Raw genomic sequence first — 57671 nt, 5'->3', positions numbered from 1 at the left:
CAGTGAAAATATTCGGGTGATCAGCATCGTGGATCGATTTTTGGAGCACTCTCGCCTGTTTTACTTTGAGAACAGCGGGAACCCGGATGTATATATCTCCAGCGCAGACTGGATGACCCGGAATCTGAAACGAAGAATTGAGCTGATGTGCCCGGTATTTGATCCGTCACTCAAGAAGATGCTTGTCGACATCCTGAATCTGTCCCTGAATGACAATGTGAAGGCAAGGGAATTGATGCCTGGCGGCAATTATGTTTTTGTGGAAAACGAAAAGCCCCCGCTGAGAAGTCAGACGGAGGCAATGGGCATTATTCCTTGGAAGCCTGCAGAGTGGAGTATGTCAACTTAACGTCCCATGCTTCTTCCAGATCCTTGGCGGCCTCTTCCAGGCCATGCATTTCCAGTAACGGCTCGGCTGAGCAGATTAGTTTGATCTGCAGCGAGCCGTTTTCTTTGGTTACACGTATCGCAGAGATTCGCTCCGAACGATGAATGGCCTCGGCTATGCGCAAGATGGAGCCCAATCGGTGAGCGTGCCGTTCATCCGAATCCTTCAGAATGTCCCGGTGCTTATTCAGCAGCTGGGGCGTTCTTTTTTTGGGATGATAGTCGGCTGCAATAGCTGTCAGCACGGTCTCCCGGTGGGAAAGTCCGTATATGCCCGCATTCATAATCCAATACGCCGAGTGCTGGGGATAACGGAAATAATTGATCTGTTTTCCTGCCCCATAAAGCATGCAGGCGGTATACAGGATTCTTGAATCTGCTGGTTTGGGTGTGTCCCCATCCAATGCCTCATAGATCACCGTTGCATCCTGATGGATTCGTTTCAGCTTCTTCTCGGGAACTGGCGGGCCAAAATGAATGAAGTTGCGGATGCTGTCCTCCAGTGCAGTAGGAGAGGCTGGCCGGTGCGGGGCCATCAGATCACGCAAAATTCCGTCACGCAATCCTGCTCCACTTACGACATAACGATCTCCCTGAAGAATGTCGAAGACCGTTCTGAGAATCAGAACACCAGGCACAATGATGTCAGCACGATCCTTCGCCAGACCAGGCACCTTTTTACGCTGACCTGAAGTGAGATAAGGCAGTGATTTGGCCAGGTTCTCCATGGCTGAAGCACTGATCTCGTAGTGGTGGGTTACGGGTAACGAGTATTGTGTTCTTTTTTGCTCAATTTTGGCCAGAGTACGCATGGTACCTCCAAGACCGATGAGCGGAAGACCTGGATGCTGACGGACCCACTCCTGATCTTTCAGTGCCTGAATGACATCATTGCACAGCGCAGCAACATTTGCTTCAGACCAGGAATCCTCCCCGCCATACCTGGCATGCGAGTTTACGGCGCCAATGGGCAGAGAAATACTGTGAAGTCTTTTGCGATCCCGGAATACGGTTACCTCCGTACTGCCGCCACCGATATCCACGACATAGCCATCCTGCAGATCAATGGACTGAATAACCCCAAGAAAGCCGTAATACGCTTCCTGATCTCCGGAGGCACATTCAATCTCAAGTCCGGTCTCCTCTTCAAGCCAGCCTATGATTTGAGCAGCGTTGCGAGCATTGCGAATGGCAGCTGTAGCTGCAGCGCGAATGACTTTTGTTTGGAATGCGTCACAAGTAGCCTTGAACTGCTGCAAGACGGTGATGGCTTGTTCCAGCGAGTGAGGCAGGATCTGCCCATCCTCTTCAACCACGTTGCTGAGTCGCGCAGCATATTTATCTTCATGAATAATCCGGTAGGCTCCTTCATGATCCAGTTCGTAAATGACGAGACGAATGGAGTTGGAGCCAATATCGATAATGCCGAGAGTTCCTTTTGAGTTCATATGCATCTCCTTCTAGACAGGTATTCTACCCGAGTTGCAGCAGCGCAGCCATGGCTTCCGGTGAACCTGGAGGGGTGGAGGAGAAGGGCGTGGTCAGCATTACCACAATAATAAAGACAATGAAACAGGCAAACAGTATGCAGCTTACGGCAAAACCGCGATTGCGTTTCTTCATAAACAGCCGAATACCTGTAACAAAAAGAAGTACTGTGACGGCGACCAGGACAATGGACATTGCGAAATAGGCTACGCCATACAGTGATTTGAAAAATGCTTCCATATTTTTTGAACGCTCCTTAGATCCTCATATTTAAGCCTTTCCATTACATTCCTTAGTAGCATACGACAGATTGATGCGTTTGAAAAGTGAACCAGGCGTGTGTGCCTTTCTATAAACAAGCCTATAGACACTTCTTACGGAAAAGGGGCAACCGCCTTGGACAGACATCCAAGAGGGGACGGCTTCTGTTGAGTATGTATATGGAAGGACCATTGTTCAGGAAAGGAGATTAACCCATGTCAAGACAGCTTGCAAGCAAATGGCTGAAGACGGCAGCGCTATTGAAATATCCGGTAGCTGCTGTCCATATCCCGCAGACGATGGCATTTAATTCTAGAAATCTGCTGCACATGCTCAGCCGTTATGGAATGGTGTATATCAAACCTGTAGTCGGTGGCGGAGGTTATGGTGTTATCAGGGTATCCACGAGCGGAGGGAACTACCGCTATACGCATATGAAAGTTACACGTACATTTACCAACTATGGCCAGATGTATCGATCGCTGGTACGGATTAAAGTCAGACGGAGATACCTGATCCAACAGGGAATTCATTTGGCAACGATACAAGGCAGGCCTGTGGATTACAGGGTAAAAGTCGTCAAAACCGAGCGAGGCTGGGTTTTCCGTTCCATGGTAGGGCGTTTGGCTCGTCCCGGTTTGTGTGTAACCAATCTGAGCAAAGGCGGGACGATGCTGCAGGGCAGAAGGGCCCTTGGTTTATCCCTCCCTCATATATCTACCAGACACAAACGTCGAGAGATGCGTTCATTGACGTTGACATGCACTCAGATTATGGAAAGGCAGTTTCCAGGTGTAGGTCAACTCGGGTTCGATTATGGGCTCGATCACTCCGGGAAGATATGGATTTTGGAAGTGAACACCAGACCCCAATAAAAATAGTGGAAAAATATAAAAAAAACCAAGATTACGCCGATAAATATTATAGAGAAAATATTTTTGGAAAACGTTTGAAATGAAAATAAAATGGGTAATTTACACGGAAACGTCTTAAAACTATGAGTTGAAGCTAAAAAAAAATTTCTAGCATTCGTTCTAATAGAAACGTTACGATCCTGTGCATAAGTAATGTCCACATTATCCACGTTGCTTAATCAACATTTTTACCATTTATCAACAACCTATGCACAGGATTTCCACAAAACCTTGTGGATAACAGAACGCTTGTTCTCTTTATAAATCTCTGATATGATAGTTTTGAGGAAAAAAAAGGAAAGGTTGTGGCGGGAAATGGCTATGTTATCCGATGAGATGTTATTGGATTCCTACCATAAGGCGATTGAGCTTAATCTCGAGAGAGATTTCATCGCACTGCTATTGGCAGAAATCCATAAGCGCAAACTGGGTACCGACGTATCTGCCATTCTTCACTAGAGATCCTCATTGCAGGCAATGTTACAGGTTTCCGGACATGTCCCATTGTGCTACAGACCAGAGGGTGCTTGTATGACAATGGTGACAGTACAACATATGCATGCAACCGTTTTCGTTTCCGTCTTCCTCTATCATGGAAGTCTGTAACGAATAGGGGCTGTACGGTCCGGTGTAATCTTCCAATTTGCCGCATTCTGACAGTCCCTGAAGGCAGTGGGGACAAGCCTGCTCCGGTACAACCAGACCGTTACACAGCGGGCATATATAAGACAAGGGTATCCCTCCTGATATTGAATGTTCAGGAGTAAGATACCCTTTTTTGTACCTTTTATGTGATTCGCTTAAAACTATCGTTTCATGTTACTGCTGTGTCCTGGGGACAACTTCGCATCCGGGTCGAAGTATACCTTCGCATTGTTAACAGCGGTTGGTGCTTCACCGAATCCAACAGCAATCAGCTTCAGCTTGCCTGGGTATGTTGTAATATCTCCGGCAGCAAAAATGCCTGGAATGGATGTTTCCATACGGGAGTCAACAACGATGGAGTTGCTATCAATTTCAATACCCCACTCGGCAATAGGCCCGAGCGATGATACGAATCCAAAGTTGACGATCACGGCATCGACGTCAATTTCTTGTGTTTCTTTGGTTTTGACGTGTGACAGCGTGACTTTGGTAATAGCGTCATCCCCGTGCAGCTCCGTAATCTCCGTAGGTGTAACCACGTTGACTTTGGAATTCATCAGGTTCTCCACACTGTGCTCATGTGCACGGAATTTGTCACGACGGTGGATCAGGGTTACTTGTTCTGCGATTGGCTCGAGCATAAGTGCCCAGTCTACGGCAGAGTCACCGCCACCACTGATGAGTACTTTTTTGCCAGCAAAGGCGTTCAGATCACTGATGAAGTAATGCAGGTTCGATTTTTCGAACTTGGCTGCACCTTCAAGTTCCAGGCGACGTGGTTCGAAGGCACCAATACCGGCAGTAATGATTACGGCTTTGGCATGATATTCGTTCACATCGGTTTTGACGATGAAATGACGCTCGTCCAGTTTTTCAACGGATACGACTTTTTCCTCCAGACGAATATTCGGGTTAAAGTGGCTCATCTGCTCAATCAGGTTGTTTACCAATTCCTGAGCCGTCACTTTGGGGAACCCTGCAACGTCATAAATATATTTTTCAGGATACAGCGCAGCCAATTGTCCACCAAGCTGTGGCATGCTTTCAACCAGAGTAACGGATGCCTGACGCATCCCTCCGTAAAATGCGGCAAACAGACCCGCAGGGCCGCCACCAATAATAAGTAAATCGGTCATGTCATGACCGGCAGTTTGTGCAGTCAAGAATCAACAACACCTTTCTTATTTTAATAGGTAGTTAACAGAAATAATGTAGCCGGATACCTCATGTAGCCAGCGTTTGTTGCTGAACTGTCTTTCTCATTATAAACGGTGTAAACTGGGTTGCAAAGTTGGTAACCGGACTAACATGGGAACAATTGATGAAGATCAGGTGAGAATAGGATGAAATTGGAAATGAAAGGTTATGAAAAATAACAAAAAAAACCTTGATATTTACCAGAAATACAGATATTCTTGACCTGTACTATGTGTTTTTTTGTCTAAATAAAAGCCAATTTGTAAAACCAAGACAAGACCTGTAATTTGTTGATTCTTGTGTATAATTTCACAACTTTAATTGGACATGTACATACAAAATATTCAAATAAATTCGTGAAGTTAACATTTGTCGTCATATGGATAAGACCTCATCCATATTTTGTAGTAAGTACAGCTGAAGTATGCTACCCGAATGAAGATAAAAATGTTGTAAAAGTAGATGATGTGAGTGAAACCGGAAGGGGTTAAGACATGAGCAGCATTCCCAAAATCGTCATTCTCGGCGCGGGCTATGGCGGGATTTTAACAGCCCAGCGGCTGCAGAAGGAATTAAATTATAATGAAGCCGACGTCACATTGGTGAATCGGCATGATTATCACTATATTACAACACACCTACATATGCCAGCAGCCGGTACGGATTCGATTGAGCATGCGAGGGTGCCGATTTCCAAGCTGATTGATGAATTCAAGATTGATTTGGTCAAGTCGTCGGTGAAGGAAATTCGTCTTCAGGACCGTAAGGTCATTTTGGAAGATGGAACGTTATCCTACGACTACCTGATTATTGGACTTGGCGGTGAACCGGAAACCTTCGGTATTCCAGGCATGCTGGATCATGCCATGACCATTCGCAGCATCAACTCGGTACGACTCATTCGTGAGCATATCGAATATCAGTTTGCCATGTACAAAAACGATAATAAACGTAACCGCATACGCTTTGTAGTGGGCGGGGCAGGTTTTAGCGGAGTTGAGTTTGTGGCGGAGCTTGCTGACCGCATTCCGCAGTTGTGCAAGGAATTCGACGTAAATCCGAAAAATGTGCATATCTACAATGTAGAGGCAGCGCCTTCAGCCCTGCCAGGCTTCGATCCGGAGCTGGTAGAGCATGCAATGAATGTGCTGAAGAAGAAAGGCGTAACCTTCAAAATTGGTGTTCCGATCAAGCAATGTTTGCCGGATGGTGTCATTGTGGGTGAAGGTGAAAAAATTGATGCTGCCACGGTGGTATGGACCGGTGGAATCCGCGGTAACGCGCTGCTTGAACAGGCTGGACTTGAAGTGATGCGCGGCCGGGTAAAAGTGGACGAATATCTGCGAGCTCCGGGACATGAGCATGTCTATGTTATTGGTGACAATTCACTCGTATTTAACGGGGAAGGACGTCCATATCCACCAACAGCCCAGATTGCCATGCAGCAAGGTGTGAACTGCGCCAAAAACGTTGTCGCTGCCATTCGCAAAAAACAGCCACAGCCCTTTGTGTTTACCAGCAAGGGAACGGTTGCTTCGCTCGGTAAAGGGGAGGCCATTGCTGTCGTTGGCGGTAAAAAATACAAGGGCTGGAAAGCTGCCCAGCTGAAGAAACTGGTGGATCTCCGGTATTTGTTCATCATCGGTGGAATACCGCTTGTGCTGAAGAAGGGGCGGTTTTTTGGATGAGACATTGCAGTGTTCAAGTTCGCGGCCTGCTTACACGTGATGAGCTGGATCGTTATAACGCCCTGATGCAGGTAGGTGGTTATCTGGAGGAGCAGAACCAGTATGACCTGGCTTATATTGTGCAAAAGGAAGTGGACATTCTTATCCTGCCTGCAATTGAGCGGTTGAAGGAAAAGGGACGGGATCGTGACCGGGCCACGGCCGAGTTTCTGGAATCGCTCAAGGCATTGGAAGAAGAAGAAGACCGGGATTAATTCGGAGTTTGAACATTTCTGAATAAAATGAATACCATAAAAAAAGCACCGGTGACGTTTGGTCAAGACCCCATTTAGTAGACATTAAAAAAAGACCCTAGGCTGCAAACTGGCGTCGGTACTCTACCGGCGTCAGTTTTTTTAGTTTCCGTTGTGGCCGTTTTCGGTTATAAAAGCGGATATATGTTTCAATTTTTCTTTGTGCTTCGGCAACTGTTCGGATATGATAAGGATAGAGTCCTTCCGTTTTGAGATGCGAGAAGAAACTCTCCATCGAGGCATTGTCATAACAATTTCCTCGCCGAGACATGCTGATTCGGGCGCCAACCTTTGGCAGCATGTCGTGGTAAGCAAGAGACGTGTACTGGAACCCTTGGTCGCTGTGAACGACCAGTCCGGTCACGTCTTTTTGCTTCGCAAACGCTTTTCTGAATGTGCGGAGCACTAGTTCATTGTCGTTGCGTTCGCCTATTTCGTAAGCCACAATTTCGTTATTAAACAGATCCTTTATGGCTGAAAGATATACCCAGCGCTCGCCCACACGATACTGGGTAATGTCCGTTACCCATTTCTGATTGGGTTTTTCTGCACTGAAGTCCCGTTTCAAGTGATTATCTGCTACGCGCTGAGCAGGTACATACGAACTGCTGAAGCGCCGTTTACGACGAATTCGAGATTGGATACCGAGCCTTTGCATGAGGCGGAGGACCTTCTTGTGGTTCATCCAAATGCCTTGATCCTGCCAAAGGAATAACTGGAGCTGTCGATAGCCATACTTGCCTTGATATCGTTGGAACGTTTGAAGCACTTGTTTCTTCGCCTTTGCATCGCGATCCAATCGTTTACGTTTTATATAGGCATAAAATCCACTCCGAGACACCCCAAACACATGGCAGAGTTTTTGGATGTCACCGTATTCGGCTACCTTTTCCATGATTTGAAATCTTTCTTGTTTGCTTCCTCCTTCCAGATGACCAAGCACTTTTTTAGCAACTCATTCTCCCGTTTCAGTTTTTGCACATAGCGTTCTTGATCCAAGTATTCTTTCCGTCGACCTCGCTGATCCAACAATCCAAACTCGCCTTGTTCCCGGTGTTTTCGCATCCAGCGCTTCATTCGTCCTGGGTCATGAATTCCCAAATGTTCATTGATCTTTCGGTAAGTCCACCCCTCAACCGTATGCAAACGGATAGCCTCTTTTTTTATCTTCTCCGAATACGTTTTATACTTTTGTCCTTTAATCGCCATAAAAAATTGCACCCCCTAGAATTTCATCGGCTAAACCTAGGGGTTTTTCCAATGTCTATTCTAAGGGGTGCACTTCAGTTCCCCTTGGGGAATATCATCGGTGCTTTTTGTTTAACTTACAGTTTCAACATGTCTTCCAGCGAACCTTCGCCCAGCAGGCTTCCCACATAGAACGAACCGAATTCGCCATAACGTGCGCTAACTTCATCAAACCGCATTTCGTAAACCAGTTTTTTGAACTGGAGTGCATCGTCTGCAAACAGGGTAACGCCCCATTCCCAATCGTCGAAACCTACGGATCCGGTAATGATCTGTTTCACTTTACCGGCATAGCTGCGACCAATCATGCCGTGGCTGCGCATCATGCTGCGGCGTTCATCCATGGACAGCATGTACCAGTTGTCGGCGAGGTCGCGTTTTTTGTTCATTGGGTAGAAGCAGATGTACTGACGCTGTGGCAGAACCGGCTTAAGACGTGCGACGATTTCCGGGTTTTGCATCGGATCTTCGCCTTCTTTGCCAAGATAGTTGCTCAGTTCCACGACGCTGACGTAGGAATACGATTTGGTCGTGTATTGGGCAAACATCGTTTTGTTGAATGCGTTCTCTACGGCCTTGAGGTCCTCAAGGGTTTCGCGTAGGTGCATCATCACGAGGTCAGCTTTTTGGCCAACTACAGTATAGACCACAGTGCTTCCTTTGGAGGAATCTTCGACTTCCTTCCATTCTTTCCAAAACTCCTGAAGCTCGTCCAGTGCTACGGCACGTTCCTCGTCATCGGCTGCTTTCCAAGCGGCCCAGTTAATCGAGCGGAAGTCATGCAGGGCATACCAGCCCTCCAGTGTTGATGCGGCTTCGTTCATTGGTTTCTGTTCCTCCTGCAGTTTATATTTCCAAATCCCATGAGGGACGGTTAAGAAAAACTATATCGTTTACATTGTATCCCAACATCAAGCACAAGGGCAAATGAAGAGAACATGAATATAGGAGGATTTATCCAGAAAGTTCGTTGCTTCGCCACATTTTTTGCGGTACACTATCTACTAGCCAGAGAAGAAAATACAATAAGTTTTGCTAAATAAGCCCTGAGTTCATAAGAAGAGGTGAATGTCACCCGATGCAGTTTATACCTGTGCTGGTATTAATGGTGTTATTTTTCGTGATGATGTTTGGGATCGGTTTCATTCTGAATATGTTGATGAAGACGACCTGGTTTCCTTCTTACCTGTTCATCATTGTGATCCTGCCTGTCGTGGTGTATTCCTTATGGGATCACACGGCTTCACTGATGACCCATCTGGGCTCGTTCCAGATCGTCGATTATCTGACCGGTGTGGCTGGGCTCGCAGGCGCAATCATCAGTGGTTGGACCATTCGCAAACTTCGACTGGGCGGATATAAAATGTTTTAACCGGCTGAGCTTCATATCCTGCCCTGACTGCCATGGAATTGAAACAAAGAGTCTTGCCTTTCTCGTAACCGCTTACGCGAGCAAAGGGAGGGCTTTTTGTCATATGTAATGAAAATAGACATAATCGAACCGCTGAGCTGCATACACATGTGGATAACCATTTCTAAATAGTTTCACTTGTTTTATATGGCTGGAGCTTTTATAGTATTCTAGCAACTCTGCGAAAACGTGAATGCTGTCGACCTAGGACGAAACGGAGCGAGAACAGGCCATCTTTTTACCTGTTTTTGAACATTTGAAGATCAGGCATTTATGATAGAATAGATAAACACACTTTTGGGGAGAAGGAGATCAAGCCATGCGCATGAAGAATTTGCTGCATTATACTGAACATCATCGCTACTGCGTATACAGGGAGTTTGGACTTAGTGCTCTGGACGACCGTATGCTTACCGGAGCATATCAGCCCATGGTAGGTGCTTTCGCGATTGGCTTGTATCGGCTGTTGTTTCAGCATCTTCCCGGTGAACAGGTCGGTTACTCACCCCTTGAACAGCAGCGAAAGTTGTTCATGACACTTGGACTCGAGCCAAGTGAGAAGGGCCGCAAGTATTTGGTGGAGCAGGCTTCCAAGCTGGAAGCGGTCGGATTGCTTCAGACATCACGCCTTTACATTCCGGAGAATGATGATTACATCTATGAATATGAGCTGCAGCCACCGCTGTCACCGGCAGAATTTTTCCGCACACAGCATTTGACACTGCTGCTTCGTGACAAGATTGGCAAGTTTGCTGTTCTGTCCCTGCGTTCGGGATTTTCGGCAGTAGAGAACGGAGACGCACCTTATCCTGCAGCGAGCAAAGAAAATATTTCGGTTCCTTTTTACGATATATTCGAACTGAATACACATGTTATAGATTACGAGCTGGAGCAGGCGCTTTCGGAAGTATCCACATCCGCACAGCGGAGTGGGACAAGTGTTGCGGCAGAAGAGCTTACGTTGAACTACGCCGACATTATTTTGCGTTTTCCGCGCGAGTCAGTGAACCGTCGTCATGTGGAAAAGCTAAGATTTGATCATGAGCAGCTGGGCATTGTGAATTATGTGGTGAACAAGTTCAATCTCAGTGTGCAGGACGTGTGCCGTTTACTGGATGAGGATGATATCTTCAGTCCGCAAGGACAGCTCATGTTGGATGATCTTCAGCACAAGGCAAGCTTGCAGTTCCGCCAGACGAAGAAACGTCAGGAACAGCAAACCGTACAGGCAGCCAAAGTAGTCGCCCTGAGGCAGCATCTGGACGAGCCTGAGCAGCAGAGCGATTCCGGGGAACCGCCAGTGGAGCATGTGGTGCAGATGGAATACTATGTGGAGGTTCCACCGCAGTTTGCAACCAAATGCGATATTCATCAATACAATATGATGCTTCGTAACGAACCATATACACGGCTTTTGCAGACGTTTTTCCCAGGAGCCGTACCGGATAATCTGGTCGATATCTTTGAGAAAATTGATCTGAGCTATAAGCTGCCTGGTGAAGTCATTAATGTTCTTATCCATTATTTGATGCAGCTTCTGGTGTCTGGCGGAGAACAGCGGATTAACCGTAATTTCGTTGAAGCGATCGCCTCCAATATGCTGCTGAAGCAGGTTAATTCATATGAGAAGGCAGTCCAATATATTCGTGACCAGGCCAAGGTAAAAGGCAAGCAGGCTGCTGGAGCAGCCGGAACCCGTTCCCGTACATACGGCAAAGGAGCCAAAGCCAAACCCGAAATCCCGATTGTTCAGGATGTTGCCGCTGAAAGCGATGGAGTATCCGAGGAAGAGTTCGAAGAGATGATGAGATTTGCCCAGCAGATGCAGGCGAGCAAGCAAAAAGGAACTTCATAAAATTTCTTGTTATAGAAAAGACCCAAGGCGAGTCCCCTAATTAAAGGAGGCTCGCCTTTTTGCTGCTTGCGTTTATCTACGAATAGCGCCATGTACATATCTCATTCTATGAATTGAGCCCTCTCCGCCTTCTGTTGAAAGTGGAAAGGGCTGATTGCTGAAATCGTCTATCTTAAGATGGTGGTTGCTTTATTGCCGGCATAATCTTCGATCACGAGCTTGAGCGAGCTGCTGCTGGAAGCTGGTGTGAAGGTCATCTCACTCAGCTTGGTTCTTCCCCGGATAATATACGGGAATTTTTGCGTAACGTAAGTCACCCCGAATTCGCGAGGCACTTCATTTTCGTAAACATAGATCTTGTACCAGTCCTCCAGATCAGGCAGGGCAAGGGTGTATTTTCCATCATTTACCGTGACCTTTTCCTTCGCGTATGGTGTAATCTGATGATCAGCCAGTTGTCCAGTAGCTGTGACAGGTTGTTGCTTGCCTATGGCAATGTTGAGCACGTAGTGTTCGCCATTCGTTGGCAATCCCGTCAAGACAGCTGAAGATTTTCCTTTCTTGACCTGAACGGTCTTTGTGAAAGGTTTATTCGTATATTCCGTTTGCAGGGTGAGCTCGATCGCTTCCTTGCCTTTGGTTTTCTTAGGGTATTTCCAGCTGACCGTGGCGTCGCCCTGTTTGTTAAATTTCACTTGAATATCCTGAACGGCCGCATCCAAATTATAGGACAGGGTGGCAGGCTCGCTCTCACGGCCATCTGCGCCCACGGCACGAATAGATAGCTTACCAGAACGATTTTTCAAAGATTTGATGTAATAGGTGGAATCATATATTCCGCCAACATAGGATTCATTTTCATATAAGTTGTATTGCTTAACCTTCGAATAGTCTTCCATATCCCATTCCACCACGAGTTCATCTGTATTGGTCAGAGACTTGGCGATGTGGAAACCTGTAGGAGCATCTGGCTTGGCCGCAGATCCATCGAAGATACGGAGTTCACCGATGTTCATCTGATAATCTTCAATTGTTTTCCCATTAGGGTCAAATACCAGTCCGAAAGCGGCAATGTTTTGGCCCGCATAAGCACTCAAATCCAGGGAAGCTGTTGTCCAGCCTTTCGTTTGTTTGCCTGAATTCGGAACATTGACTTTGACCACATGGGAAGGATCATTTTCCAGTATTAAACCGACTTGCAGGGTGGACGTATCGCTCTTCGATGGTTTGTTATACGTGAGTTCCAATGTAGACTTCGCATTAACGGACAGATCTGTTTTGTACAGACGCAGGAAGTTCTCCGCGTTCAGATCACCGTTAACGACAAGAGAACTGCCGCCATTGAAGGCCCCAATGGAATCGTACTGGTAACGGGCACCTTTTTCATAGGTTGGGCCATAGTCAAAATCAACACTCAGCTTATCCCCTTCACTATCCATCCACCACTGCCAGGTGACAGGGATGTCCTGGATGTTGATGTTGGACCATTCGGTATCATTGGATACTTTTCCGTTTTCATAATATTGCAGACCATGTCCGGTATTGAAGTTCGTAGCAAAGTTTGAACCATGAACGACGGAACGTTCCGTAAGGTAGGCAGCTATGCCGTCCCAATTGGCGCCGGAAGCATAGACATCCGACAGATCAACCGATGCATTGCGGCGGGCTTCGGTAGGGTCCTGATTCGGTCCGGACCACCACGCACGATCGCGCACAAAGGTCATCCACTGATATTCGTCTTCAGCCCGGTGATTGGTGCTTCCATCGCCCATCTCTTCATCAAGGGCATTGTGGGTAAAATCTGCACCCAGCGTTGCTATGCTGTTCATCGGCTGGCCGTTCTCATCCAGATTGTTGCGCAGGTCATAGAGCTGTTTCCACCGACCAAACCGGTCATGACCGCCTTCAACGCCGGCAAAGACCGTTTCAAGCGGATCCAGTCCAAGGCTGATGGCATGATCACGTGAATCCTGCAGCATCTCATGGTTCCAGACATAGTTCAGGAAAATGGAATCCGAAACTCTGCCGAGAGCCGTATCTTGTACGAAAGGGCTGTTGAGTTCATTGAACTCATTCTGGTATTGAATCTCTCCCGTCGTATTAATGGTAGAGTCATACCACTGAACATAGAGACCCTGATCTCTTAAATATTGCATGAATTTTTTGTAGGAAGGAATGTCTTCAGGGGCAACGCCCCTCGCTACCTCTTCCTGATTGAAGAAGTAGCCATCATAATTGTAGTATTTGGCCATCTCGGCCAATTTGACAGCGACCGGGAAATTTCCGTCTTCATCCTGTACGAGCATCTGCTTGTACGTTTGAGGACCACGGTCATTATCGGAGAAGAAAATGTTGGCAATGGAACGAACGCCATTTTTATGCGCGGCATTGGTGTAAGCCGGGTTCGGAATGTTCAGAATACCGAACTCGAAATATCGCTCTGTCCACTCCTTATTCGGGTCATACAGCTCTTCTGGCACTCCCGCAGAAGCCATGCCATGCCAGTAGCTGTAATAGTCTGTATATTGCCAATAATTGAACAGATACTGGCTAAATTCGTTCGTATAAGGGGTACTGTCGAAGAACGCATTGCCGTAATCACCACTCATCGTAAAGAGCTGGGTATCCGGGCTAAGTTCGGGGTAGGCCTGCGTGGCGGCAAAGGCATCATTACGCGGCTGCAGTGGTACATGTGCACGAAGCAGTTCTCCATAGATGTCACTCTCGGGTGTCCAATTCAGAATCTGTGCCGAGGTGTAGCCATGCTGATAGGGCTGATTGGCGCCTTTGGCACTTTCACCTGTGTAGGGAAGTGTATCTCCCGCATAGACAGATGAGGCGACCAACTGACCGACCAGAGCTGATGTAATGGCCAGTGCAGTTACCTTGGGAATGATGCCTTTCGGTTTAAGTTTGCGTGTCATGCTGTTCCTCCTTCAAGTGGACTGAATGTAAGGTATTCGTTTACACAAATATAAACTTATGGTTAACGATAGAGCATGAAAGCATTTTCAAATAGGGCGAAATTAAAGAAAGGCAGGTATAAACTAAAGAAAAGTTCAAGGTGGGAAGTTAATGTCAGAAGGCAAATGATATAATTCAGACAGGACAACCGCATCGGGGGGAACATGCGATTTGAAAATTGTTAGCGTTTACAATAATTTCTTCAAAAATAATATGTTTATGAAAATGCTGTTTATTTTCTCGATGATTTCGATTGTGACGATTATTACGCTGTCGTATATCATTTTTCTATCGGTGTCCGATTCTACCATCCGCCGTGAGCTGGCTATCCAAAAGGCTGCGATGGAAAGTGTGGACCGATATATTCATCAGCAGTATGAGTCCGTGCAAAATATGGTGAGAGATATGCATCAGAACGAGGCACTGTCAGCCAATATCTCCTATCTGATGAGCCACACCTATGCAGATTATGTCCAGCATCTGACCAATGGATATTACGCCAATCAGGATGACTATTCCGCAGATGTACTGAAACATTTCCAGAATATTATGGATCGAAATGCGGACATCCATCAGTTGATGTTATATAGTGCAGAGCGCCAGGACATGTCCATGTTCAGCCCCAATAAGCAGTTCAAGAAGCTGGACACGAGTGCTGCCCATTCCTATATTCCAGACGTGATGGCCATGGAGACGCCTAATATCAGTGCACCCAACTACTGGATTCGCAAAGAGATCAATGAATGGAGCCCGGACCTGTACGCGATTCGTGTTCCCATCAACAATACACAGACGCTGCGGAATCTGGGGCAGTTTCTCGTTTTTTTTGACTCAGCAGGCATTGGAAATGCGCTTGATAGTTATGAGAGCAACTTTAAGGGAGAAATCGTGGTACTGTCGGCCAAAGGTAACGTGTTATTTGACTCCAGCAGCAACTATTACGGCAAGAAGTATCCTTATGTTGAAGTAGCAGATTCGCTATTCGATCAGACCGATATGGACTCGATGAAAAAGGAAAAAAACATGTATGTAAACAAGTTTGTCTCCGCAGACCAGGGCTATGTGATTGTAGCCACGGTTCCTGTGGAAGAGATGGCTGAGGCCTATGCAGGTATTCGGAATACCATTATTTCAATTAGCATCATAAGTACCCTGTTTGCTGTGCTCGTTCCGGCGTTTTTTATCATTAATTTTGCGAAGCGGACCCGGAGAATTATCCGATTTACGCAGAAGGTGAAGTATGGCAATCTGAGTGCACGAATTGACGATACCCGTGACGATGAGCTGGGGCAGATCTCGCACAGCTTTAACGATATGCTGGACGAACTTAATCTGTATATTGAGCGGGTGTACAAGGCCGAGATCAAACAAAAGGAGACGGAGCTGGTTGCTCTGCAGGCCAGAATTAATCCTCATTTTCTCTATAACACGCTTGAAGTGATTCGTATGAGAGCCATTTCCCAAGGGGCAAGGGATGTTGGGGAGATGATCTACAGCTTATCCGTGCTCTTCAAGAGCCTTGTTCAGCAGAAGAAAAACTATACATTGAAGGATGAGATGGAGGCTTGCCGTCTATATCTGGAACTCTTTCGAATCCGTTATAAGGATATCTTCACCTATACGATTCAATTGGATCCTGTGCATAATCAACATCCTGTGGTCAAGCTGTCCCTGCAGCCGATCATTGAAAACTATGTCGTGCACGGCATCCAGACGGAACGCTCGGATAACAAGTTGTCCATTGTGGTGGAGGAGATTGGCGATGTGCTGCAGGTGGAAGTCAGAGATAATGGCAAAGGCATTGATCCTGCCAGATTGGCTGAAATTCGTGAAGAGCTCGATCGTCCGGAGGAATCAGGACAAATGTTTGGGCTGCGCAGTGTGCACAGTCGTCTGCGGTACCTGTATGGACCGGAGTTTGGAATGACGATAGAGAGTACGCTTGGAGAAGGAACCCTGATCAGGGTGCGTTATCCTCATACGGAAGGGACAGGTGTTTAGCATGTACAACGTGTTTATTGTGGACGATGAGCCGTTCATCATTGAAGGATTATACGACATAGTGGATTGGTCTTCATTTGGAATGGAAATTGTAAACCATGCCGGCAACGGCCAGGCGGCGCTTCAAGCGCTGTCTGCCCAACCTGTCGACATTCTGATCACGGATATTTCGATGCCCATTATGAATGGACTGGATCTGATTCGGGAAGCAAGACGTGTCCAGCCTGACCTTAAAGTGATTATTCTCAGCGGATTCAATGAGTTCGAATACTTGAAGGAAGCGATGCAGCTGGGGATCGAAAATTATCTGCTCAAGCCGATCAATGTGGAAGAGCTGGAATCAACGCTGCGAAACACGGCCTCCAAGCTGGATCAAGCGCCAGCCAAAACAAGTTATGATGCCTACGGCATTCAAATTTTGAAGGACAACATTCTTCATCGATGGTTGACGGGACAGATCGCAACGGCGGAGTTCGAAGAACGCTCTCTATTCATGAATCTTACACTCGATGGTCCTTGCTATGGCATTGCCATCCTCCGTACGAAGGGAGAAGAGCCGGGCATATTTGATCAAGTGCAGCGTTTACTTGCGGACAAGCCTTATGTAAGTACTTTTCATGATTTGGATGGCGATATCGTCATGATCGCGAGTGTGGACGAGCAGCAGGTCAATAGACAGATGTTTATGGATTGCGTCACCTGTTTATCCCGGCAGATCTCTGAAGCACACCCGTCAGTTTATATTGGTATGGGGGGCATGGCGAAGGGCATTCATCAGGCACCCGCGAGTTACAAAGAAGCCAAGCGTGCCCTGCAGTATGTAATGATCTACCCGGATCTTAAAGTGATCGATCATGCAATTCTTGAAACGGGAAGCAGTGCTGGCAGTCGTTTCTCCTTCGACTGGAAGGAATATGCCAAGCTGATGTTATCCCGCAATACCGAACAGCTTTCAGAACGAATTCAAACGGATTTTGAACAGTATCGCGATGGGATGACTCCTGTGGAACTGCAGCATACGGCGCTCGAATTGGTTATTCGTTTCAAAATGGAGCTGGAGAGCATTAAGCATACGGATGAGTCTGTCATTTACCAACAGGGGTTAAGGCGGGTGCTGGACAGCAGTACCTTTGCCGAACTGGTGCAGGCCCTTCAGCAAGTGGGGAGCGAGACGATCGAATCTCTGCTTCAGGATCTGAAAAACCCGATTGTGAGCCAAGTGCTCCAGCATATCGAGAAGCATTACGCAGAAGAGCTTTCCCTCAAGCTGCTGGGGGCTCATTATCATCTGCATCCTGTGTATCTTGGACAGCTGTTTCATAAGGAGACAGGAGAGACCTTTGCCGAGTACATCAATAAATACCGGATCGAGCGTGCCAAGGAACAGCTGCGCAGTTCCAATCTGAAGGTGCATGAGATCGCAAGAAACGTTGGATATTGGGAGACAGGATATTTTTATAAGCAATTCCGCAAATATGTAGGCATTTCACCGACCGATTTCAAGGTTTTCAACTAATTCGGTGACGGGAAGATTCCATCTGCGGACTCAACGTATAAGAGACATTTCGGGAACAGCAGTGGCATTGGAAGAGTTCAATGCCAGATGTCACCCGGCATGTCTCTTTCATGTAAGCGATTTATTAAATCAGGGACAAAAACAAGAGTCAGGGAGAATATCTCTTTAATTTGTACCCCGAAAACTTAAGTTTATCTTCTTTTTGAAAATGCTTTCATTCGATAAGGTTATAGCAGTTAGTTCGTTAGTGCTTAAGGGAAAACGAAAAGGGAGGATCTAAACAATGCTTAAAAAAAGAAAAAGTTTTTCTCTCGTCCTGGCATTATTAATGGCCGTTACACTTGTACTTAGTGCCTGCGGTGGAAGCGAGAGTGCTTCGGAATCCGGCGGGGCTGGAGATGATTCAGTCGAACTGATCTGGTACACCATCGGTACCCCGCAAAAAGATGTGAACAAGGTCATGGAAGAAGTCAGCAAGTATACCAAGGAAAAAATCAATGCTACCGTAACCATGAAAATGGTCGATTGGGGTGACTATCCTCAAAAGATGCAGGTGAATGTGGCTTCCGGTGAGCCTATGGACATTCTGTTCACCTCTTCGGGCGGCTTCGACTATGTTCAGAATGCCAGAAAAGGTGCGTTCCTGGAGTTGGATGAACTGCTCCCCAAATATGGCAAGGATCTGATGGACACGATTGACCCGGCATTCCTCAGCGGTTCCAAAGTCGATGGTCATAACTACGGTATTCCGGCCAACAAGGAACTGCCGCAGCAAGAAGTATGGCGCTTCAACAAAACACTGCTCGATAAGTACAACCTGGACATCTCCAATATCCGCACCTTGGACAGTCTCGAACCTTTGCTCAAAACAATCAAGGAAAATGAGCCAAGTGTGACGCCGTTTGCGATGGATAAAAACTATGTCCCTTACGTTCCTTACGACTATGTCATTCAAAATTTGCCTATGGCAATCAAACTGGATACAACGGATTACAAGCTCGTGAACATCCTGGAGACTCCTGAAATGAAGGAAGCACTCACAACGATGAACAAATATTACAAAGCTGGCTACGTGTCTGCAGAGGCAGCAACAACAGGATCAACCAACGACCTGACGACATCGGGCAACTGGTTCCTGGATCGCGCACAGACTCAACCGCTGGCTGACAATCAATGGTCTGCAAGTTATGGATATCCTGTCGTTTCCACTCCGGCAAGTGATGCAATCATCACAAACACTTCTGTACAAGGATCCATCATGGCGATCTCCGCCAACTCCGAGTACCCGGAAAAAGCAATGGAATTCCTGAACCTGCTCAATACGGATCCAGTGCTGCGCAATATGGTTGACTCCGGTATCGAGGGTACTCACTACAAAAAAGTGGACGATACACACATGGAAAACCTGGCTGAATCGAAGAACTATGACATGCCTTCGTATTCCCTTGGTAACAACATGCTGCTCTATCTGAACAACAACGATCCGGACAACAAATGGGATGAGTTCAAGAAATTTAATGCTGAAGGCGTGAACTCCCCAATCCTCAGCTTCAACTTTGATGCAAGCAACGTGTCTACTGAATTGACAGCTGTACAAAACGTGAAAGAACAATACTGGGCCGCATTGATGACTGGTACGCTGGACCCGGCGACCAACTTGGATCAGGTCATTGAGAAGTTCAATCAAGCCGGTCTTGAGAAGGTAATGGCTGAAGCCCAAAGCCAGCTTGATGCCTGGAGAGCGGAAAATAAGTAAGGTTACATTCGTAGGATCGGGCGGCTGCATGTAGCGTCCGATCCTTTTTTTCATTCAAGCTTGAAGGAGGATATCCCAATGACTGCATTTTTGAAAAATCTGATAAAAAACCGAGTCATGCTGTTCATGGTGCTGCCTGGCGCCATCTGGTTCTTCTTCTTCTCTTATCTGCCCCTGGTGGGTACTGTAGCGGCATTCAAGGAATATCGCTTTAGTCGTGAGGGCTTCTGGGCCAGTCTTGCGAAGAGCGAATGGGTGGGCTGGGACAATTTCAAATTCCTGTTCAGCAACAATGACGCGCTGCTGATTACCCGAAATACACTTCTGTATAACATCGCCATCATATTCCTGGGGTTAGTGTTCGCCGTAGGTTTGGCCATTCTGCTCTCGGAGCTTATTAATAAACGGCTCGCCAAAATATATCAAACCGGGATGTTTCTCCCGTATTTCCTCTCCTGGGTCATTGTAGGTTACTTTGTGTTCAGTTTCCTGAGCATGGACCGGGGAATGTTGAATCAGATCATCGGCTGGTTCGGGATGGAACCGATCCAGTGGTATTCGGAAGCCAAGTATTGGCCGTACATTCTGATTTTCGTCGCACTTTGGAAAACGATCGGCTACAACAGTATCGTCTATCTGGCATCGATACTGGGCATTGACCGTTCGCTCTATGAAGCTGCAATGATTGACGGTGCGAGCAAATGGCAGCAGATTCGCAACATTACGATCCCATTGCTATCCCCAATCATCACGATTATGACACTTCTGGCTGTAGGCCGGATTTTCTACGCGGACTTTGGTCTCTTCTATCAAGTGCCGAGGGATTCGGGTACGCTCTATTCCGTTACGAATGTCATTGACACGTATGTATATCGCGGTTTGAAAACGAGCGGTGAGATTGGCATGAGTACCGCTGCCGGATTGTATCAATCGGTTGTGGGCTTTGTACTGGTTATCATCTCCAACTATGTGGTACGCAAGATCGATAAAGATAGCAGCTTATTTTAGGACAAGGGAAAGGAGTGAACCACTGTGGCTCAACTCGTAAAAAAACGCGATTTCCATCATGTATCCAGCGGCTGGAACATCATCATGAATATCATGGCCGGACTTTTCGCTCTGATCTGTGTGTTTCCTTTTATATTTGTCGTCATCATCTCGTTTACGGACGAAAAGGCATTGGCCCGTGACGGGTACCGCCTGATTCCCGCGGAATGGAGTCTCGCGGCATATCAATTTGTCTGGCAGAGCGGTGATACACTGCTGCGTGCGTATGGGGTCACCATTCTGGTCACGGTACTCGGGACAATCATCAGTTTGATCCTCATGTCCCTGTATGCCTATGCCATTTCCCGCAAGAGCTTCAGATATCGGAGATTTTTCTCCGTGTTTGCCATTTTGACGATGCTGTTCAACGGCGGGATGATCCCGACCTATATGGTCGTATCCCAGCTGCTTGGATTGAAAGATACCGTGTGGGCACTGATTCTGCCGCTGGCGATGAATGCCTTCTATATTATGATTCTGCGTACGTTCTACTCCACGAGTGTGCCGGATGCGGTTATTGAATCCGCAAGAATTGATGGCGCCGGAGAGTTTTATACCTTTATGAAAATTGTAATTCCATTGTCCCTGCCGGGGCTGGCAACAATCGGGTTGTTCAGTACACTGGGTTACTGGAATGACTGGTTCAACGCACTCTTATACATTGATAATCCCAACCTGGTACCGCTGCAATCCATGCTGATGCGGATCGAGTCCAGCATTCAGTTTATTCAGCAGAACTCCGCCAACAGCTCCATGAGTCTGGCAGCTATGCAGTCCATTCCGCAGGATACTTCCCGGATGGCGATGGTTGTGCTTGCAACGCTGCCGATTATATTTGCCTACCCGTTCTTCCAGCGCTATTTCGTACAAGGTCTGACGGTTGGAGCGGTGAAGGAGTAACCGAATTACTCTATAGGATTGGAGAGTTTCAGGATGATGACATACAAGGACAAAAGCAAGCCCGTCGAAGTACGGGTGCAGCACCTGCTTGGCCTGATGACTACGGAAGAGAAGGTAGGCCAGCTCATCCAGCCTTTTGGCTGGCAGACCTATACGAATGACAAGGGAAATATCACGCTGAATGATTCCTTCAAAGAGCAGGTGGAAAACTGCGGCGTCGGCTCACTCTATGGTGCCCTTCGGGCTGATCCCTGGACTGGCGTTACACTTGAAAATGGCCTATCCGCGAGAGAAGGTGCGGAAGCCGTCAACCTGATTCAGCGTCATGCTGTGGAGCATTCCCGACTGGGAATTCCAATCCTGATTGGGGAGGAGTGCTCTCACGGTCATATGGCCATTGACGGAACGGTATATCCGGTACCGCTGCTGCTCGGCAGCACCTGGAATGTGGACCTATACCGAGAGATGTGCCAGGCCGTAGCCAGGGAAACGCGTGCCCAGGGTGGAGCGGTTACGTATTCTCCGGTACTCGATGTCGTGCGTGATCCGCGCTGGGGACGTACCGAGGAATGCTTTGGCGAAGATCCGTATCTCATTGGGGAACTGGCGGCAGCTTCTGTCGAAGGACTTCAGGGGGAAAGTCTTGACCGGGATGATGCGGTTGCTGCAACGCTGAAGCATTTTGTCGGTTACGGCAGTTCGGAAGGCGGACGCAATGCAGGACCTGTACACATGGGCTGGCGTGAATTGCTGGAAGTGGATCTGTATCCATTCCGAAAGGCGGTTGAAGCTGGGGCAGCATCCATTATGCCTGCGTATAACGAAATTGATGGCACACCTTGTACGGTAAATACGGAATTGCTGGATCATGTTTTACGTGAAGACTGGGGCTTTGAGGGTCTGGTCATTACGGACTGCGGCGCAATCAACATGCTGGCAGGCGGGCATGATGTTGCAGCGGATGGGCTCGATGCATCTGTGCAGGCCATTCAGGCAGGCATCGATATGGAGATGTCCGGTGAGATGTTTGGACAGTATCTGGTGCAGGCTGTTTCGGAAGGCAAGCTTGATGTGCAGGTTTTGGACCAGGCTGTCAGCCGCGTACTGGCATTGAAATTTAAACTGGGCTTGTTTGAGCAGCCTTATGTGGACGCTGATCGGGCCGCAGAAGTAATTGGCAGTGAGCAGCATATCCAGCTGGCACGTCAATTGGCAGCAGAAGGAGTGGTTCTGCTCAAAAATGAGCAATCGGCTCTCCCGCTATCCATTACAGGAGCTGGGCAAATTGCAGTCATTGGCCCGAATGCGGATCATGCCTACAATCAGCTCGGTGACTATACATCACCGCAGCCCAAATCCAAAGTGGCAACCGTACTGGATGGTATTCGCTCCAAGCTCGCGGGGGATGAAGCTGTACCTGAGGTGCTTTATGCACCAGGTTGCCGAATCAAAGGCGATTCCAGAGAGGGCTTCGAGCATGCCATGGAGATCGCAGGCAAGGCCGATACCATCATCATGGTGGTTGGCGGTTCAAGTGCCCGCGATTTTGGTGAAGGAACGATCGATCTGAAGACCGGGGCATCCAATGTATCGGATCATTCATGGAACGACATGGAATGCGGCGAAGGCATCGACCGTATGACGTTGGGGCTTGCAGGAGTACAGCTGGAACTCATTCAGGAGATTCATAAGCTCGGCAAAAAGCTGATCGTTGTTTACATCAATGGTCGCCCCATCACCGAACCTTGGGTAGACGAACATGCAGATGCCATTCTGGAGGCATGGTATCCGGGTCAAGAGGGCGGGCATGCCATTGCAGACATTCTATTTGGCGATGTGAATCCATCGGGCAAATTGACGATTTCCATTCCGAAGCATGTCGGTCAGTTACCTGTCTATTACAACGGTAAACGTTCCCGTGGCAAGCGTTATCTCGAAGAGGATCTGGAGCCTCGTTATTCGTTCGGATATGGACTTAGCTATACGACTTTTGAATACAGCGAGCCGAAAGTCAGCAGGGCATCCATGACAGCTGGCGAATCAGTTACGGTATCGGTGAATGTGACCAATACAGGCCAGCGTAGTGGCGCAGAAGTCGTACAGATGTACATCACCGATGTGGTCAGCCAGATGACTCGGCCGGCCAAAGAGCTGAAAGGATTCACAAAAGTGAATCTGGCACCTGGTGAGACGCAAACGATAGAATTCCGTGTTGGTGCGGAGCAGCTGCAATATATCGGACGGCATTTGAAACCCGTGGTTGAACCGGGACTATTCCGTATTCATATCGGCAGCAGCGTGAACGAGACACAAATGGCCGAGCTTACGGTAAGGGAGGCGTAAAACATGGAACGTATTAGACGATTTATTCGTGAACTGTCTGAACATCAGTGGCTGGAGCAGGTGGATTTACGCAGCTGGAACATCACCCGTGCTTATTATGACGTGCCGGGAAAATATGAGAATCAAGGGCCTTACCCGGAGGGAGAAGGCCTGGATCGTTTTCCAAGCACACAGGGGACCACCTACTTTTTTCGAACCCGTTTAGAAGTCCCTGCTTCCTGGCAGCATGCCCCATTCGGACTGTTATTTCAATCGGGAGGAGAAGGATTGCTGCGGGTGAATGGCCGTTCCTATCAGGGTCTGGATCGCAATCATACGTACGTTACGCTGGACCCATCCAGCATTGGTATCCATCCTGAACTTGAAATCGAACTGTTCGATCCGGTACCTGAGCCTGTCGATCCGTTGAACCAGCAGGCGGTCATTCAGCCGCCAATCACAGCAATCACGAGTCTGCTGGTGAGACCGAACGAGGCGGTTCGCAGCCTGATGTATACGGTCATTATTGTACGTGATTCGGCTGTACTGCTGCCCGAAAGCGACTTCCGGCGTGTACGTCTGCTGGAAGCCATCTATCGTGCGATGGATCAATTTGTCGGCATGACAGATGAAGAGATCAAGCAGGGAGACGGTATTCGCCAGATTGAAGATTGTCTAGCAAGTCAAGTGCGAGAGATTGGTGGTAACGCCGAAGGGCTTGAACATATGGTGGGACAGTCCCATATCGACATTGCCTGGCTGTGGCCTGTACGGGAGACGGTACGCAAGACAAGTCGTACATTCTCAACCGTGGATGCACTAATGAATGAGTATCCCGATTATGTGTATTCCCAGAGCCAACCTTTGTTGTACGCCTTTCTGAAGGAACATGATCCCGAATTGTATGCACGGGTGAAGCAGCGTATTGCAGAAGGACGCTGGGAACTGGTTGGCGGCATGTGGGTTGAGCCGGATCTGAACATTCCGAGCGGGGAGTCGCTGATTCGCCAAATGTTATATGGCCAGCGTTTTTACATGGAGGAGTTCGGCAAGACATCTCAGATTGAATGGCTGCCCGATACATTCGGGTACTGTGCTTCCCTGCCTCAGATTTTGAAGCATGGCAATGTGGACTATTTCATGACGACGAAGCTGGGATGGAACGATACCAATGTATTCCCGTACGATCTCTTTCACTGGGTTGGCATTGACGGCACACCGATCCTGTCTTATCTCAATCATGGTGTCAATGAACACACTCTACCGAAGGACATCCATGATCACTGGCAGTCCTACCGTGAGAAAGCAGCACATCCCGAGCACATGCTTCTATATGGGCATGGTGATGGTGGCGGCGGAGTCACCCGCGAAATGCTGGAGTACGTGGATCGCGCAGACTTAATGGTAGGGCAGCCTGCAAGTCGCTACAGTACAGCGGCAGCCTTTTTTGCAGGTATTGAAGCAGGGCAGCCTGCACTTCCGGAATGGCACGGCGATCTGTACCTGGAACTGCATCGAGGCACGTACACGACACATGCACGCAACAAGCGGAACAATCGCAAGGCAGAGATCCTGTATCGTGAAGCCGAGCTGTGGAACACACTTGCTCTGCCGGACATGGAGGCGCAGACGGAAGCTGAAGTCCGTTCGGCACTGCATGAGGGCTGGAAGCTGATTTTGCTGAATCAATTCCACGATATTATTCCAGGCTCGGCGATTACAGAGTCCTACGTGACTTCGGATGAGGAATATGTACGAGTTTTTGAGTTAGGTAGAGCAGGGCTGAATCAAGGTGCTGCAACATTGACGGCAGGTATTGACACAAAGGGTCCAGAAGGTTCAGCGGCCTATGTGGTGTTCAACAGCCTTGGCTGGAAGCGTAATGCAGTCATTCAGCTCCCCGTGCTCGATGGCATGGATCGTTATGCGGTAGATGTGGAAGGTGAGCACCTGCGAATGGATCGGGAGGATCACGCGATTTCAATTCTTGTGGAGGACATTCCGGCGTTTGGGTATAAGACGATTTGGCTGGTACCTGAAAATACGAGAGAAACGAATGCACGAGAAGTGACAAATGTTGGCGGTCAACCGGTTTTTAACGATACATGGGATACCGCGTTTTATCATGTGGAGTTTAACAACCGAGGCGAGATTACTCGTCTGTGGGATAAGGCAGCAGAGCGGGAAATGCTGAAGCCGGGTGAACGGGGCAATCAATTGCACTTTTTCCATGACCGTCCAACGCTCTGGGATGCATGGGATATTGACAGCCGTTATGAAGAACAGGTTGCTGGAGAAGCCGAGCTATTGGAGAAAAAGCTGGTGCTGGCGGGTACAACGAAGGACGTCCTGCGCTTCCGCTGGAAACTCCATCAATCGGAGATTACACAAAATATCGTCTTTTACCATGATTCACGGCGAATTGACTTCCAGACGCAGGTGAGCTGGAACGAAAATCACAAGCTCTTGAAAGTCGGTTTTCCAATCGATGTTGTGACCTCCAAGGCAACATACGAAATTCCTTTTGGCGCATTGGAGCGGCCAACGCACCGTAACACCAGCTGGGAACAAGCCCAGTACGAAGTTTGTGGCCACCGTTTCGCAGATGTATCCGAATATGGATACGGCGTGAGTTTGCTGAATGACTGCAAATACGGATACGACGTACAGGGAAGCACCATTCGTTTATCCCTGCTTCGTGCACCGAAATGGCCGGACCGAACCGCTGATCTGGGAGAGCATGAATTCACCTATTCCTTGTATCCGCATGAAGGGGATTGGCGTACTGCGCACACGGTACGTCATGCGGCAGAGCTGAATCATGAGGTGACGGTACAGCAGCCACAGCGGAGCACAGGGGCTGAAGTAGATTCAACGGCAACTGCAGCGCCTGCACGCCCGGCAACCGGAGCATGGATTGGTTTGGATAGCGAGCATGTCATTTTGGATACGGTCAAAATGGCAGAGGATGGACACGGCACGGTACTTCGTTTCTATGAGTCTTCAGGCAAGCGTGAACGTGTAACCCTGCAATGGCCACATGCCTTTGAGCAGGCCTACCTCTCCAACGCGTTGGAAGAACCGGGTGAGCCTTTGGATATGACGAATGGTCAGATTACATTGACCTTCGCCCCTTACGAAATTAAAACCGTGCTGCTGCGGTAAACCTTTTTGAAATACTTTGAGCTACGTATGTTCAGCTCTTTATTCACACATTAACGGAGAGGACAGAAATAACCTGGAGAAGCGCAGCGTTCGCCTAAAAGCTTTCTGAAAGAAAGCTACATCGGAAGCATACGCTATCCCCGGATTTACCCTTTGAAGAAGGGAATCAAAAAAATCTGGGGATAACAGCGATCGGAGGATATTTCTGACCGCGCAGTGGTCCAGTGTAAAATTAATGTTTTTCCTAAATAGCTACACCATTCAATACGTTTAAGGAGTTGCACTCATCCATGGAACAATTCAGATTACCCAAAATACCAATGCCGCCCGTTGCTGTGCCGCAATCCATTCAGGCAGTGCTCGAAGAGGCGGAACAGAAGCTGGCTCATCGACCGAAGCTGCTTCAATTATTCAAAAATTGTTTCCCCAATACAATCGAAACAACAACAAAACTGATGGACGATGGCACGACTTTTGTTATCACCGGAGACATCCCAGCCTCGTGGCTGCGTGATTCCGTGGAGCAGGTGGTGCACTACATTCCGTTTGCGAAGGAAGATGAGGACCTGCAGCGGATCATTGGCGGCCTGATCAAGCGCCACATCCAGTATGTTCATATTGATCCGTATGCCAATGCCTTCAATGAATCGGCCAATGACTGGCACTGGAACACAACGGACGAGACGGACATGTCGCCATGGGTATGGGAACGCAAATTCGAGATTGATTCGCTGTGCTTTGTTGTACGTCTGGCCTATCTATATTGGAAGGAAACGGAGCTGACCGACATTTTCGATTCCAGCTTCAAGGCTGCCATGCGCAAAATCGTGGATCTGTTCAAGGTGGAACAGCATCACATGGAACAATCTCCATATCGCTTTACACGCAATAACGGCATTCCTACAGATTCTCTGCGTAATCATGGGAAGGGTATGCCGGTCAATTATACAGGCATGATCTGGTCTGGCTTCCGTTCCAGCGACGATGCGTGCGATTTTCACTACAACATCCCAGGCAACATGTTTGCAGTCGTAGCTTTGCGCCAGATGCAGGAGTTTGCCGAGTGGGTATTCCGGGATATGGCGCTGCTGCAGGAGCTTAAGGATCTGGAGCAGGACGTGGATCATGGCATTCAGCTGTACGGCATTTATCGTCATCCGGAATTTGGTCCCATCTATGCGTACGAGACGGATGGCTACGGCAATTACTGTCTCATGGATGATGCCGGTACACCGGGACTGATGTCCATTCCGTATCTCGGTTACGTCACAGCGGATGATCCGATCTATCAAAATACCCGCCGATTCGCCCTGAGCAAAGAGAACCCGTTCTATTATGAGGGCAAGGTTGCCAAAGGGATCGGCAGCCCGCACACACCACCGGATTACATCTGGCATATGGGTCTATCCATGCAGGGACTGACGGCACAATCTGCCGAGGAGAAGCTGGAGATCATTCGTATGCTGGAAGCGACAGATGCGGATACAGGTTATATGCATGAAGGTTTCCATGCGGATGATCCAACCATTTTTACGAGAAAATGGTTTGCATGGTCCAACAGCCTGTTCTCCCAGTTGGTCTATAAATCCATGAAGGATGGCCTGTTATGAGTACACATGTGAAGGACAATAAGCTGATTATCTTCGCTGATCCTGATTTTCCGGCAGAAGGCCAGCGGCCATCCCGTGAGGCTCTGGATACTTGGCAAGGGTCTAATAAAGTCATCGTTGTTAGCGCGCGTGAACTGGCTGATGTGTTGAAAGCAGCAGCAGGCGAGGGCTGTCTGGTAAACCTGCATGCACCCTACTTTCCCAAATCGGCCTGGACGGAAATTGCAGCCTATCTGCATCAGGGAGGAAGCCTGATCAGTGTGGGTGGAGCACCGTTTAAGCGCCCTGTACGGGATCAGGATGGTGCTTGGGTTGTTGAGTCCGAGCAGACGGCGTATCATCAGGAGCTTTATATTCACGAGGCACTGAACGTATATTCAGGAAATATCCAAACGTACGCTTCCTCTGAACAAATTTCACTGCTTGCAGGCAAAGAGGGCTTGTTTGAGATTGCAGACACGTGGAATCTGGTCCCGCATACGACCAAGTCCAGTGATCTGCCTCACCAGATGGGTTCGGCAGGACCGATGAGCACGCAGATCTATCCGTTACTTAGCGGAGTAAGTAAGGATGAACGCAGCATTGCTGCTCCGATTGTCCTGTGGGAGAACTCCCGCAGTACATTTGCTGGTTCACGCTGGATGTTTGTGAATCTGCCGCTGACCGCTTCATTCTGGGAGCAAGACGGTGCGAACGAGATCGTGAAGTGGGCACAATTCTGTGCCAAAGGGGTAACTGAATTGTCGCTCAAGCCTAACTACGCCACGTATGAACCAGGTGAACGAGCTGTACTTACCCTTCAGGGACAGATTTTACAGCGCGCGGGTGACAGACGTACGTCTTCCGAGTTGTGGACGTTTGAACTGACCGTTGAACGGGAGGACCGGACAAGCAGCACAGCTGAGAGGGTATGGAGTCATAAGCTGCAGATGGAGCTCACCGGAGAGCAGCAGTTTGTACGCCTTCCTCTTCCGGTTTCAGTAGAAAGCGGGCTGTACCGTGTCGTATGTCGTGCGCAAGGACCGGACGGTGAAGTTCGGAATCTGCGTCAAGGCTTCTGGGGCCAGGATGACGCATTGCTTGCTGAAGGTGAAGTCATTACTCGCAGCAGAGACTATTTTGTAAAAGAAGGACGACCTCTCCCTGTTGTGGGCATGACGTACATGACCTCCGACGTAGCCCGAAAATTTCTGTTTCTTCCGAATGCCGACATATGGGATCGGGACATGGCACAGATGGCGAAAGCAGGCATTAACTGGATTCGGACCGGAATCTGGACGGCATATCGCAACATGATGCAGGTGGACGGACACATGGCAGAGGATGTGCTTCGCGCGATTGATGCCTTCCTGTTAACGGCGAAGCGTCACGGCCTGCAGGTCACGTTTACGTTCTTTTCCTTTACACCTGAAACGTGGGAAGGAACGAATCCGTATCTGGATCCGCAAAGTGTCGAGGCACAGAAGCGTTTCATTCGCAGCATCGTCAGCCGGCATACACACACCACTCATGTGGATTGGGATCTGATTAACGAGCCATCGATGTTTGATCCGGTGCGCATTTTCTCGGCTGGCCCGCGCTCAGCCAGGGATTCGCACGAACAGCAGGCTTTTATCGCATGGCTTGAGCAGCGTCATGAAACCATTGAAGCGCTGCAGGAAGCATGGAACATGTCGCCGAAGCAGCTTCCGAACTTTGCAGCAGCGGTCATTCCGGAACCGGAAGAGATTAACTTTGATGTACAGGACATGCACAAGGCGAAAAAAGGAACTCGCTGGCTTGATTATTGTCTCTTTTCCATGGAGATGCACAATGTTTGGGCAAGAGAGCTCGTAGGTACAATCAAGGATCTGGTGCCGAATCATCTCGTTACTGTAGGACAGGACGAAGCTCTGGGTGCACAGCGTCCTTCACCGTTTTTCTATGAACGTGAAGTGGATTATACCACCGTGCATTCCTGGTGGTTGAACGATGATCTGATCTGGGACGGCATTTTCACCAAAACTCCACATAAACCGAATCTCATTCAGGAGACGGGCATCATGTATGTGGAGACCCCGGATGGACGCGCCAAACGCACGGAAGAAGAGCTTCGCAGCATTCTTGAACGGAAGTATGCCTATGCATTCTCCACAGGTGGTGCCGGAGCAGTGCAATGGATCTGGAATACGAACTTCTATATGGATAATGCCAATGAGTCTCATATTGGAGCCCTTCGTGCAGATGGTACAGAGAAGCCAGAGGCAGATGTATCCTATGACTTTGGCCGCTTCATGCAGAAGGTGCGTGATTTCTTCGAGGATCGTGAGCTGGAGGAGATTGCGGTCGTGTTCCCATATTCCAATGATTTCTCCAACCGTTCCCTTGCTTATGATGCAACCACCAAGCTTACACGTGTGATGTCCTATGATCTGAAACTGCCATTCCGTGCCGTATCCGAGTATCATTTGGAAGCTCTGGAGCAGCAGTCGCCCAAGCTGATTATCGTGCCAAGTCCACACAATATGGATAATGCTGCATTGCTTCAGCTGCTTGCATTCACGGAGAAGGAAGGCGCATGTCTGCTGATCACTGGACCACTGGGACTGGATGCGTACTGGAAGGCCAGTGACCGGGCCGATCACATTGTGGGTAAACGCAGTTTGGGTAATGTGCAACGTGAAGAACTGCTGAATATCAATGGGGTGAATCACCGGGTAACGTATGGCCGGCGTCGTATTGCTGAGGTGGCCAAAGAGACGCTGCTTCATCAAGATCATGACACTCCGGATGAAGTGACTGTTCTGCCATGGGGAAAAGGGAAAATCATGTGGACCCCGCTGCCGCTCGAGCTTAACGGACGGGAAGAGCCGCTGGCGGACCTGTATCGGTACGCGGCCGAAACGGCTGGCATCCATCAGGAGCTGGAATGGATATCTGGCGGAGACATTGCAGGAATCTATGGCCGGAAACTGAGTTTTCCAAAAGGAAATCTATATGTCTTTGTGTCAGAGTCTTCACTCAATCATAAGGTTCACGTAAGAGATACCCCCACTGGAGTATCCTATGAGTTCAAAATGGAGAAAAATCGATCCGTGCTGTTTGCCACAGATGCTGCAGGCAAGCTGCATACGGTGTATCGCCCGGAAGAAGTTGAGATTGTACAACAAAATGGAGAGGTGGGCTAACGCATGACGGAACAAAAGAATAAACCAAAAACCAAAAGAGCCCATATCATTTCGCACACTCACTGGGATCGGGAATGGTACCTGCCCTATGAGAAGCACCATATGCGGCTCGTTCAACTGGTGGATTCACTGCTAGATGAGCTCGATGAGGGAGCGGACTACAAAAGCTTTTATCTGGATGGACAAACGATTATTATCGATGATTATCTTCAGGTTCGCCCGGAGCAAAAGGAGTGGCTGGAGAAGCACATCCGCAATGGCCGGATTGTAATTGGGCCTTGGTATATACTGCAGGATGCATTTCTTACCAGTGGTGAAGCCAATGTGCGCAATATGCAGGTTGGGCATCGGGATGCGAAGCGTTACGGCACGCCCTCCAAGATCGGTTATTTTCCCGATACGTTCGGGCTGGTTGGACAGACTCCGCAGCTGATGCTGCAATCCGGCATCGACAACGTCTTTTTTGGTAGAGGCGTAAAACCTACAGGCTTCAATAATACTGTATCGGATGCAGGGTATGAATCCAGCTTCTCGGAGCTCATGTGGGAAGGGCCGGATGGATCGAAAGTGCTGGGGGTGCTGTTTGCCAACTGGTACTCTAATGGTAATGAAATTCCGGTAGATGAGGCTTCAGCTCGCAAGTTCTGGGAAACCAAACTGGCAGATGCCGAGAAATATGCGTCGACCAATGAACTGCTGTACATGAACGGATGTGATCATCAGCCTATTCAGCGGGATCTGCCTGAGGCGATTCGAATGGCCGAGCAATTACATCCCGACATTGAATTCGTTCACTCCAACTTTCCGGATTATCTGACGGCCCTGAAAGAATCAGCGGAGCATGAGCTGTCTACGGTAAAAGGAGAGCTGCGCAGCCAGCGTACCGATGGCTGGGGTACCCTGGTGAACACGGCTTCGGCACGGGTTTACCTGAAACAGATGAACCAGCTTGGTCAAGCCATGCTGGAAAAGGTGGCTGAGCCACTGGCTTCCTACGCCCATCTCCTTGGACACGCTTATCCGCATGATCAACTGACATATGCCTGGAAAACGCTGATGCAGAACCATCCGCATGACAGCATCTGCGGCTGCAGTGTGGATGAGGTTCACCGCGAGATGGTCACACGATTCGAGAAGAGCCGTCACGTCGCTGAAGCCATGATTGAAGAGAGCACGAGTCAGATTGCTGCTTTGGTGGATACCTCAATCTTTGCTGGTTACGGTGAAGATGCTCGGCCGCTGATCACGTTTAATACGACAGGCTGGGAGCGCAGCGGCGTTGTTCAGATCGAACTGGATGCAGCTCGTATCTACTTCCGTGATGGAATTTCATTAGAGGGTATGGCTGCCCAAATGAACAACGTAGACCTGTCGGGTCGTATCCTCGTTGACGAAAAGGGTGCGCACGTTCCGTGTACCGTAGAAGATCTGGGCCTGCAGTTCGGTTATGATCTGCCGGATGACCGATTCCGTCAGCCATACAGCTGCCGCCGGGTCAGAATTACATTTGAAGCTGGGAACGTGCCAGCACTTGGATTGAAGGCATATGCCTGGGTTCGCAGTGAAGCTCAGGATGATTCTGTCTCGAATGGCACTGCACTGCGCAGTGGCGAACACAGCATGGAAAATGAATATGTTGCTGTTACAATCACAGACAATGGCTCTTTTACACTGAAGGATAAACGTACTGGACGTACATACCAAGACCTTGGCGTGTACGAAAATGTTGGGGATATCGGTAACGAGTATATGTTCAAGCAGCCGGAGAATGAAGCTGCTTTGACTACAAAAGAATTAACAGCCGGCATACAGATCATAGAAGATACGCCGTACCGTGTCTCCTATGAAATCATACATGATTGGGAAATTCCTGCTTCAGCGGATGAGGTGCTGGATCGTGAACAGCGTGAGCTCATCTATTATCCGTATCGCAAGGCACAGCGTTCCAAACAGACTACCACACTGCGTATTCGTACGATTCTGTCGTTAAGCCACAGCGCAAAAGGAGTTCATGTGCAAACCACCTTCAACAATCAGGCGAAGGATCACCGTGTACGTGCCCTGTTCCCAACCGATCTGGAGACTGCGGTTCACCATGTGGATTCCATGTTTGAGATTGCTACTCGTGATAATGTGCCCGCGCCGGAGTGGCAAAATCCAAGCAATACGCAGCATCAGCAAAGCTTTGTGGATGTGAGTGAAGAACAGGCTGGACTGGTCGTAGCCAATCTGGGACTGAATGAATATGAAGTTCTTCAGGATGGGCGCAATACGATCGCTGTAACGCTGCTCCGTGCCGTAGGGGAGCTCGGGGACTGGGGATTGTTCCCGACGCCGGAAGCACAGTGTCTGGGAGAGCATACGTTCCAGATGGAGATCATTCCGCATGATGGTAGCGGTGCATCATCAGATGCATACATCGAGGCTTACCAGTTCCAGGTTCCATGGACGCTAGTTCAAACGGATGTTCACTCAGGAACGCTGTCATCAACGCATACCCCATTTGAATGGCAAGGGGAAGGTATGGCATTCTCCTCACTGAAAGTGAATGAGGAATCAGGTGATCTGATGATGCGCTGGTATAATATGAAGCCGGACACATCTCTGTTGAGTTTGGCTGCGACCGAATGGAATACGAATGAAGAAGCATACAAGAGCAATATTTTGGAGGAGAAGGGCGAGAAACTCGTATCCTCTTCAAATGTTTCTACGAATCTATTCAGCGGCAAACAATGGTCCATCCCGGCAGGACCTTGCGAGATTGTTACGGTAGGGCTCCCTCGTTAAAGGAATAACCCTGGGAGCAGGCAGGTACTGTCTTCCACACCAATTGCGATACAATGTGTCACGAAGGAGATCGTTTTTTCCAGACGGAACATGTTGAGTTATGCCCCGAGTTTCTATAGAATGAACAATAGAATTGCAATCGATCGAAGGAACCTTTGCCGTCATCATGGTTATGGGTAAAATTCAGGTGGTTCATTCTATATTGAATACATTAAGGGGGCTTGAAGCCATGGAATCCTTGGGAGGACTGCTTCAGCAGCTTAATCCTTCCTTTCGTGAGCAGTCGCGGCGAATTGCGGCGGAGTTGATGGATGATCCGTACGTACGCGAATTCCGAGCAGGTCACCCGGAACTGAAAGATGCACAGCTCATGACCGATCTGAGCAAGCTGTATCAGTATGCCCGAGATTCGAAAAACTGTGCGAATTGTCCGGGGCTGGATAACTGTCCTAACGATTTCCAGGGTCACTTTTGCAAACTGGAAGTAGAGCATTTTAACGGTAAACCCGAAATTATAGATAAAAAAGCTCCGTGTTCCAAACATATTGCCAGGCAAAATGAGCATGTGATCAAGAAGAGAATCCGCAGCTTCTATGTGGACGAGCGTGCGCTTAGTGCAGGTTATAATGATGTGGAAATTATGGGCAAGGATCGGATGCGAGCTCCGGCGGTAAACCAGGTTCTGCGTTATATTAGTGACACGAAGGAGAATGGGTTATCTCCGCAAGGACTGTTTCTCGAGGGATCATTTGGAACAGGCAAGACGTTTCTGATGTGTTATCTGTTACACGAATTAGCCGTCGCTGGACACACAGGGGTCATTATCTACATGCCTGACTTTGTGGAGGATCTGAAATCCATGATCACGGATGGACAGAAGCTGAAGGAAACGACAGATATACTCAAAAGCTGTGACCTGCTCATCTTCGATGATATTGGCGCAGAGAATCTGAATCCTTGGGTTCGGGATCATGTGATGGGTTCCATTTTGAACTACCGCATGAATCGGAAACCGACGTTCTACACGTCCAACTACAATCTGGATGGGCTGGAGAAGCATCTCAGCTTTACGACCAGGGATGGCGAGGAAATGAACAAGGGGCAGCGTCTGATGGACCGCATTCGTCCGTTTGTCGATGTGGTGTCCGTTCGGGGCGAGAATCAGCGTGGTAAGCGATAGGTCTTATTATTTTTATATGTAAAAGTAGTCCACAAAAAAGCCTGGTTTTTCGCGGTAGTCGCGGAAACCGGGCTTTTTTGGTCCTGCGCGGGCCTGACATCCTATTCGGTCAGGAATTTGAAGATGACCATGCCGAAGAAGATGACTGTCATCAGGCCGCCCATGCCGGCAACACCCGCAATCAAATCAAATAAATCGTTACGGGGCTCCTCGTTCACATGTTCACGCGGGTCGCTGATCCGCACATTTGCGTCCATGGTATTGCCTCCTTATGTGGATCAACAGCTTGCCCTTCCAGGGAGCTGAAGCCCGGAGTAATTTTAGTATACTTGGAAAAGAAAGCGTTTGTAAAGATTTTGCAGCAATCGTGTCAAGGTGACCAATTGTGAAGATTTGATGTTGGTGGGATGAACATTGCACGTTCATTTCACAAGTTTAGATGACCTGTGTTATACTGGAAGTGTCGTTCACGACGTTACAGGTTAAAATAAACCGTAAGTATATATAAGGAGGACAATTTCATGGCTATTGTTAACGTATCCGATCAATCCTTTAACGCTGAAGTCGAAGGAGAAGGAACGGTTCTTGTTGATTTCTGGGCGCCTTGGTGCGGTCCTTGCAAAATGCTCGCTCCAATCCTGGAAGAGCTGTCCACCGAAGTTGGCGATGCAGTGAAAATTGCCAAAGTCAACGTTGACGAAAATCCGGAATCCGCTTCCCGCTTCGGCGTAATGAGCATTCCGACATTGATCTTCTTCAAAGACGGCCAACCGGTTGATAAAGTGGTTGGATTGAACTCGAAAGAAGCACTCAAAGGAATCATCGAGAAACACCAATAATTCACTAGGCTAACAGATACGCCTCCGGTTTATGCGCCGGGGGCGTTTTGCGTCGAATATCTTTTTATAGGACAATATAGTGGTATACGATTATTATAAGTTGGTCTGAAAATTACATGTTTAACGGAGAGGACAGAAATGATCTGAAGAAACGAAGTGGTCGCCTTTATCACCGGATTTATACCTTTAAAAAAAGCAATCATAAGAAATCCGGGGGTAACAGCGATTGGAAGATCATTCTGGCATCGGAGTGGCACATGTAAGGAGAAGCTTTCAACTTTCTCAGAATCGATCGGGAGGGAGGACCCACCGAATTATGGATGAATTCATCAATGTTCTGCAAGAACAGGAGCAGGCCCTGGAGCAGATACGGCATAAGCTTGCACTGCTGCCTGATATGCCTGGCTGTTATTTGATGAAAAACAGCGAAGGTACCATTATCTATGTAGGTAAGGCCAAAGTGCTGAAAAACCGTGTACGCTCTTATTTTATTGGCAGTCATAACGGAAAAACGCAGCGTCTCGTATCCGAAATCCGCGATTTCGAATACATTGTAACCGGCAGCAATATGGAAGCACTCATCCTGGAGTGTAACCTGATCAAAAAACACATGCCGCGTTATAACGTCTTGCTCAAGGATGACAAAACCTTTCCTTATCTTAAAATTACGAATGAAAAGCATCCCCGGCTCGAAGTGACCCGGCGTGTGCTGAAAGATAAAGCCAAGTACTTTGGACCCTATCCAAACTCGTACGCGGCACACCAAACGAAAAAGCTGCTCGACCGCATGTATCCGCTGCGCAAATGCGGCGTAATGCCGAAGGAAGTCTGCCTGTATTACCATATGGGACAATGTCTTGCTCCTTGTGTGAAGGAAGTAGGCAAGGAGCAATATGACCAGATTTCCCAAGAAATCGGATCATTCCTAAGCGGAGGTCACGAAGAAATCAAGAAGGATCTGCAGCGCAAAATGCAGGAAGCTGCAGAGGATCTGTATTTCGAACGTGCCAAGGAACTGCGGGACCAGGTCATAGCGATTGACGCCATGATGGAGAAACAGAAAATTACAATGGCGGACGCCAGAGACCGCGATGTGTTTGGGTTCGCCATTGATAAGGGCTGGATGTGCGTCCAGATTTTATATATGCGTCAGGGGAAAATGATCGAGCGCCATGTATCGACGTTTCCTTTTTATGGTGAAGCGTACAGTGACTTTATGTCCTACGTGACGCAGTATTATAGCGATAATCCGGCACTGCCGCAGGAGATCTTGCTGCCTGAAGTTCCGAAAGAACTGGTCACTGAAGACTCGGGGGATAACACGGAAGTTATGGCTGCGGATGTGCCGTCAGCTGTGGCATCGGAATCGGATCCATTGTCGTCAGCATTAGATGATGTGTCTGCTGAACCACAAGTTGCTGAATCGCGTACAGCTTATGGGGAAAACCATGCTTCGGACGAGGCTGAAGCAGAAACAGCAATGGCTCAGGATCTGTCCGATCACCAGGAGGATGCGGCTGTGGATACGAACCGCCCTGGATTGGAAGACCCGTTCCAGGCTGCGGCGGCTCTGCAGGAGTGGCTGGAGATCAAGGTTCACATCCCGCAGCGCGGGTTGAAACGCCAAATGATCACCATGGCTGTGGATAACGCACGTGTGGCCTTGGAAGAGAAATTCCGTCTGATTGAGCGTAACGAGGAACGTACATCCAAAGCATCTGAGGGTCTTGGGCGCTGGATCGGTCTGGATCAACTGCGCCGAATCGAGGCGTTTGATAACTCCAACATTCAGGGAACCAACCCGGTTTCGGCGATGATTGTATTTACCGATGGCAAGCCGGACAAGAAAGAATACCGTAAATACAAGGTTCGTTCAGTAGAAGGACCCGATGATTACGAAACGATGCGTGAAGTCATCCGCAGACGCTATGAGCGGGTATTGAAGGAAAACCTGCCCCAGCCTGACCTGATCGTTGTGGATGGCGGAAAAGGGCAGATTTCGGCTGCTGTGGATATATTGGAGAATGAACTAGGTTTGTTTATTCCCGTGTGTGGTCTGGTGAAAGACGCCAAACACAAAACTTCTCAGCTCATGATTGGCAATCCGCCGGAAGTTATTTCACTGCCGCGGGACAGCCAGGAGTTTTATCTGCTTCAACGTATTCAGGAAGAGGTTCACCGCTTCGCCATCTCGTTCCACCGGGAGCAGCGCGGCAAGTCCATGGTCACTTCGCGTCTGGATTCCATTCCTGGCATCGGCGAGAAGCGTCGTAAGCTGCTGCTGAAGCATTTTGGTTCTTTACGCAAAATAAAAGAGGCCAGCGTCGAAGACTTCCGGCCTCTATCTATCGGTGATAAACTAGCTAAACAAATTATTGCAGCCCTTCGGGATGAGGAGTCGTAACATACGGCTTCTCTTTTTTTTGTGGATTCCATTTGTAAATCACATATCCAACGATGGCTGGAAGTACAATCCAGAAGATGCCTGCAGAGATATTTAGGGCGTCACCCATAAAGATCAGGCTGAGTCCCATCAGCAGGCTGTCGAAGATGACATGGCTGAAAACAACGGCGATAAAGCCGTGACGCAGCATGACCAGACTGAACAGCAAACCGATGACCATGAGCTCTATTGGACGTGTAATGACCGGGTAGATTGGATAAAGTGTATGTCCAAGTGCCCAGATCAACGTTGGAATCAGACAGGCGATGAAGGTATTACGCACGATTTTTTGCATCATGCGAATGCCGAACAGCCGGTACACCGTTTCCTCTCCAATCCCGGCCATCCAGGCCATGATCGGAAAGATCCATGCGTAGGACATATTGTAAGTCGATTGGTCTGCCGAAGTGGTAGACCAGCTTCCTATGCTTCGTTCCAGAATGAAGAACAGGATGGATTGAACGCCAAGCAAAATGAACGCCCACAGATACCCTGTATACATGCTGTGAAGGACATATTTGCCGTATCCGGGCTCTTTTGCACGCGGCCAAGGATTCAGTCCGATTTTGCGCCACATGCCATCTCCTGCAACGAGGGAGAGGTAGATCGTGGCACTCATGACCAACGTGATTCCGGTCTGCATGAGCATCAGGAAGGCGAGCATGAAGCTGGACAGGCCTTGTGCCTGAAACAGTGGAATCATGTTTAGTGTACCAATAACAGATGCGGCGAAGTACACAAGGGACAGAATAATCCCGCGTTTAAATGATGTATGTGCCCGGGTGAGAATGCTGTAGATAATCGCCAGCACACCAAGCACAAAGGTCAGGAAAGCATAACCTCCATAAGTCATCCAGTTGGCCTGACGAGTTTGATCTTTTACATAGTTGATATGCTCGTCTGGAACCGAGAAGACTGATTCGAAGGAGCGAACCGCTCCGTTTTCAAAGGTAAAATTCAGTTCCAGCTTCGAATCACCGATCTGCTTATCCGCATCCGTATAGGTTAATCCACCTTCACCTTCGCGGGTATCCAGCTGAAGCTTGGGGGCGTCATAGCCGAATTCGGCCAGAATTCCGGATGCCAGCTGCTCCTTTTCGTCCAATGGGAGATTGCCCTCGGCGAGCTGAATCGTGGCATTGCGTTTGTTCTTGTCCTGCTCAGCCTCAGCGGAAGCATACAGGGAAGAAGGTACTTCTCGTTTGAAACCAACAACCTTGCCAGTTCTCATATGTACGTCCACATTCAAATAACCGCCGTTGTCCTCATCAGGCAAACGAACGCGAAACACATCGTAGGGGTAGGCTGCTTCCCATTTTTGATTATACGAATCAAGCTGTTTAGTTTTGGCCATATATCCATAGATATCGGAATGGGTCTGATAGGTGACCAGTGTCTTGCCGTTATCCGAAGGAAGGGTGTAATCGGCCATGGAGGCTGCGAATGATCGTGCGGATTGGGTTGCCTGTTCCTTGCTTATAAAAGATGTAGACGGAATATCCGTGGTTTGTGATGAAGTAGCAGGGAAGATCTGAAAGACAAAAAACAAAATCAGGCCAATCGCCGCCAGCAACCCTAAACGCTTGAAGTTAGCTTTGAGTACCAAAGGCTGCCCTAAGGGGTTCATGTAATGGTGTTCCTCCTTTATTAATTTGGATATTAAAGTAAAGATAGCACAGGCCGAACCCTGAATGCCAATGATGAAACGAAAAGACGTGCAAATCCCTGAAAATGAATGAAAATGATCGAATGAATCTGATCCGTTCATTGATATATCTGAGTTTTTCCCTTTTTGCCGGAATTCGATCCTATTTACACAAAAATCGTTTTGTCTGCAACAGCCGCAGCGCTTATAATTTTGAAACAAATGTGCAATATTTGCATGTCTTTAGCCTTGCAAGGGAACGAATAAGAGGATTCCAACCTTAATGCATATGTGGTGATGACTACAATCATACATGTTTATATGCTCCGATCGAAGCTTATCCAAGATTTCGTGTGTTGGCCCTGGTGCCAAGGATAAGTGATTCGGAGAAAGGCTCCACATTGTGGGGTCATTTTCTTTTTGGCAGAGGTGGATGATACACAAGTGAAACTGAATAATCAATGGGTGCGGCTATCGCCCCCACGTATTCTTGTCCTGGGATTTGCGGGAATTATCCTGCTCGGAACATTGCTGCTCATGCTTCCGGTTTCCAGCCGCAGCAGAGATAGTCTTCCCTTTATTGATGCATTATTCACAGCTACATCGGCGGTCTGTGTTACCGGGTTGGTTGTTGTGGACACGGGTACTCACTTTACTGTACTGGGTCAGGTGATACTTGCCGTTCTGATTCAAATCGGTGGTCTTGGCTTCATGACCATGTCCACACTTGTGGCCATTGCGTTCAAGCGGCGGATCTCCCTGCGGGAGCGATTGATTTTGCAGGAAGCGATGAACCAGAACACGATGGAAGGCATTGTGCGGCTTATCCGCAAGGTCGTGGCCTACTCGCTCATTTTGGAAGCCATTTGCGGCACGCTATTTGCTATCCGCTGGTCATTCGACATGCCTGTCGGACAAGCGATTTATTACGGATACTGGCATGCCATCTCGATGTTTAACAATGCAGGGTTTGATATGTTTGGCGACTTCCGCAGCTTGACCGGGTATGTCTATGATCCGCTTGTGAACTTTACAGCGATGTTCTTGATTGTGGCTGGGGGTATTGGCTTTGTTGTTTTATCCGATCTGGTGGATTATCGCAAAACGCGCAAACTTTCGCTGCATTCCAAGGTGGTGCTGTTAACTACAGGCTTGCTCATTGGATTCGGTGCACTGGTCATTTTTGTGTTTGAATACAGCAATCCACAGACATTGGGCAGCTTGAACTGGGGAGGCAAACTTCTCGGTTCGTTCTTTCAGTCGGTAACCCCGCGAACGGCAGGAGCTAATACCCTGGATATTGCCGGTCTCAGACAGGCAACGCAGTTTTTCATTATTATTTTAATGTTTATCGGGGCTTCTCCAGGTTCCACCGGAGGCGGGATCAAAACGACAACGTTTATGATCATGGTCGGAGCTGTCATCGCGATGATGCGCGGCAGAGAGGATATTGTCTTTTTCAGATATCGGCTGGAACAGGAACGCATTTTCAAGGCATTGACGGTTACGCTTCTTGCGCTGCTGCTCATCATTGCAGTGACCATGCTGCTCACCATGACGGAAGATAGCGGATTTCTCATGATTTTATTTGAAACGACATCAGCCTTTTCTACCGTCGGATTATCGATGGGGTTGACGCTGAAGCTGACCACATTCGGAAAGCTCATGATTTGTTTCATGATGTTCGCGGGCCGGCTTGGACCGATTACGCTGGCGTATGCACTTGGACAGAAAAAGGGTAAGGAACTGTATAAGTATCCTGAAGGAAAAATGATTATTGGATAGGGGTTCGTGAAGAACAATGAAAAGACAGCAGTTTGCGGTCATTGGGCTGGGGCGCTTCGGCTCGAGTCTGGCACAGGAATTAATGGAACTTGGCTACGAGGTGCTTGGCATCGATAAAAATGAAGAGGTCGTCGAAGACATGAGCGAATTGGTCACTCACGCGGTTGTGGCGGATGCTACGGATGAGGAAGTGCTGCGCTCACTGGGGATCCGTAATTTCGACTGCGGGATTGTAGCCATTGGTGACGATATTCAGACCAGCATTCTTACCGCCATCCTGTTGAAGGAGCTGGGTGTGAAAACGGTCGTTGCCAAGGCAATATCCGTCTTGCACGGGCGAGCTCTGGATAAGCTGGGCATTGATCGCGTCGTTTATCCGGAACGGGACATGGGCATTCGGGTTGCCCATCAGCTCGTCACCCCGAATCTGCTGGACTACATTGAACTTTCCAATGATTACAGCATTGTGGAAATGAAAGTGCCGGCATGTCTGCATAATACCACGCTGTCCAGTCTGAACGCTCGTGTACGCTTCGGGTGCAGTATTGTGGCGCTGCAGAAGGAGACTGGAGTCATCATCGCTCCGACTGCCCTGGACTCGCTTCAGATGGGCGATATCATGGTCATTATCGGAATGAATGATGATATCGACCGGTTCGAACAAGAGGTAATCAGCCAGGAGGGCTAATCCGATTCCACCGTTCAGGCAAAGGCCAGGGCAAGGGCAAAGCGAAGATGAAGCTCACATCGATTTATTAAGGCGTCGTAGTCCTCCTGGAGGGCAGCGGCGCCTTTGCTGTAAAGAGCGCTGCAGTTTCTTTGACCCACTGTCTGGATGTTTCGCTGAGATCTTCCTTTTCCCCGTAGATCATGCAGGTAGTCCGGCGAGTCTGCTGCAGCTGGGGCAGATACACGGAGACGAGATCATTGTCTGCAAGCAGCTGGGGACGGAGATAGGATTTGGGCAGCAGCGCAGCAGCCTTGCAGGTGGGCAGGAGGCGAACGATGGCTTCAAACGAATCAATCTCCATGCGAATATCCGGCATGACGGCACAGCGCTGAAACAGATCGTCTGTCAGCTTGCGATACCAAGTGCCTTTGGAAAAGGTGATCATGGGCAGATCCTGCAAGTGCTCCATCCCGGCCTCTTTCCCGGATAAAGGATGCGTAAGCGGTACAACCAGCTCCAGGTGATCATCGAAGAGAGGTACACAGTTCAGCCCGGCTTCATTAATGGAAGAGGCAACAATGCCAACGTCTGCCTTTTTGTCCCGGACAAAGGAAACAATCTCATGTGTTTTCCCTGTCACGAGCTTGATCTCGGCGTTGGGATGCTTCTCCATGAAAGCATTGACCAAAGGGGGGAGGGTGGTCTGAAGAGTAGTCAGGGACGCTCCAAGCGTAATGGTGCTTTGCTCCTCGTCCTTATACTGGGCAAGCATGGTCAGAAACTTCTGCTGCTGCTGCTTTTGTTCCACAGCGAAGGTGTAGGCAAGTTGGCCGACACTGGTCAATTCAAGGCGTTTGCCTCGGCGGTGAAAAAGCGATACCCCCAGTTCATCCTCCAGTTTCGCAATTTTGCGCGAAAGGGCAGGCTGAGACAGATTCAGCAATTTGGAGGCACGATTCAGACTTGATTGCTCCACGACTGCCGCAAATGCATTTAAATCCTCGAACATAAACACTAACCTCTTTTCCATGGGGTGTGATTGTTGTCCTTGTTAAATCGTTTTCAATGCGATATGCCTGCCTGTCCGATGTTTCAGCTCTTATACCTATAGGTTATAACAATTAATAATTATATTGCAATTCCATTATAAGAAAAAAAGGAGTAACATGAATCGTGACACAAGTTGTTCACACCTGATGAAAACGGAACAATTTGTCGAACCTTTCCATGGGAAAGGTTTGTGTCATGATAAGCGAAGTATTTTATGAAAACGTTGTATTTAGCGAAAGGGGAACGACATTTTATGAAAGGGTTTTACTCCAGAAAGCTGCACTCCTTGCTTGGCGTCATCCCGCTCAGTTTGTTTTTTCTTGAGCACCTGGTGACGAACTTCTCGGCAGTTGAAGGCGGCAAAGAAGCTTTTGACGGTGCTGTTGCCTTCCTGAACAGTTTGCCTCTCGTTATTGTTTTGGAAACGGTTCTCATCTGGTTGCCGTTGTTCTATCACGGTGTATACGGTCTGTACATTGCTTACCAGGCCAAGCCTAATGTCGGACGTTACGGCAATGAACGCAACTGGCGCTACACATTGCAGCGGATCAGTGGTGTCATTACTTTTGTTTTCGTCATCTGGCACGTTTGGGAGACTCGCGTGCAGGTTGCATTGGGTAATGTAACGCACGAACAACTTGGCGGTGTCATTCATGACGTCGTGATGAACCCGGTAACGTTTATTTTATATCTGATCAGTGTGGTTGCAGCCTCCTACCACTTTGCTAACGGCTTATGGTCGTTCCTGGTTAGCTGGGGGATTACCGTTGGACCGCGTGCGCAGCGTGTATCTTCTTATGTGTGCATGAGTCTGTTCGGTATTGTGGCTATTATGTTTATCGCTTCGTTGTTTGCTTTCCGGAGCATTGATTTCCAAACGGCAACAACGATGCTTGATACGATTAAAACAGTTCTGATTTAAGCATTTGTGATAAATGCTGACTTATAAGGGAGTGAACAGCAATGGCATCATCTAATGTAATTATTGTGGGCGGAGGTCTCGCGGGGTTGATGGCGGCGATCAAATCGGCTGAGGCCGGAGTCCATGTTCATTTATTTTCATTGGTTCCCGTAAAAAGATCCCACTCCGTATGCGCCCAGGGCGGCATTAACGGAGCGGTAAACACCAAGGGTGAGGGCGACTCCCCATGGGTTCACTTTGACGATACCGTGTATGGCGGCGACTTCCTTGCGAACCAGCCACCAGTTAAAGCGATGTGTGAAGCAGCACCTGGTATCATCCACCTGATGGACCGGATGGGCGTTATGTTCAACCGGACACCGGAAGGTTTGCTTGATTTCCGTCGTTTCGGGGGTACAAAGCATCACCGTACGGCATTTGCCGGAGCCACAACAGGACAACAATTGCTCTATGCATTGGATGAGCAGGTTCGTCGCTGGGAAGCAGCAGGTCTCGTTACCAAATATGAGAACTGGGAGTTCCTGCAGGCAGTTATTGATGACGAGGGGATCTGTCGCGGAATTGTGGCACAGGACCTGAAAACGATGAAGGTGCAGACGTTCCCTGCAGAAGCGGTTATTCTTGCAAGCGGCGGCCCTGGTATTATTTTCGGTAAAACAACAAACTCCGTTATCAATACAGGTACAGCAGCAAGTGCGGTGTACCAGCAGGGCGTTAACTATGCCAACGGGGAATTCATTCAGATCCACCCAACAGCCATTCCAGGAGATGACAAGCTTCGTCTGATGTCTGAATCAGCGCGTGGTGAAGGTGGCCGGATCTGGACGTACAAAGACGGTAAACCATGGTACTTCCTTGAAGAGAAGTATCCATCCTACGGTAACCTCGTCCCTCGTGATATCGCAACGCGTGAAATCTTCAGCGTTTGTGTAGATATGGGACTTGGAGTTAACGGGGAGAACATGGTCTACCTTGACCTGTCTCATAAGGATCCGAAGGAGCTGGATGTTAAGCTCGGCGGTATCATTGAAATTTACGAGAAGTTCATGGGGGATGACCCACGTAAAATCCCGATGAAAATCTTCCCGGCTGTTCACTATTCCATGGGCGGCATGTGGGTGGACTACAATCAAATGACCAACATTCCAGGTCTGTTCGCAGCGGGTGAATGTGAATATCAATACCACGGTGCAAACCGTCTGGGTGCGAACTCACTGGTATCTGCGATTTATGGCGGTATGGTGGCTGGTCCAAAAGCGGTGGAATACATCAAGGGACTCAAAAAATCGTCTGCTGATGTGAATTCTTCCGTATTCGATGGCTACACGAAACGCCAAAGCGATAAGTACGAAAGCATCATGAAAATGCAAGGCAGTGAAAATGCCTATGTCATTCATAAAGAGCTTGGCGAGTGGATGACAGCCAATATGACGGTTGTGCGCTATAACGATAAACTTGAAGCCACTATCGGCAAAATCAAGGAATTGAAAGAGCGTTACGGCAAAATCAACATGTACGATACATCCGGTTGGAATAACCCGGGTGCAGCCTTCACACGTCAGCTGTGGAACATGCTTGAACTTGCTGAAGCGATGACACTCGGCGCACTGCTGCGTAACGAAAGCCGCGGGGCACACTACAAACCGGAATTCACGGAGCGTAACGATGAGGAGTTCCTGAAAACGACCATCGCCAGCTGGTCGAAGGAAGGCCCGCAAATCTCGTACGAGCCTGTAGATGTATCCTTGATCCCACCACGGATCCGGGACTATTCGAAGGATTAAGTAAAGCCGGATAGATTTCAATTTATAAGTTTAAAGTTAAACGTCTATAAGGATAGCCCGAAAGATACTGAAGAAGCGAAGCACTCGCGAAGCTTCAGAGGTTGACTAAAGTAATCCAGAATGAATTATTGCTATTTTCAGTAAAGAGACTCAGCAGCACGACGTAGCGGAGGAAGCGGAAATGACCTGAAGAAGCGAAGCGTCCGCCTTTGCTATATAGCACAAAGAGGATTTTATTTTATATTTATAAGATTAAAAGTTAACACCTTAACGGAGAAGGCAGAAGAATACTGTAGAAGCGAAGCGTTCGCCTTTATCCCCGGATTTTAACCCTCTCAGGGGAAAATAAAAAAATCTGGGGATAACAGCGATCGGAAGTAGCTTCTGCCGGCGGAGTGACCATGTGTGAACCATTGTGGTCTTGTAACGATAGCAATCAATCATCGTCACCAAAGGAGGGGACAACGATATGGCGGAACAAGCTACAGCGAACAAAACCGTCAAGTTTATCATCACCCGTCAGGACAGCCCGGAATCGTCTTCGTATACCGAAGAATTTGAACTTCCGTACCGTCCCGGCATGAACGTTATTAGTGCCCTGATGGAGATTCAGCGGAACCCGGTTAACAAAGACGGCAAGTCCATTGCCCCTGTCTGCTGGGAATCAAACTGTCTCGAAGAAGTCTGCGGAGCATGCTCCATGGTGATCAACGGTAAGCCACGTCAAGCGTGTGCTGCCCTGATCGATAAGCTGGAACAGCCGGTTCGAATTGAACCGATGAAAACATTCCCGGTTGTACGTGACCTGGTCATTGACCGCACCCGGATGTTTAATGCCCTGAAACGGGTTAAAGCCTGGATTCCGATTGATGGTACCTACGACCTCGGTCCAGGTCCACGGATGCCTGAGAAGAAGCGTCAATGGGCTTACGAGCTGTCCAAGTGCATGACATGTGGTGTGTGTCTGGAAGCTTGTCCTAACGTGAATGAAAAAACAGACTTTATCGGCCCGGCCGCACTTTCCCAAGTCCGCCTGTTCAATGCTCATCCAACAGGAGAGATGAACGCCGAGGATCGTTTGGAAGCATTGATGGAAGATGGAGGAATCGAGGGCTGCGGTAACTCGCAGAACTGTGTGCGCTCTTGTCCAAAAGGTATCCCGCTGACAACGTCCATTGCAGAAATGAACAAACAAACAACCAAGCATATGTTCAAACGCTGGTTGGGCGTATAGTATCGTGGATATCCCTTGCAGATGTGGAATCTGCAACATTAGGAGAAGTCGTGACCTTCGGCAGCTTGCTGCTGAAGATCACGGCTTCTTTTTCTGCAATTGCGAAGGAACCGGGCTCGTCATGCAGAATATGGTATACTGTAGAGATGCATGTAGAGCGGAGAAGGAGGGGAAGACATGGCAGAGACACCGCGTAAGGGCAGCTCATGGCCACCGCCCCGGCGCTCAGACGCTGGACCCGAGCAAGGGTCCATTTTTCCCGGTGAGGAGAAGGATCACGATCCCTCCCGGCGAAGTTTCCTGTTACGGATGATTGTGATGACGGCAGGTGCAGCCTTGTTCACAGGGGGATATGCCTGGCTCTGGGAGCCGCGCCGTCTGGAAGTCAAGCATGTCCCCTTGGAACTGCCCGGATTCCCGCAGGCATTCAATGGGCTGCGTGTTGTACAGTTTAGCGATGCGCATCTCGGCTTTCATACCGGTTTGAAGGAAATGGAGAAGCTGGCCGAGACCATACAGGAGCAAACGCCGGATCTGATCTGTTTTACCGGAGATATGGTGGAACGGGAAGCCGAACCGATGCGGGAGTGTATACCCGTGCTGGCATCCATGCAGGCCAAGTATGGCAAATTCGCCGTATTGGGGAATCATGATTACCGGGGCAGACAGCAGAAACAAGTGGAAGCCATGTTCAAGGAAGCCGGCTTTACGCTGCTTCGCAACAGTCATGCTGTCATTAAACAAGGCAACGAACAAATAGCGGTGACAGGTCTGGATGATGCTCTTACAAGCCAGCCGAATCCTTTGCAAGCAATCGAAGGTTTGGACCCCGATACGTGGAAACTATTGCTGATGCATGAGCCGGACTATGCCGATATGGCGGAGCCGTTCGGATTTGGACTACAGTTATCCGGTCATAGCCATGGCGGGCAGGTTCGTTTCCCTTGGATTGGAGCCGTTACCACGCCGCGAGGTTCACGCAAGTATATTCAGGGGTTATATTATGCAGGCAAGGCACGTATGCCTGTCTATGTGAATCGCGGTTTTGGCATGACCCAGCTGCCGATTCGTTTTTTGTGCAGACCGGAATTGACCGTTTTTGAATTAAGGGGAACATGAACATAGCGTGTATACAAAATGATTTAATATTTGAGTATCTAAGTCTTCAAAAGGATTAGAAGAGGAGGTTGGCCAGATGGAACGAATTGCGATTGTATCCGATATTCATGGCAACATGACAGCGTGGGAAGCTGTACTCAGTGATATCCGGAGTCGCGGGATGGAGCGTATCTTTTGTCTGGGCGACCTCGTGGGCAAAGGTCCGGATCCGGTGCAGGTGGTTGATTCGGTGAGAGAGACGTGCGAATACGTGATTCGGGGCAATTGGGATGAGCTGGTTGCGGTGAATCAGGATAATGAGAATTTTACTTGGCAGGCTGCACGATTGGGAGCAGAACGGCTTGCATACTTGAAGAGCCTACCCTTCAGCCACCAATTAGAACTCAGTGGGCGCACCATTCGTTTGGTGCACGCCTCGCCGCAGAGTGTGTATCACCGGGTGCAGCCATGGGACGAGATGGCGAAAAGGATAGCCATGTTTGATGCTCCGGCAGATCATCCGGAGCTTGGTGAAGCAGATATCGTGGGCTACGGAGATGTGCATAACGCTTACTTGCAGCATTTTAATGGGAAAATGTTGTTTAATGCCGGAAGTGTAGGTAATCCTCTCGATATGACCCAAGCCTCTTACTGCATCCTTGAAGGAGAGAGTGGTCGTGATCGAAACAAGGCCTTCAACCTTCAATTTGTCCGGGTTCCCTATGATATTGAGCGTGAAGTGCTGGCTGCACAACAAGCCGATGTACCTTCATTGGACTTTTACATCCGGGAGATTCGTACGGGGATCTATCGCGGACTGCAGGAACAGAGCTCGGCAGAGGAATAAATAATGGCAGTGAATCGACATACTAATGTTTGAAAACCAAAACGGAGTGTTATCCATCATTTTTATATGAGCCGGATCATCCCAGAGCTTGCTTGTCTTACCGGACCAGAACCCGATAGACAAAAGGAGCGATTGCCATGCTGACCCGAAAAATGCTGGGCCAAGGACTTCCTGTGTTATGGACAGACCGACTGCTGCTTCGATCTTTGCGTCAGAGTGATTTCAGCACATTATCGGAACTGTTTTCCGATCCGCAAGTCATTCAATATGTGAATAGGGGAGGCCAACCAACGCCAATTCGTGCCCGGCGACTCCTGAATCAGATCCGGAGCAGCAGTTCGAAGCTGGATTCGCTGCATTACGGCATCTGCTGGAAAGGCAGGGAGCAGATCATCGGCATCACGTCTTTTCAGCACTGGAATGAGCATAGCGGCACTGCCCAGATTGGCTATATTCTGAACAGATCCTGCTGGGGTATGGGCGTTGCAACCGAAGCGGTACAGCGTCTGCTGAATTTTGGTTTTACGGAGCTGAACCTTCAAAAAGTGGAAGCGCGCTGCTACGAAGCCAATGTATCATCCGAACGGGTGCTTCGCAAAAGCGGGATGTCATACGAACGCACTCTTCCTTCATTTGGATGGAGTCAAGAGGATGGTCAGACACAAGACACTCTGCTCGACGTCAAAGTCTATGCTTTATATCGGGAAGAGCATGTGCGATTACAAAAGGATAAAAGCCTGCAAACCTAGGTATCCAACAAACAAAAATAACATAGAATACATTAGTAAAATCAGTTGAATCGAACTTCAATCATTTGTTACACAATTGAAATATAGCTGCAATTGAACTCTAACAGACAGCGGGTAAACTTATCTCATGACCCCCTTTTTGATAAATAGATATGCTGTTGGGACCCGCCGCGAGCGGGTTCATTTTTTTTGACCAAAAGAAAAACCCTACGATAGGGATCGTCCCGTGACTGTAGGGTTTCAAGCTTGTTATCCGGTTGTCGTTACAAGGGAACAATCTGCATCTGTTTCTGTTTAAAATAAACCCATTCCGTAAAGCCGATCTCTTTCAGGCGAGTCTGAACGTCTTCCAAGTCGTCCGCTACGCGAGAAGGCTTGTGCGCATCGGATCCGAAGGTGACTTTTACGCCGTAATGATTCGCTCTCTCCAAAATGGCATCAGAGGGATACCATCCGCCGCTTAGCTTTGTTTTGCCGGAGGTGTTGATCTCAATAGCCACGCCCGCCTCCGCAATAACCTGCAGGGTTTCATCAATAGCATGATCAGCCACTATCTCGGAGAATGCAGGGTAATTGCCTTTCATGGCATCAATGTGTCCAAGAATCTGGAACATGCCACTCCGGGCAGACTGTGAAATCAATGAGTAGTAACGTTCCTTCACTTCAATTTTCCGAGCCTCACTGAGTCCCTTCCACCGGGTTTTATTGAAAATGCTGACATCCTCCGTGTGATGGACCGAACCAATAATATAGTCAAAAGGATACTGTCCCAGCGTACTGCGATACAACTCGGCATGGAGAGGGAAATAATCGGATTCAATGCCAAGCAGCACATCAATTTTCCCAGCGTATTCCTCCTTCAGTGCAAGCACCTCTTCCACATAATGGCGCAATTCGGACTTGGCCATCGCAATGCGGGGGAATGCTTGCTCTTCTTTACTGGCGAAATAGGGCGTGTGATCGGAGATTCCAATGGCCTGAAGACCGGCCTGAATGCCAGCTTCGATGTATTCCCGAATGTTGCCATCCGCATGACCACAGCGGAAATGATGCGTATGAAGATCGAATTTCATGAATGATCCTTCCTTTCTCCTGCCTTGTTTGTCATTCTGAACTGATAAATTGGGTTTCCGGCATGCCTTTCAGGTCACTCAGGAATTGATGCATGGCCGAATTCAGATAACGACTGGATTTGTAAATGACGCCTACAGGATGACTGACCTCAAGTTCACTTAGCGGAATCATCCGAAGTGTGCCCTGACGCAGTTCATGTGCGACGGATTGCTTGGATATCACGGCCGCTCCGAGGTTGATCTCGACCATCCGTTTGACTTCCTCACTGCTCGACAATTCCATCACAATATTGGGCTCAATGCCATGTTTTTTGAAAATGCCTTCCGTAAACCGTCTGCCGACCGTATCTGGCGACAGCATAATCAGAGGGGTGCTGCGCAGCACATCCACCGCGGCATGCTTCTGCTTCGCAAGGGGATGAGCAGGAGACACAACAAGTTCGAACGTGTCGTAATACAGAACAGAGGTGTTCAGATTGGGATTGCGCTCGGTGAGATACCCGATACCAACGTCAATCAACCCATTTTCGACCTGCGTGTAGATCTGTGAGGAAGGCAGGGACTGAATACTGGTTTTGATCAATGGGAACTGATCCTGGAAGTAGGATAGCACCCGGGGGAGAATCTGAATCGCAATGGAGGTTGTCGTGCCCAGTACGATATGGCCTTGAGGCGTTTCATCGAGATCGGACAGCTTCTGCTTCAGTTCGTCTACGATATCTAGCATGCGCTCGGCATGCTCCAAAAACACTTGTCCGCGATCGGTTAAAGTAACAGGTTGGTTGCGATCTACAAGAACGGTGTTGAATTCATCCTCCAGACTTTTAATCTGGGCCGAGACGGCAGGCTGGGTTAGGTTCAGAAGTTCTCCCGCTTTGCGGAAACTCATCGTTTTTGAGATCGTAATCAGCGTCTCCAGTTGGCTGATATTCATGTATGGCCTCCTTGCGGGTAAGATGTCGTGTCATGGAGTGTTCCTGTGAGGAATGGAATCCCGTAACTTTTTTTTGATTTGTTATCTTAAATTATAGGTGATTCGAGACGGCAGGGCAATGAAGGAGACACGTGGAGTTTCAGAAGAATACATGAGCGTCAATTAAACTTAATATCAAGAATTTTAAAAAAAATTACATTTGTTAAAACACAGTAAAAAAGTCCTAAATCTTAATGCGTATCGAATTGAATCAAAAGTCTTCCTACAAAAGGGGTGCAGAGTTCTGTTATTTCGTCAAAAACAGCTATAAACTATTGCCCCGTGCATGACGATAAATTATAGTACACATGTCTTACCGAATTCATAGTGAATTCTTGTACGTGATAAAGTATAATAAAATTATTGAATATGGGACTTTTGGTATGTGACCAATAACCCAGTGTAAGGGGGACATTAGACAGTGAAAGCGGAAGTAATTAATCCTTTCCTGGAATCCGCACGCAACGTATTCGAACAACTCATCCAGGTTTCGCCTTCCACCGGGAGTCTTGGCGTGAAGAACGTAGAGTACATAGCAGACCATGTTTGGATCGTGATCGGAATGACCGGCCAGCTGAGCGGAAACATTGTTTTCGGAATTCAGGAACAAGTTGCACTGCGAATTGTCTCCGCCATGATGGGCGGTTTTGTAATTACCGAAATGGATGAAATGAGTAAAAGCGCCATCTCGGAACTGGGCAACATGATTAGCGGCAATGCGAGCACGATCCTGTCCAACCAGGGTGTCGTGGTGGACATCACGCCTCCGCAAGTGTTGAAGTCCGAACATCTGACTGAATTTAATGCAACAAAGGCATTGAGCATTCCACTGTTGATGGACGGAATTGGCGAGATGGATATTCAGGTCATGATCTCGTAGAATAGAACCATAGCCTGAACAGGCAAATGTGTTCATTACGGGAGGACTTCGGGTATGCTGAAAGATCAGATTGTATTCATCACAGGTGCGTCGAGCGGAATTGGTGCGCTCTGTGCACAGATGCTGATTGAAGAAGGAGCTATTCCCATTCTTGCTGCTCGATCTCGGGACAAGCTTGAACAGATTGGTGCTTCATTAAAAGGACCGCATGAGCTGCTTACGCTGGATGTAACCAATGATGAGCAGGTACAGACAGCGTTTAACATGATGCAGGAAAAGTATGGACGAATCGATATTTTGCTGAACAATGCAGGTTACGGAAAGTTTGCCGCAATGACGGAAATGACGGTGCAGGAATTCGAAGATATGATGGACGTCAATTACATGGGAATTGTTCGCTGTACGAAGGCAATGCTGCCGCACATGCTGGAACGTGGCAAGGGACAGATCGTGAATGTGGCCTCCATGGCTGGCAAAATTGGGACTGCAAAATCGGCATCCTATACAGCAACCAAACATGCCGTACTTGGATTCAGCAATGCTTTGCGTCAGGAGCTGCGCAAGACCGGAGTGACGGTTACGACCATTAATCCGGGTCCCATTGATACGCCGTTTTTTCATCGTGCAGATCCATCCGGTAATTACGTTAACAACGTGCGCTGGATGATGCTCAAACCGGAAGAGGTTGCAGGGCATATGATTCGGGCGATGAAGAAACGCAAGGAAGAAGTGAATCTGCCAAGACTCGCTTCGGCTGGCATATGGCTGTATCAGCTGTTTCCGCGTCTCGCTGACCGGCTGTCGCATGGGGTCATGAACCAGAAGTAGAAATGCAGCAACCTGAGCATCATATAGGGAATATGAGAAAAGCTCCGCCGAGGGGCTTTTCTTTTTTTGCGCCCAGGCAGAGTGTTACCGAATAAGATTTGGTCCACAGCCTTTTTTCGCATATAATGAAAGATAATGTGATGACAGGCTTATGCTCCAGAAGTACAAGCAGGAAGTAGCATCGTAAGAATAAAATTAAAGGATGGACATACATGACGAATGAAACATTTGCTTCAATAGGCGTGGCACAGGATCTGGAGGCGATACTCGCTTCGCACGGGATTAACGAACCTTCTCCGGTACAGGCCCAGACCATACCCGTTATTTTGGAAGGCCGCGATGTGGTTGCGAAATCCCAGACGGGCACAGGCAAAACGCTTGCTTATCTTCTGCCACTGCTGCAATCCATCAAAAGTGATGTCAAAGGTACGCAAAAGCTGATTATCGCGCCTACCCAAGAACTGGCGATGCAGATCGTGCGTGAAGCACAGCGATATGGAGAGGGACGCAGCATCGGCGTACTTGGCCTCATAGGAGGCGCAGCTGTCAAACGCCAGATCGAGAAATTGCGTGAGCATCCCGAACTGGTTGTGGGCACGCCTGGACGACTGAAAGAACTGATTACGCTGAAAAAGCTGAAAATGCACAACGTGTCCACGATTGTCATTGATGAAGCTGACCAGGTATTCCAGCTGGGTGGCGTGAGTGATGTGGAGTTTGTGCTTCGCAGTGCACTGCGGGACCGTCAGCTGATTTTCCTGTCTGCGACCATTGATGAGCATACTGCTGGACTTGCCAAGCGTGAGATGAAGGAACCTGTTCAGATCGGAATTGAACCGGACCGAGCAACGGCTGCGGGACTGGAGCATTATTATTTTGTGGAAGAGACCCGCAACAAAATCGATATGCTGCGTCGTCTGGTGAGACAGTATAACCCTGATCGTGCCATTGTGTTTGTGAACGCTACAGAAGACATCGGCGAGGTAGAGGCCAAAATGAACCATCTGGGCCTGTCTGCGGCTGCATTGTACGGTGATGCGGACAAGGTAACGCGGAGCAACGTACTTGCTGCGTTTCGCAATGGCAAAATCCAATTGCTGATTGCCAGCGAAGTTGCGGCAAGAGGATTGGATATTGAAGGTTTGCCAATGGTCATCAACTATGACCCTGCTTTTGACTCGGAGCACTATGTTCACCGTGCGGGACGCACAGGACGCATGGGACGCAGCGGGATTGTACTGTCCATCGTGGATGAAACGCAAATCTTCATCATGCGCAAATTCGCGCGTGAACTTGGCATTGAATTGCCGGAACGCGTGTTGTTCGGCGGCAAAGTACTTGAAGCTGATCCACGTCCGGACACCCGGCCTGAAGGTCATTCTTTCTCGAGAAAACCGGGACCGTCCCGAGATCGCAAGCCAGGTCAGGCAGGCCGTAACGGAGGAGCAAGAGCTGCTGTGTCGAATCAGCGTACAGCAGACAGCAAGCCTGCTCGCAATGCTGGAAGAACAGAGCGGGATCAGGATCGTAAAAATAAGGGTGCACCCAAATGGAGCAAGGGAAACACACCGCGTTCCGAAGAATAAAACCTGACGAAAGAGGTGCAGGGATTGATGGATAACGGACAAACGCCCGTACTTAAAATCAGCGGGCTAAGCGGAGGATATAGTGCCAAACGGCCGGTTCTCCACGGTATCGATCTCGAAGTTGGACGCGGAGAGATGGTCGGACTGATCGGATTAAACGGTGCCGGAAAAAGTACAACAATGAAACATATTTTAGGCTTAATGACTCCCCAGCAGGGGGAGGTTCGGGTCATGGGCAAGAAGCGAGACGAGGACGCGCAGATCTATCAGTCGGCGATGGCATTTGTGCCGGAGTCACCCGAATTGTATGACGAGATGACGGTAATGGAGCATCTGGAGTTCACAGCCAGAGCATATGGCGTATCTGAAGCGGATTTCAAACACCGTACGGAGAAATTGCTGGACCTGTTCCGCATGAGGGAAAAAAGCACAAGCCTGTCGACCCATCTGTCCAAAGGGATGCGGCAGAAGGTAATGATCATGTGTGCTTTTGTTGCAGGGCCCCCGCTCTACATTATTGATGAACCGTTCCTCGGGCTCGACCCGCTCGGAATTCGTTCTTTGCTGGATTTCATGCTGGAAATGAAGGCATCCGGATCATCGATATTGTTAAGTTCGCACATTCTGTCCACGATTGAAAACTATTGCGATCGCTTTGTTGTATTGCATCGGGGTCAGGTTATCGCTCATGGAACATTGAATGAGCTGCGCACCCAGTTCGGAGATTCGGATGCAGCGCTGGAGCACATGTTCTATTCTCTTGTGCAGGGCAGGGATTAAGCATGGACCTCAAGCTGTTATGGAAGCAAAGACGCACGGGATTCTGGAACGGAATTCTTCCTTATGTGGGCTATGTCATACAGAGTGGCGTGGCCATGGTCTTTCTCTTTCTCGTCATTGCATTTTCTGCCTGGTACACCTCATTTGTACAAAACATTCCTGCAGGATTTCCGATTCGCTGGATTGCCTTGCTGCTGCTGGCACCGCTAGTCCTGTTCAGCAGTTATCGTACATATCTGCATCCTGCCGATATCGTATTTCTGAGACCGCAGGAGTACCGGATGCAGGAGTACCTGAAGAACAGTTTTGCCCGGGGAATCATCTACAAAAGTCTCGGCATGCTGCTCGTATTTGTTACGCTGTGGCCTCTCTATGTGCGGGCAGACCAGGATGCACGGCCGTTTGGCTGGTTTATCGTGCTTTTGCTCCTCTGGAAAGGACTGGCGAGCTACGGTGCCTGGCAGGAGCTGCGAATGGTTCAGACCGGGGCGGCCAGAGGCTATCGATTGCTGCGCTGGGCACTGTCTATACTGGCGATTGCCGCTTGGTTGTGGCAGCCTCCACTGCGTAGTGTCTGGTTCCTGCTGCTGTTGGCGGTCCTCTATGTGGTCGCACTGCGCATTCCGGTGAAGCACCGGGTAGCGTGGGAACGTCTGATTCAGGTGGAGCAGGGCCAGGCCGGC

General features: G+C 48.7%; 46 protein-coding genes (2 of these 46 cut by a window edge). 33 read left to right on the top strand and 13 right to left on the bottom strand.

Features of this window, described 5'->3' with window-relative positions; translation table 11 throughout:
• Window positions 1-349, top strand: the 3' end of a protein-coding gene (gene ppk1, locus F4V51_RS23900) for a polyphosphate kinase 1 (protein WP_153979886.1). Its footprint begins 1733 nt before the window's first position; 349 of the gene's 2082 nt are visible here — the last part of the coding sequence; its start codon lies beyond the left edge, outside the window; it ends in the stop codon at window positions 347-349.
• Here the strand turns inward: ppk1 and F4V51_RS23895 are convergent.
• Both F4V51_RS23895 and F4V51_RS23890 read right to left on the bottom strand, forming a co-directional pair.
• On the bottom strand, window positions 309-1835 hold the full coding sequence (locus F4V51_RS23895; RefSeq protein WP_153979885.1) for a Ppx/GppA phosphatase family protein: 1527 nt from the start codon (window positions 1833-1835) through the stop codon (window positions 309-311). The genes ppk1 and F4V51_RS23895 overlap by 41 nt on opposite strands.
• 25 nt (window positions 1836-1860) lie before the next feature.
• Complete coding sequence (locus F4V51_RS23890) at window positions 1861-2115, bottom strand: hypothetical protein (protein WP_095292088.1); 255 nt, start codon at window positions 2113-2115, stop codon at window positions 1861-1863.
• Between the two features lie 236 nt (window positions 2116-2351).
• On the opposite strand from F4V51_RS23890, the gene F4V51_RS23885 reads away from it, so the two are divergent.
• Both F4V51_RS23885 and F4V51_RS23880 read left to right on the top strand, forming a co-directional pair.
• Entirely contained in the window at window positions 2352-3011 is a 660-nt protein-coding gene (locus tag F4V51_RS23885) for a YheC/YheD family protein (protein WP_153979884.1), read from the top strand.
• A gap of 354 nt (window positions 3012-3365) precedes the next feature.
• Window positions 3366-3509 (top strand): sporulation histidine kinase inhibitor Sda, encoded by a 144-nt coding sequence (locus tag F4V51_RS23880; RefSeq protein WP_017692430.1) that lies wholly within the window; start codon window positions 3366-3368, stop codon window positions 3507-3509.
• A gap of 21 nt (window positions 3510-3530) precedes the next feature.
• Here F4V51_RS23880 and F4V51_RS23875 read toward each other — a convergent pair whose 3' ends face one another.
• Together F4V51_RS23875 and F4V51_RS23870 are read right to left on the bottom strand one after the other, a co-directional pair.
• Window positions 3531-3782, bottom strand: coding sequence for a hypothetical protein (locus F4V51_RS23875; RefSeq protein ID WP_153979883.1), 252 nt, complete (start codon window positions 3780-3782; stop codon window positions 3531-3533).
• Between the two features lie 74 nt (window positions 3783-3856).
• Window positions 3857-4831: an NAD(P)/FAD-dependent oxidoreductase gene (locus F4V51_RS23870; protein ID WP_236146841.1), complete on the bottom strand. Its 975-nt coding sequence runs from the start codon at window positions 4829-4831 to the stop codon at window positions 3857-3859.
• Window positions 4832-5386: 555 nt separating this feature from the next.
• Between F4V51_RS23870 and F4V51_RS23865 the strand changes: the two genes are divergently transcribed.
• Both F4V51_RS23865 and F4V51_RS23860 read left to right on the top strand, forming a co-directional pair.
• Window positions 5387-6580 (top strand): NAD(P)/FAD-dependent oxidoreductase, encoded by a 1194-nt coding sequence (locus tag F4V51_RS23865; RefSeq protein ID WP_095361277.1) that lies wholly within the window; start codon window positions 5387-5389, stop codon window positions 6578-6580.
• Window positions 6577-6834: a hypothetical protein gene (locus F4V51_RS23860; protein WP_095292082.1), complete on the top strand. Its 258-nt coding sequence runs from the start codon at window positions 6577-6579 to the stop codon at window positions 6832-6834. The genes F4V51_RS23865 and F4V51_RS23860 overlap by 4 nt, the downstream gene beginning before the upstream one ends.
• Window positions 6835-6931: 97 nt before the next feature.
• On the opposite strand, the gene F4V51_RS23855 is transcribed toward F4V51_RS23860, so the two are convergent.
• From F4V51_RS23855 to hemQ, 3 genes are all read right to left on the bottom strand, one after another.
• Window positions 6932-7768: an IS3 family transposase gene (locus F4V51_RS23855; protein ID WP_236146636.1), complete on the bottom strand. Its 837-nt coding sequence runs from the start codon at window positions 7766-7768 to the stop codon at window positions 6932-6934.
• Window positions 7756-8082, bottom strand: a complete 327-nt coding sequence (locus tag F4V51_RS23850; protein ID WP_236146635.1) for a transposase — start codon at window positions 8080-8082, stop codon at window positions 7756-7758. The genes F4V51_RS23855 and F4V51_RS23850 overlap by 13 nt, the downstream gene beginning before the upstream one ends.
• Before the next feature lie 116 nt (window positions 8083-8198).
• On the bottom strand, window positions 8199-8945 hold the full coding sequence (gene hemQ / locus F4V51_RS23845) for a hydrogen peroxide-dependent heme synthase (protein ID WP_153979880.1): 747 nt from the start codon (window positions 8943-8945) through the stop codon (window positions 8199-8201).
• A 254-nt stretch (window positions 8946-9199) separates the two neighbouring features.
• Between hemQ and F4V51_RS23840 the strand changes: the two genes are divergently transcribed.
• The gene (locus F4V51_RS23840) at window positions 9200-9493 is read left to right on the top strand and encodes a YuiB family protein (protein WP_095292079.1); all 294 of its coding nucleotides are present in this window, start codon (window positions 9200-9202) and stop codon (window positions 9491-9493) included.
• 358 nt (window positions 9494-9851) lie between these two features.
• Entirely contained in the window at window positions 9852-11387 is a 1536-nt protein-coding gene (locus tag F4V51_RS23835) for a replication initiation and membrane attachment family protein (RefSeq protein WP_095361280.1), read from the top strand.
• 167 nt (window positions 11388-11554) lie between these two features.
• Here the strand turns inward: F4V51_RS23835 and F4V51_RS23830 are convergent, their stop codons facing one another.
• A complete protein-coding gene (locus F4V51_RS23830; protein ID WP_153979879.1) occupies window positions 11555-14311 on the bottom strand; it encodes an endo-beta-N-acetylglucosaminidase in 2757 nt (918 codons plus the stop codon).
• Between the two features lie 211 nt (window positions 14312-14522).
• Between F4V51_RS23830 and F4V51_RS23825 the strand changes: the two genes are divergently transcribed.
• The 11 genes from F4V51_RS23825 (at window position 14523) to dnaI (ending at window position 35802) form a co-directional block, all read left to right on the top strand.
• Window positions 14523-16352, top strand: a complete 1830-nt coding sequence (locus tag F4V51_RS23825; protein WP_167301710.1) for a sensor histidine kinase — start codon at window positions 14523-14525, stop codon at window positions 16350-16352.
• A 1-nt stretch (window position 16353) separates the two neighbouring features.
• Window positions 16354-17868, top strand: coding sequence for a response regulator transcription factor (locus F4V51_RS23820; protein ID WP_153979878.1), 1515 nt, complete (start codon window positions 16354-16356; stop codon window positions 17866-17868).
• A gap of 283 nt (window positions 17869-18151) precedes the next feature.
• A complete protein-coding gene (locus tag F4V51_RS23815) occupies window positions 18152-19624 on the top strand; it encodes an ABC transporter substrate-binding protein (protein WP_127538935.1) in 1473 nt (490 codons plus the stop codon).
• A gap of 78 nt (window positions 19625-19702) precedes the next feature.
• Window positions 19703-20632, top strand: a complete 930-nt coding sequence (locus F4V51_RS23810; protein WP_095292071.1) for an ABC transporter permease — start codon at window positions 19703-19705, stop codon at window positions 20630-20632.
• 84 nt (window positions 20633-20716) lie between these two features.
• Window positions 20717-21571, top strand: a complete 855-nt coding sequence (locus F4V51_RS23805; protein WP_217506623.1) for a carbohydrate ABC transporter permease — start codon at window positions 20717-20719, stop codon at window positions 21569-21571.
• A 33-nt stretch (window positions 21572-21604) separates the two neighbouring features.
• Window positions 21605-23914: a glycoside hydrolase family 3 N-terminal domain-containing protein gene (locus F4V51_RS23800; RefSeq protein WP_201281169.1), complete on the top strand. Its 2310-nt coding sequence runs from the start codon at window positions 21605-21607 to the stop codon at window positions 23912-23914.
• A 3-nt stretch (window positions 23915-23917) separates the two neighbouring features.
• Complete coding sequence (locus tag F4V51_RS23795) at window positions 23918-27058, top strand: alpha-mannosidase (RefSeq protein WP_153979877.1); 3141 nt, start codon at window positions 23918-23920, stop codon at window positions 27056-27058.
• Window positions 27059-27348: 290 nt separating this feature from the next.
• Window positions 27349-28668, top strand: coding sequence for a glycoside hydrolase family 125 protein (locus tag F4V51_RS23790; RefSeq protein ID WP_153979876.1), 1320 nt, complete (start codon window positions 27349-27351; stop codon window positions 28666-28668).
• Window positions 28665-31835, top strand: a complete 3171-nt coding sequence (locus F4V51_RS23785; protein ID WP_153979875.1) for a beta-galactosidase — start codon at window positions 28665-28667, stop codon at window positions 31833-31835. Before F4V51_RS23790 ends, F4V51_RS23785 begins: the two co-directional genes overlap by 4 nt.
• 3 nt (window positions 31836-31838) lie before the next feature.
• A complete protein-coding gene (locus F4V51_RS23780; RefSeq protein ID WP_153979874.1) occupies window positions 31839-34622 on the top strand; it encodes an alpha-mannosidase in 2784 nt (927 codons plus the stop codon).
• A gap of 229 nt (window positions 34623-34851) precedes the next feature.
• Window positions 34852-35802: a primosomal protein DnaI gene (dnaI, locus tag F4V51_RS23775; RefSeq protein WP_153979873.1), complete on the top strand. Its 951-nt coding sequence runs from the start codon at window positions 34852-34854 to the stop codon at window positions 35800-35802.
• 101 nt (window positions 35803-35903) lie between these two features.
• On the opposite strand, the gene F4V51_RS23770 is transcribed toward dnaI, so the two are convergent.
• Complete coding sequence (locus F4V51_RS23770) at window positions 35904-36059, bottom strand: YqzM family protein (protein WP_095292061.1); 156 nt, start codon at window positions 36057-36059, stop codon at window positions 35904-35906.
• Between the two features lie 264 nt (window positions 36060-36323).
• Between F4V51_RS23770 and trxA the strand changes: the two genes are divergently transcribed.
• The gene (gene trxA, locus F4V51_RS23765; RefSeq protein ID WP_095292059.1) at window positions 36324-36641 is read left to right on the top strand and encodes a thioredoxin; all 318 of its coding nucleotides are present in this window, start codon (window positions 36324-36326) and stop codon (window positions 36639-36641) included.
• A gap of 316 nt (window positions 36642-36957) precedes the next feature.
• A complete protein-coding gene (gene uvrC, locus F4V51_RS23760) occupies window positions 36958-39045 on the top strand; it encodes an excinuclease ABC subunit UvrC (protein ID WP_153979872.1) in 2088 nt (695 codons plus the stop codon).
• Here the strand turns inward: uvrC and F4V51_RS23755 are convergent.
• On the bottom strand, window positions 39014-40711 hold the full coding sequence (locus F4V51_RS23755) for a CPBP family intramembrane glutamic endopeptidase (RefSeq protein ID WP_153979871.1): 1698 nt from the start codon (window positions 40709-40711) through the stop codon (window positions 39014-39016). The two genes, uvrC and F4V51_RS23755, sit on opposite strands and share 32 nt — an antisense overlap.
• 462 nt (window positions 40712-41173) lie before the next feature.
• On the opposite strand from F4V51_RS23755, the gene F4V51_RS23750 reads away from it, so the two are divergent.
• Together F4V51_RS23750 and F4V51_RS23745 are read left to right on the top strand one after the other, a co-directional pair.
• Complete coding sequence (locus tag F4V51_RS23750) at window positions 41174-42514, top strand: TrkH family potassium uptake protein (protein WP_153979870.1); 1341 nt, start codon at window positions 41174-41176, stop codon at window positions 42512-42514.
• Between the two features lie 16 nt (window positions 42515-42530).
• Window positions 42531-43202, top strand: coding sequence for a potassium channel family protein (locus F4V51_RS23745; RefSeq protein ID WP_095292055.1), 672 nt, complete (start codon window positions 42531-42533; stop codon window positions 43200-43202).
• 67 nt (window positions 43203-43269) lie between these two features.
• On the opposite strand, the gene F4V51_RS23740 is transcribed toward F4V51_RS23745, so the two are convergent.
• Window positions 43270-44193, bottom strand: a complete 924-nt coding sequence (locus F4V51_RS23740; RefSeq protein WP_153979869.1) for a LysR family transcriptional regulator — start codon at window positions 44191-44193, stop codon at window positions 43270-43272.
• Between the two features lie 294 nt (window positions 44194-44487).
• On the opposite strand from F4V51_RS23740, the gene F4V51_RS23735 reads away from it, so the two are divergent.
• From F4V51_RS23735 to F4V51_RS23710, 6 genes are all read left to right on the top strand, one after another.
• On the top strand, window positions 44488-45156 hold the full coding sequence (locus F4V51_RS23735) for a succinate dehydrogenase cytochrome b558 subunit (protein WP_095292052.1): 669 nt from the start codon (window positions 44488-44490) through the stop codon (window positions 45154-45156).
• A 41-nt stretch (window positions 45157-45197) separates the two neighbouring features.
• Window positions 45198-46940 carry a succinate dehydrogenase flavoprotein subunit gene (sdhA, locus tag F4V51_RS23730; RefSeq protein WP_095292050.1) on the top strand — a complete coding sequence of 581 codons (1743 nt, stop codon included), beginning with the start codon at window positions 45198-45200 and terminating at the stop codon, window positions 46938-46940.
• Window positions 46941-47409: 469 nt separating this feature from the next.
• Complete coding sequence (sdhB, locus tag F4V51_RS23725; protein ID WP_095292048.1) at window positions 47410-48174, top strand: succinate dehydrogenase iron-sulfur subunit; 765 nt, start codon at window positions 47410-47412, stop codon at window positions 48172-48174.
• A gap of 177 nt (window positions 48175-48351) precedes the next feature.
• Window positions 48352-49293, top strand: coding sequence for a metallophosphoesterase (locus F4V51_RS23720; protein ID WP_153979868.1), 942 nt, complete (start codon window positions 48352-48354; stop codon window positions 49291-49293).
• A 76-nt stretch (window positions 49294-49369) separates the two neighbouring features.
• Window positions 49370-50119: a metallophosphoesterase family protein gene (locus F4V51_RS23715; RefSeq protein ID WP_153979867.1), complete on the top strand. Its 750-nt coding sequence runs from the start codon at window positions 49370-49372 to the stop codon at window positions 50117-50119.
• Between the two features lie 137 nt (window positions 50120-50256).
• Window positions 50257-50868 carry a GNAT family N-acetyltransferase gene (locus tag F4V51_RS23710; RefSeq protein WP_153979866.1) on the top strand — a complete coding sequence of 204 codons (612 nt, stop codon included), beginning with the start codon at window positions 50257-50259 and terminating at the stop codon, window positions 50866-50868.
• A 263-nt stretch (window positions 50869-51131) separates the two neighbouring features.
• Here F4V51_RS23710 and F4V51_RS23705 read toward each other — a convergent pair whose 3' ends face one another.
• Both F4V51_RS23705 and F4V51_RS23700 read right to left on the bottom strand, forming a co-directional pair.
• Window positions 51132-51941, bottom strand: coding sequence for a histidinol-phosphatase (locus tag F4V51_RS23705; RefSeq protein WP_153979865.1), 810 nt, complete (start codon window positions 51939-51941; stop codon window positions 51132-51134).
• Between the two features lie 31 nt (window positions 51942-51972).
• Window positions 51973-52875, bottom strand: a complete 903-nt coding sequence (locus F4V51_RS23700) for a LysR family transcriptional regulator (protein ID WP_127538953.1) — start codon at window positions 52873-52875, stop codon at window positions 51973-51975.
• Window positions 52876-53335: 460 nt separating this feature from the next.
• Between F4V51_RS23700 and F4V51_RS23695 the strand changes: the two genes are divergently transcribed.
• The 5 genes from F4V51_RS23695 to F4V51_RS23675 all read left to right on the top strand — a co-directional run.
• Window positions 53336-53794: a chemotaxis protein CheX gene (locus tag F4V51_RS23695; protein ID WP_095292039.1), complete on the top strand. Its 459-nt coding sequence runs from the start codon at window positions 53336-53338 to the stop codon at window positions 53792-53794.
• A gap of 54 nt (window positions 53795-53848) precedes the next feature.
• Complete coding sequence (locus F4V51_RS23690) at window positions 53849-54622, top strand: SDR family NAD(P)-dependent oxidoreductase (RefSeq protein ID WP_153979864.1); 774 nt, start codon at window positions 53849-53851, stop codon at window positions 54620-54622.
• Window positions 54623-54834: 212 nt separating this feature from the next.
• Window positions 54835-56208 (top strand): DEAD/DEAH box helicase, encoded by a 1374-nt coding sequence (locus tag F4V51_RS23685; RefSeq protein WP_153979863.1) that lies wholly within the window; start codon window positions 54835-54837, stop codon window positions 56206-56208.
• Window positions 56209-56235: 27 nt separating this feature from the next.
• Window positions 56236-56988 carry an ABC transporter ATP-binding protein gene (locus tag F4V51_RS23680; protein ID WP_095292035.1) on the top strand — a complete coding sequence of 251 codons (753 nt, stop codon included), beginning with the start codon at window positions 56236-56238 and terminating at the stop codon, window positions 56986-56988.
• Between the two features lie 2 nt (window positions 56989-56990).
• Window positions 56991-57671, top strand: the 5' portion of a protein-coding gene (locus tag F4V51_RS23675) for an ABC transporter permease (RefSeq protein WP_153979862.1). Its footprint extends 537 nt past the window's final position; 681 of the gene's 1218 nt are visible here — the first part of the coding sequence; the start codon lies at window positions 56991-56993; the stop codon falls past the right edge of the window.

The organism is Paenibacillus xylanilyticus (assembly GCF_009664365.1).
Classification (GTDB): domain Bacteria; phylum Bacillota; class Bacilli; order Paenibacillales; family Paenibacillaceae; genus Paenibacillus; species Paenibacillus xylanilyticus_A.
The sequence above is the reverse complement of the archived record's forward strand: the minus strand, read 5'-3'. Positions and strand labels throughout refer to the sequence as shown.

Coding starts and splice junctions, on each gene's coding strand:
- F4V51_RS23785 (WP_153979875.1), top strand. CDS start 28,665: ATGAGTACACATGTGAAGGACAATAAGCTGATTATCTTCGCTGATCCT.
- uvrC (WP_153979872.1), top strand. CDS start 36,958: ATGGATGAATTCATCAATGTTCTGCAAGAACAGGAGCAGGCCCTGGAG.
- F4V51_RS23720 (WP_153979868.1), top strand. CDS start 48,352: ATGGCAGAGACACCGCGTAAGGGCAGCTCATGGCCACCGCCCCGGCGC.
- F4V51_RS23700 (WP_127538953.1), bottom strand. CDS start 52,875: ATGAATATCAGCCAACTGGAGACGCTGATTACGATCTCAAAAACGATG.
- F4V51_RS23770 (WP_095292061.1), bottom strand. CDS start 36,059: ATGGACGCAAATGTGCGGATCAGCGACCCGCGTGAACATGTGAACGAG.
- F4V51_RS23790 (WP_153979876.1), top strand. CDS start 27,349: ATGGAACAATTCAGATTACCCAAAATACCAATGCCGCCCGTTGCTGTG.
- F4V51_RS23870 (WP_236146841.1), bottom strand. CDS start 4,831: ATGACCGATTTACTTATTATTGGTGGCGGCCCTGCGGGTCTGTTTGCC.
- dnaI (WP_153979873.1), top strand. CDS start 34,852: ATGGAATCCTTGGGAGGACTGCTTCAGCAGCTTAATCCTTCCTTTCGT.
- F4V51_RS23815 (WP_127538935.1), top strand. CDS start 18,152: ATGCTTAAAAAAAGAAAAAGTTTTTCTCTCGTCCTGGCATTATTAATG.
- F4V51_RS23810 (WP_095292071.1), top strand. CDS start 19,703: ATGACTGCATTTTTGAAAAATCTGATAAAAAACCGAGTCATGCTGTTC.
- F4V51_RS23735 (WP_095292052.1), top strand. CDS start 44,488: ATGAAAGGGTTTTACTCCAGAAAGCTGCACTCCTTGCTTGGCGTCATC.
- sdhB (WP_095292048.1), top strand. CDS start 47,410: ATGGCGGAACAAGCTACAGCGAACAAAACCGTCAAGTTTATCATCACC.
- F4V51_RS23880 (WP_017692430.1), top strand. CDS start 3,366: ATGGCTATGTTATCCGATGAGATGTTATTGGATTCCTACCATAAGGCG.
- F4V51_RS23895 (WP_153979885.1), bottom strand. CDS start 1,835: ATGAACTCAAAAGGAACTCTCGGCATTATCGATATTGGCTCCAACTCC.
- trxA (WP_095292059.1), top strand. CDS start 36,324: ATGGCTATTGTTAACGTATCCGATCAATCCTTTAACGCTGAAGTCGAA.
- F4V51_RS23820 (WP_153979878.1), top strand. CDS start 16,354: ATGTACAACGTGTTTATTGTGGACGATGAGCCGTTCATCATTGAAGGA.
- F4V51_RS23705 (WP_153979865.1), bottom strand. CDS start 51,941: ATGAAATTCGATCTTCATACGCATCATTTCCGCTGTGGTCATGCGGAT.
- sdhA (WP_095292050.1), top strand. CDS start 45,198: ATGGCATCATCTAATGTAATTATTGTGGGCGGAGGTCTCGCGGGGTTG.
- F4V51_RS23840 (WP_095292079.1), top strand. CDS start 9,200: ATGCAGTTTATACCTGTGCTGGTATTAATGGTGTTATTTTTCGTGATG.
- F4V51_RS23745 (WP_095292055.1), top strand. CDS start 42,531: ATGAAAAGACAGCAGTTTGCGGTCATTGGGCTGGGGCGCTTCGGCTCG.
- F4V51_RS23690 (WP_153979864.1), top strand. CDS start 53,849: ATGCTGAAAGATCAGATTGTATTCATCACAGGTGCGTCGAGCGGAATT.
- F4V51_RS23795 (WP_153979877.1), top strand. CDS start 23,918: ATGGAACGTATTAGACGATTTATTCGTGAACTGTCTGAACATCAGTGG.
- F4V51_RS23860 (WP_095292082.1), top strand. CDS start 6,577: ATGAGACATTGCAGTGTTCAAGTTCGCGGCCTGCTTACACGTGATGAG.
- F4V51_RS23685 (WP_153979863.1), top strand. CDS start 54,835: ATGACGAATGAAACATTTGCTTCAATAGGCGTGGCACAGGATCTGGAG.
- F4V51_RS23710 (WP_153979866.1), top strand. CDS start 50,257: ATGCTGACCCGAAAAATGCTGGGCCAAGGACTTCCTGTGTTATGGACA.
- hemQ (WP_153979880.1), bottom strand. CDS start 8,945: ATGAACGAAGCCGCATCAACACTGGAGGGCTGGTATGCCCTGCATGAC.
- F4V51_RS23855 (WP_236146636.1), bottom strand. CDS start 7,768: ATGGAAAAGGTAGCCGAATACGGTGACATCCAAAAACTCTGCCATGTG.
- F4V51_RS23835 (WP_095361280.1), top strand. CDS start 9,852: ATGCGCATGAAGAATTTGCTGCATTATACTGAACATCATCGCTACTGC.
- F4V51_RS23805 (WP_217506623.1), top strand. CDS start 20,717: ATGAATATCATGGCCGGACTTTTCGCTCTGATCTGTGTGTTTCCTTTT.
- F4V51_RS23890 (WP_095292088.1), bottom strand. CDS start 2,115: ATGGAAGCATTTTTCAAATCACTGTATGGCGTAGCCTATTTCGCAATG.
- F4V51_RS23755 (WP_153979871.1), bottom strand. CDS start 40,711: ATGAACCCCTTAGGGCAGCCTTTGGTACTCAAAGCTAACTTCAAGCGT.
- F4V51_RS23715 (WP_153979867.1), top strand. CDS start 49,370: ATGGAACGAATTGCGATTGTATCCGATATTCATGGCAACATGACAGCG.
- F4V51_RS23680 (WP_095292035.1), top strand. CDS start 56,236: ATGGATAACGGACAAACGCCCGTACTTAAAATCAGCGGGCTAAGCGGA.
- F4V51_RS23800 (WP_201281169.1), top strand. CDS start 21,605: ATGATGACATACAAGGACAAAAGCAAGCCCGTCGAAGTACGGGTGCAG.
- F4V51_RS23830 (WP_153979879.1), bottom strand. CDS start 14,311: ATGACACGCAAACTTAAACCGAAAGGCATCATTCCCAAGGTAACTGCA.
- F4V51_RS23885 (WP_153979884.1), top strand. CDS start 2,352: ATGTCAAGACAGCTTGCAAGCAAATGGCTGAAGACGGCAGCGCTATTG.
- F4V51_RS23850 (WP_236146635.1), bottom strand. CDS start 8,082: ATGGCGATTAAAGGACAAAAGTATAAAACGTATTCGGAGAAGATAAAA.
- F4V51_RS23740 (WP_153979869.1), bottom strand. CDS start 44,193: ATGTTCGAGGATTTAAATGCATTTGCGGCAGTCGTGGAGCAATCAAGT.
- F4V51_RS23865 (WP_095361277.1), top strand. CDS start 5,387: ATGAGCAGCATTCCCAAAATCGTCATTCTCGGCGCGGGCTATGGCGGG.
- F4V51_RS23780 (WP_153979874.1), top strand. CDS start 31,839: ATGACGGAACAAAAGAATAAACCAAAAACCAAAAGAGCCCATATCATT.